Here is a 56,526-nt window from a genome sequence, read left to right as displayed (position 1 = left end):
GCAGTCCGCCCGGAGCCATCCCGCCCGGGGCCATCGCACCCTGCGGCATCCCGCCCTGCGGCATCGCCCCCTGAGGCGGCACACCGCCCTGCTGCCCGCCGCCCTGCTGCCCGCCGCCCTGTCGGCCGCCGTTCGGCATCCCGCCCTGGCGGCCCTGCCCATCCTGGACCGTCTCACCGAACCTGCCCGTGCCACCCGGTCCACCGGGACCGCCCGTCATCCCGCCGGGGCCGCCCCGGCCGCCCGCCACCGCCGGTCCGGCGGTCACGATCGAGCCGGTGTGCGCGGTGCTCACGGTGGTCAGGCAGTACGCGAACGGCCCGGCCAGCGCCGCCGCCACGCCCAGCGCCGCCGTGGCCTGCAGCGCCCGGCGCCCGGCCTGCGCGGCGAACGGCAGCGCGGCCGCGGCGAGCAGCCCGCCCACCAGGACCGCCCAGCGCAGCCACGGCAGGTAGCCGGTGGCGCGGCCGAGCAGCACGAACGACCAGACCGCCGTCAGCGCGAGCGTGCCGGACAGGGTGATCGCGGCGGCCTTGCCGCCCCGCTCCTCCCACAGCACGGCGGCGCCCATGCCAATCAGTGCCGCCACGAACGGCGCCAGCGCCACGGTGTAGTACTCGTGGAAGATGCCCTGCATGTAGCTGAACACGACCGCGGTGATCAACATCGAGCCGCCCCAGGCCAGGAACGCCGCCCGGGCCATGCCCTCCAGGGAGTCGGTGGCCCGGCGGGCACGCCAGGTGACCACCAGACCGGCCACCAGCAGGATCAGGGCCGCCGCTAGCAGCCAGGCGATCTGCCCGCCGATGTTGCCCGCGAAGAGCCGGTCGATGCCGGTCTCGCCCCAGCCTCCGCCGCCACCGACGCCGCCCCGGCCGCCGCCGACGCTGCCGGTCTCGTTGCCGTTGATCCGGCCGAGGCCGTTGTAGCCGAGGGTCAGCTCCAGGAAGGAGTTGTTCTGCGACCCGCCGATGTACGGGCGGGAGGCGGCCGGCCACAGTTCGACGACGGCGACCCACCAGCCGCCGGCCACCACCATCGCGAGCCCCGCCAGCAGCAATTGGCCGAGCCGCTTGCGCAGCCGGGTGGGCGCGCAGACGGCGTACAGGAGGGCCAGCGGCGGCAGGATGACGAAGGCCTGCAGGGTCTTGGTGAGGAAGGCGAAGCCGACCGCCACCCCGGCCCAGACCAGCCACTGGGTGCGGGCCCCGTCGAGGGCGCGCAGCACGCAGTACACGGTGACGGTCAGCAGCAGGGTCAGCAGCGCGTCGGGGTTGTTGAAGCGGAACATCAACGCGGCGACGGGCGTCAGTGCGAAGGCGGCGCCGCTCAGCAGCCCGGCCCCGGGACCGAACTGGCGGCGCACGGCGGCGTACAGCACACCGGTGGTCGCGACGCCCATCAGGGCCTGCGGTACGAGGATCTGCCAGGAGCCGAGCCCGAAGAGCCGGACGGACAGCATCATCGGCCACAGGGCCGCCGGGGGCTTGTCGACGGTGATGGAATTGCCGGCGTCGGAGGAGCCGAAGAAGAAGGCCTTCCAACTCTCGCTGCCCGCCTGCACGGCGGCGGAGTAGAAGGAGTTGGCGTAGCCGGAGGAGCCGAGGTCCCACAGGAGCAGGACGGCAGTGGCGATCAGCAGTCCGGCGAGGGAGGGGAGTTCCCAGCGGGGGCGGTCGACCGCCGCGCGGCGGCCGGTACCGGCGCGGGCCTCGGGGACCGGGAAGAGCGAGGGTGCTGCCGTGGTCATCGGATGTCGTCCTTCACGGGAGTGTCGCGCCGCTCGGGGAAGACCCAGGCGCGGAAGAGCAGGAAGCGCAGCACAGTGGCGGCGAGGTTGGCGGTGATCAACACCGCCAGTTCGGTGCTGTGCGCGGGATCGGCGGTGGCCGCCCCGAGCGCGGCGAGGGAGCCGCTGGTGAGGGCCAGCCCGATGCCGAACACCACGAGGCCCTGGGCCTGATGGCGCACGGCCCGGTCCCGGCCGCGCACCCCGAAGGTGAGCCGGCGGTTGGCGGCGGTGTTGGCGAGCGCGGAGAGCAGCAGTGCGGCACCGTTGGCGAACTGCGGGCCGGTCCCGGCGCGGAAGGCGGAGTACAGGAGCAGGTAGAGCACGGTGGACAGCGCTCCGACGGCGCAGAAGCCGAGCAGCTGGCGGGCGAGTCCGCCCTCCACTCCGGGCAGTGCGGCGCGGTCGCGCGGATCGTCGCCGAAGGGGCGGGCGAGCCGGTCCAGGGGGAGCGCGCCGAGCGCCAGGGCCCGGCCCACGCGCCAAACGCCCTTGAGGTCCTCGGTGGCGGTCCGGACGATGTGGACGGTGGAGTCGGGGTCGTCGACCCAGTCCACCGGCACCTCGTGGATCCGCAGCCCGGCCCGTTCGGCGAGTACGAGCAGTTCGGTGTCGAAGAACCAGCCCGTGTCCTCCACCAGCGGCAGCAGCCGCTCGGCGACTTCGCGCCGGATCGCCTTGAATCCGCACTGCGCGTCGCTGAACCGGGCGGCGAGGGAGGACCTCAGGAGGAGGTTGTAGGCGCGCGAGATGAGCTCCCGCTTCGCGCCCCGCACCACCCGCGAGGACCGGGCCAGGCGGGTGCCGATGGCGAGGTCGGAGTGGCCGGAGATCAGCGGTGCGACCAGCGGCAGCAGGGCGTTGAGGTCGGTGGAGAGGTCCACGTCCATGTAGGCGAGGACGGGGGCGTCGGAACCGGACCACACCTGGCGCAGGGCCCTGCCCCGGCCCTTCTCCTCCAGGCGTGTGCTGCGTACACCGTCCAGTGCTGCGGCGAGCCCACGCGCGACCTCAGGGGTGCGGTCGGTGCTCGCGTTGTCGGCGACCGTGATCCGGAAGGGATAGGGAAAGGTCCGGCTGAGGTGCTCGTGCAGCCTGCGGACGCACGGGCCGAGGTCCTTCTCCTCGTTGAAGACGGGGATCACCACGTCGAGGACGGGCTCGCCGGGCACGGGCGCGAGGGGCGCCCGTGCCGGGAGGGCTCCGGGAGAGGTGTCGGTTCGCATGTTCCGACATTCGCCGGGCGCCCTGTCACCGCTGTGTGCTGAGCCTGTGCCCTGCCTGTGAGTCCGTAGGCGCGCCGAACGCCTCCGCCCCTGCGTGCGGCAGCAGGACCTCGAAGCAGGTCCGTCCGGGCTCGCTCCGTACGCCGACCCGCCCACCGTGCGCCGTGACCACGGCCTGGACGATGGCGAGCCCGAGGCCGGTGGAGCCCGCCGCGCGGGAGCGGGAGGCGTCACCGCGGGCGAAGCGCTCGAAGACGTGGGGGAGCAGGTCGGGCGTGATTCCGGGCCCGTCGTCCTCGACCCGCAGCCGGACGGCGGATGTTTCACGTGAAACATGCGCGGTGACGGTGGTCCCCGGTGGGGTGTGGGTACGGGCATTGGCGAGCAGGTTCACCAGGACCTGCTGCATCCGTGCCGGGTCGGCCCGGATCGGTGCCGGCTCGTCGGGCAGGTTCAGGCGCCAGTGGTGTTCGGGGCCCGCGGCCCGGGCGTCGCTGACGGCGTCGATCACGAGCGGGGCCAGGTCGGTGTCGGAGTCGCCGGTGGACAGCGGGCGGCCGGCGTCGAGCCGGGCCAGCAGCAGCAGGTCTTCGACCAGGCCGGTCATCCGGGTGGCCTCGGACTCGATCCGACCCAGCGCGTGCCGGGTGTCGGGGCCGGGTTCCTCCCGTCCCCGTCGGGTCAGTTCGGCGTAGCCGCGGATGGAGGCCAGCGGGGTGCGCAGCTCATGGCTGGCGTCGGCGACGAACTGCCGGACCCGCATCTCGCTCTCCTGGCGGGCGGTGAGGGCGGAGGAGACATGGCCCAACATCCTGTTGAGGGCCGCGCCGACTTGGCCCACTTCGGTACGGGGATCGGCCTCGGTGTCCGGTACCCGCTCGTGGAGTGCGGGCTCGCCCTTGTGCAGGGGCAGTTCTGAGACCCGGGTGGCGGTGGCGGCCACCCGACGCAGCGGGCGCAGGGCGACCCCGACCAGTGCCTGACCGGCGAGGGAGGCCGCGATCAGCCCGGCGAGCGTGACGCAGAGCTCCACGCCGATCAGGGTGCGCACGGTGGAGTCGACGTCGCTCAGCGGGAAGCCGAGGGCGAGGCTCCCGTCGTGGGAGGTCAGTACCCGGTAGCTGCCGAGCCCCGGGAGCTCTGCCTCCACCGGCCCGGGCGTACCCTGCGCGGATTTCCGCGCGGCCTGGGCGAGGGCCTTGCCCTGGTCCTCGGTCAGCGCCGGAGGCGGGTCTGCCGACCATCCGTCGACGCGGGCGTTGCGGGCGGTCCCGAGGACGGTCCCGGCGGGATCCAGGCGGATCCCGGCGGCGTCCAGCGGGCTACCGGGAGCCACGACGAAGCCGGCGCTGTTCTCCCGGACCGGCTTCCCGCCGGGAGCCCGGACGGCCATCCTCACGGAGGTCTCCAGCTGCCCGTCGAGCTCGGTGACCAGGTACGAGCGCAGGGCGAACGTGGTGACGGTCCCGATGGCCGCACCCACCACGGCGATCAGTGCCACCGCGGAGACGACGAGCCGGGTGCGCAGCGACCAGGGCCGGCGGCCACGTGGTCGCCAGTCCCTGCGGAATGCCACTACTCGCCCGGCTTGATCAGGTATCCGGCGCCACGGCGCGTGTGGATCATCCTGGGCAGACCGGGGCCGCTCTCGAGCTTCCTGCGCAGGTAGGAGATGTAGAGCTCGACCACATTGGCCTGGCCGCCGAAGTCGTAGGACCACACCCGGTCCAGGATCTGCGCCTTGCTCAGCACGCGCCGGGGGTTGCGCATGAGGTAGCGCAGCAGCTCGAACTCGGTGGCGGTCAGGTGGATCTCCTGGCCGCCCCGCACCACCTCGTGGCTGTCCTCGTCCAGCCGCAGGTCGCCGACGGCCAGCACCGAACCGCCGCGCGCGGCCTGCGCAGCGCCGGAGCGCCGGACCAGGCCGCGCAGCCGGGCCACGACCTCCTCCAGGCTGAAGGGCTTGGTGACGTAGTCGTCGCCGCCCGCCGTGAGGCCCGCGATCCGGTCCTCCAACGAGTCCTTGGCGGTCAGGAACAGCACGGGAACCTGGGGGATCTCCCGGCGCAGGCGCCCGAGGACGGCCAGGCCGTCCATGTCGGGAAGCATGACGTCGAGGAGGACCACGTCGGGCCGGAACTCCCGCGCCGCCCGCACCGCGCCCGCACCGTCGCCGGCGGTGCGGACCTCGCAGCCCTCGTAGCGCAGGGCCATGGACAGCAGCTCGGAGAGCGAGGCCTCGTCGTCGACGACGAGTACCCGGCAGGGGCCGCCGTCGGGCCGCACCAGGGCCGTCGGGTGGTTGGTGGACGTGGACGCATGGGAGGTGGTCGTCGCAGTCATACCGAACACGCTGTCCCGTGCCTCTGAGAGCGTTCTTGCGCCAATCTGTGAATTTCCTGAGAAAGGGAATCCGCGAGGAGGGACAGGACGCCGGTGCCGCGGCCGGGACGGGGCCGTGGCGGAACGGGGCCGGGGCGTCAGCCGTCGAGGCGGAACAGCCGGGCGCCGTTGTCGTGGCAGACCGCCCGCAACCAGTCGTCGCCGAGGCCGAGCCGTTCGAGCGCGGCGAGCTGGTGCTCGTAGGGGTAGGGGATGTTCGGGAAGTCGGTGCCGAGGAGGATCCGGTCGCCGAGGTCCACGAGACGTCCGAGGTCCCCGGGCGGGAAACCGTACATCTGCTCGGAGAAGTCGGTGAAGGCCATGGTGGTGTCCAGGCGCACCTCGGCGTACCGGTCGGCGAGGTCGAGGAAATCGGTGTACTCGGGCATGCCCATGTGGGCGATGACCAGTGGCAACCGCGGGTGACGGGCCAACAGCCGGGCGATCGGCTCCGGTCCGGTGTGCTTGCCCGGGACGGGGCCCGACGCGCAGTGGATCACGATCGGGAGGCCGGCCTCGGCCAGTAGCCCCCAGACGGGGTCGAGCCGGTCGTCGTTCGGGTCGTAGCCGCCGACCTGGAGGTGCGACTTGAAGATCCGGGCTCCGGACTCGACGGCCTGGCGGACGTACCCGCTCACGCCCTCCTCCGGGAAGAAGGTCGCGGTCTGTAGGCAGTCGGGGGTGCGGGCGGCGAAATCGGCGGACCAGGCGTTGAGCCAGGCAGCCATCGCCGGTTTGTGCGGGTAGAGCATGGCGGTGAAGGCCCGGACCCCGAACTCCCGCAGGAGCGCGACGCGCTGCTCCTCCTCGTGCCGGTAGGTGATGGGCCACTCGACGCCGGTCAGCGGGCCGACCGCGTCGAAGTAGTCCCACACCTTGTCCAGGACCCGCTCGGGCATGAAGTGCGTGTGGACGTCGACCAGTCCGGGCAGCCCGAGCCGCTCGCGGAAGGCGCGGACCGCCTCAGCCGTTGCGGACAAAGCCGTGGCTCCGCTCGACGGTCGCGACGTGCAGGGTGTGGCTCTCGTACCAGTCGGAGCGGCCCTGCTTCATGGCCGCCTGGTGCTCCAGGTCCTCGCGCCACGCGGTGAGGGACGCGTGGTCGCGGAAGTAGGCCACGGTGATGCCGAGGCCTCCGGGGGTACGCGCGGACTCGTAGCCGAGGTATCCCGGGTTCGTCCCGACGATCTCCTTCATCCGCGCGAGGGTCTCGGGGTAACCACTGTCGTCGTCGGTGCGGGTGTTGCTGAAAACGGCCATGACGTAAGGCGGTTCGAAGGCCGGTACCGGCTGAATGCTCATGTCGAACACCCTCTGCGGGGCGCCCCCGGCATGTCCACCGGAATCGGCCCCGGAAGGCCAAAGGGATCCAAGTTTTGACCATGGCCGCCACGATCCGAGCCGTGCTCCGCCCCCTGCTCCGCCCCCTGTTCCGCTCACTGTTCCGCGTTCCGCGCCTCGGTCCAGCGGTGTCAGAACAGCCCGCCCTGCTCGGCGGGAGCCGCGGAGGCGGACGGGATCGGCGCCGTCGGTACCGAGGTCACGGCTTCGCCCCCCGGAGCGGTGAGCTCCCAGCCCGCCAACAGCCTTGTGTCCACCACGAGTCCGTCCGCGAGGTGCAGATCGGGACCGGCCGCGCCCGCCAGCCGGCCCACGACGGACCCGCCGGGCACCATCTCGGTGAGCACCCGCGCCGGCCCGGGCAGGCCCGGCAGGACGTCCAGCCCGAACGCCCGGGCGTGGTCGGCCACTTCGCACTCCACCCGCTCCAGCGACTCCGGCCACCCGGGCAGCGCCGCCGCCCGTGCGTGCAGTTCGGCGACCTCCCGGGCCCGTTCGGGCGCGGCCGGCAAGTGGGTACGTACGCCGCGCTTACGGGCGTACGCGATCCGGTCGGGCACCCCGAGCGCCGCCCGCAGCAGCTCCTCGGTGCGCCGGGTGGCCATCAGTGGACCGCGCCCGAGCCAAGCCCAGGCCACCGCCCCCTGCTCCAGCAGCCGGGCCGAGCCGCGCTCCTCGGCGGTGATCCCGACCTTGACCATGCCGGGACCGAACCAGGCCAGGTAGACCCGGTAGGTACGCGGATCGGCGGCGTTGGTGTCGGCCGCCACGGAGAACGACCGGTCGAGGCGGGCGCACTCGGGGCACTGCGCGTTCCCGGCACGGCCCGGCACCGTGTCAGCGGTGGGACAGGGCGTCCGTTTCCCGGCCCGCCGCACGCCGAGGCAGTGCCGCTCCCCGCGTGCCACGAAGGCGATCCGCTGCCCGTACGCGAGCTCGCTCACCCGCTCGCCGCGCCCCTCCCCGTACCACCCGATGGCGGGGTGGCCGTCCTTCCACCGGATCCCGGTGCACCACCAGGTCACAGCGGGAGGGGCCGCTCGAAGAAGGTGTCCAGGACGACGGTGGCGTGCGTACCGCTGACCCCGTCGATGGCGTAGAGGCGGCGCAGCACGTCCTGCAGTTGTTCGGTCGAGGCCGTGCGCACCTTGACCAGCAAGGACGCACTGCCCGCGATGATGTGCGCCTCCTGGATCTCGGGGATCGCTGCGAAGTCGGCGCCGGACTCGCCCATCCAGGCATTGGAGTCGACCATCACGTAGGCCAGGACTCCGCTGCCGACGGCCGCCGGGTCGACGTCGACGGTGGTCCGCCGGATCACCCCGCGTTCGCGCAGTTTCCGTACCCGCTCGTGGGTGGCCCCCGCCGAGAGCCCGACGGCCGTGCCGAGAGCGGCGTACGACTGGCCGGCGTCCTGCTGCAGCCGCAGGACGAGCGCACGGTCGATGTCGTCCACGCAATCTTCCTCTCATGGGCCTGTCGACCCTTGCGAAGACGGTACCTGATCCTGCAATCTCACCTCCAGACCGAACAGCATTCGGCGTGACTCTTTCAGGGGGAATCGTGTCTGCCATAGCCGACCTGGCCTTGTACGAGATTCTGGACGAGCGCTTCCGGACCGGCCGCTGCGCCAACGGCGACGCCCGGCTGGATCGGCTCTACGACGACTGCCGCTGGGCGGAGGGCCCGCTCTACCTGCCCGCCTGGCGACAACTGGTGTGGAGCGACATCCCCAACGACCGGATGCTGCGCTGGGACGAGGCGACCGGCGCGGTCTCCGTCTTCCGCTCCCCGGCCGGCCACTCCAACGGCAACACCCTGGACCGCGAAGGCCGCCTGATCACCTGTGAACAAGGCAACCGGCGCGTCACCCGCACCGAACCCGACGGCAGCCTGACCGTGATCGCCGACCGCATCGACGGCAAGCGGCTCAACAGCCCGAACGACGCGGTCGTCCGCTCGGACGGCTCCCTCTGGTTCTCCGACCCGGACTTCGGCATCACCAGCGACTACGAGGGCCACCGCGCACCCAGCGAGATCGGCGCCTGCAACCTCTACCGGGCCGACCCCTCGACCGGAGAGGTCCGAACCGTCGCCGACGGCTTCCTCGGCCCCAACGGCCTGGTCTTCTCCCCCGACGAGAGCGAGCTGTACGCCGCGGACAGCCGGGCCGGCCACATCCGCGCCTTCAAGGTCGCCGACGACGGCACCGTCACCGACGACCGCGTCTTTGCCGCATGCCCCGGGGTCGACAACATCCGCTTCGATGACGAGGGGCGACTGTGGGCCGCCGCCATGGAGAACGGCGTCCAGTGCTACGCCGCGGACGGCACCCTGATCGGCCGCCTCCGCGTCCCCGAACCGGTCTCGAACATCGCCTTCGGCGGCCCCAAGAACAACCGCCTCTTCATCACCGCCACCACCTCCCTCTACTCACTGGTGATGTCGGTGACGGGCCTGCCCCGGGTCCTCTGACGGCCGAACCGCCTACCGGGCGACGAACTGGGTCAGGATCGCCTGCACCTCGTAGATGTCGACGCCCTTGGTGAAGGTCTTCTCGATCGGCGTCGAGCTGCCGGATATCCAAATCTTGAGCTCGGCGTCGAGATCGAAGTGCCCGGCGGTCTCGACGGAGAAGTGCGTGATACTCCGGTAGGGGACGGAGTGGTACTCCACCTTCTTCCCCGTGAGCCCCTGCTTGTCGACGAGCACCAGCCGCCGGTCGGTGAACAGGATCGTGTCCCGGATCAGCAGGTACGCGGCGTGGACCTGCTCCCCCTGCCCCAGCAGCCGCGCGTAGTCCCGCTGCGCCGACACCGGGTCGACGGTGTGCGCGTTCCCGAACAGTCCCATGAGTGCCCCCGTTTTCCAGCTCCGGATTTCCGGCTTCGAACGATCTTCACAAACCGTACCGAGCCAGACCCCTCGTCCACGTCCCCCGCCAGAGCCATCCCACCCCTGACATCTTCCGGGGGACCCCGTCCCCATCAAGGAGGAGACGGCGGGCCGTCAGGACATACGAAAGAGGCCCCCAGGATTTCTCCTGGGGGCCTCTTTCTTGCTGTGCACTCGGCAGGATTCGAACCTGCAACCTTCTGATCCGTAGTCAGATGCTCTATCCGTTAAGCTACGAGTGCTTGGGCTTCCCGGGGTTTTTCGCCCCGTTGGCCTTGCGAGAACAACAATACATGGACCTCGCCGGGACGCGAAATCCATTACCCAAACCGCTGCTGACCTGCGAAAACGAGCCGGATGGAGATCATCCGGATGGGTTCGCACAGAGGGTGGAGCGGAGCGGATCGTCCCGGAACGCATCGAAGCCCCGGTCCGTCAGGACCGGGGCTTCGATGAGGTGCGGAGGCGGAGGGATTTGAACCCTCGATGGGCGGTAAGACCCAAACCGCATTAGCAGTGCGGCGCCATAGACCGGACTAGGCGACGCCTCCAGCACACCCCCGCGTACGAGGGTGCGTGCAGATGATGACACAGGCGCAGGGCCCCTCACCAATCCGCTCCCACGGTACAAGGCAGGACGGCCGGAGGGCAAAGCCTTAATGCGGCCGCGGCACGCAACGTCAGCGCGCCCGCGTCGTTGGGCAGGCGTACGACGTGTACGGACGACCTGGAGTGCCCCATGCTGCGTCTCGCCGCCTTCGCCGTCACCTCCGCCCTGGCCGCCACGGTGGCCGGTCCGCTGCCCCCGCTCCCACTGGGCCGGCTGCTGGCGACCCCCGACCGCCTCACCATCGCCATGGCCGACACCGGAAACCACCGGCTGGACCGGGAGTACCTGCTCGAATGCGACCCCGTCGGCGGCGACCACCCGGAAGCGGAAGGGGCCTGCGCCCGGCTGGACGAGTTCGCCCGCGAGGGGAAGGACCCCTTTGCCCCCGTCTCCAAGCGGCAGATCTGCAGCATGCAGCACGGGGGTCCGGCCACCGCCCGGATCACCGGAACGTGGAACGGCTACAAAGTGGACGCCACGTTCCGGCGGACCAACGGATGCGAAATCCGACGCTGGGACGAGTTGGAACCTCTGCTTCCGAGTGGGCGTTCCTGACCTGGGAGGATGCGCAAGATGGGCGGTATCCACCACACATCGGCCACCCCATCGCGGGCCTGTGGCCTTAGACTCCTCCCGTGACTTGCCGGTAGTTGTTGGTCAGGGAGGAAGCTCGTCGTGAGCAGCAGGCCATCCCGAGGCGCTGCTCGCCTCGCAGCAATACTCGATGCCCTTCCGGACGCGCTGTTGCTCGTCAACGCCAACGGCACGGTCGTCAACGCCAATTCGATCGCGCTCGAGATCATGGAGAGCCCCGGCACCGGGCTCGTCGGCCGGGGCGTGCTCGACCTCCTGCCCGAGTTCGACTCCAAGCTGATCCCCGGCTCCATGCGCCGGCCCGGCGAGGACGACGGCGGCCGCACGAAACCCAAGCGGATGATCGCGCGCCGTACCGACGGCTCCGAGTTCCCCGTCGAGCTCACCAGCGCCCATCTCGACGGACGCGACGCCTACCGCGAACCGCAACCCTCCTACACGGGTGACGAGCTGCTGATGCTCGTGGTCCGTGACCTCTCGCAGACCGTGGACACCGAGGCCGAGCTGGCCCGGTCGCAGCGGCAGACCGAGATGATCCTGCGCGCCGCCGCCGAAGGTGTCGTGGGCACCGACACCGACGGACGGGTGGTGCTGGTCAACCCGGCCGCCGCCCAGATCCTCGGCTACCGCGCCACCGACCTCGGCAACCGCGAACTGCACGGCCTCATCCAGCACTCCCGCGCCGACGGCTCACCCTTCCCCTTCGAGGAGTCCCCGCTCGCCGACACCCTGCGCAGCGGGCGCAAGCACCGCGTCCGCGGGCAGGTGCTGTGGAACAAGGCCGGACAGCCGGTCTCCGTCGACCTGACCACCTCGCCCGTACGGGACGGGGAACAGCTCGTCGGCGCCGTCATGACCTTCACCGACCGGCGGCCCTACGACGCCCTCGCCGCGCGGCACGCGCAGCTGATGGCCGTCCTCGGCGAGTCCCTGCGGGGACCGCTGGACGAGTTGCGCGGTGAGCTGGCGACGCTGGCCGCCGACGACGCCGGACAGCTGTGGCCCGAGGCCAACCAGCTGCTGCACCACCTGGCCGCCGGGTACTCACGGATGACCACGCTGGTGGACAACGTCCTCGGCTACCAGCGCCTGGACACCGGCCGGGACCGGCTCACGAAGAAGAAGGTCCTGATCAACACCGTCGTCACGGCGGGCGTCGACGGGGCCGTCGAGCTGATCGGTCCGGGCCGCGCGCAGTTCGCCGTCCACGCGCCGACCATCGAGGCCGAGGTGGACGCGGACCGGATCTCGACCGCACTCGCCCACCTGGTCGCGGACGTGGCCGGGGTGGACGCGACCGGCAAGACCCGTCAGGGCAGCGGCTACAGCGACTCGACGATCGTGGTGGCCGCCGCGCAGCGCGGCGACGTCGTACGGATCGAGGTGCGCGGGCCGTACGAGGGCGGGAGCCCGGTCCACGAGCCGATCGTGCGGGGGATCGTGGCCGCGCACGGCGGCGTGCTGCAGACGGTGGAGGTTCCGGGCGCGCCCGGCGGGGCGTACGTGCTGGAGCTCCCGCTCGGCTCGGGTGCCGGGACCGTGGTCCTGCCGGAGCCGGCGGAGGAGCCCCCGGCCGGTCCGGCCACGGACGGCGCGGGGACGGCCGGGGGCGCGGCTCCCGGCAAGGTCTCCGGCGGCCGGCGCGGCCGGCGCGGGGTGGACGCCTTCCTGGACGACGAGAACACCGGCCCCGAGCCGGCTCGGGCCGCTCAGGCCGCTCAGGCCGCTCAGGGCGGCGCGCTGGCGCTGCCTTCCGGGCGGCGCCGCGCGGGCGAGGCCGGCGACGCTCCCGAGACGGGCCCCGAACTCGCGCAGTCCCCGGTGAACCCGGCGGGACTCGGCACCGGACGCAGGCGCGGCCGGGCCGGTGACGGCAGCGATGAGGCCGAAGGCACCGGCGGGCACGACGGCCCCGGGCGGCCCGTGCCCCCGCAGGGCACCGCCATGCCCGCGCTCCCGCCCGTCCCCGCGGTGCCCCCGGTTCCGGTGACCGAGCATCCCGCCGGGCGGCGCCGGGCACTGGGCCCGGCCGGTCCGGCGCAGCCCGGCGGCCCCGTCCCCGCGACCGGGCTCGGGCCGGCGCCCGCTCCCGCTCCCGTTCCCGTTCCGGCGCGGCCCATCGCCCCCGAGGGCGGCTTCGCGTTGCCCGCCGGCCCGACACCGGCTCCCGCCGCTGCCGCTGCCGACGCCGACGCCCCGGGCGGGCGGCGCGGTCGCCGGGTGCTGGGCGCCCCGGGCGCCGAGCCCGAGGCCGCCACCGCCGCTACCCCTGCCGCCGCCGCTGCCGCCGCGCAGCCCGACGAGTCCGCCGAGAACCCGACCGGCCGGCGCCGCGCGCTGGCCGGCGCCCCGGCGTGGCCCGTTCCGGCGGCCCGTACCGCTCCCGAGGACGACGAGGCCTCCGGCCAGGTCGCGCTCCCCGGTGCGCGTCGGCCGCAGGACACCCCGGCGGAGGGCCAGGCCGCGCAGCCGATCAGCGTGCGCGCCCTCGGCACCCTCGGCCAGGGCATTTCCGTCGACCCGGGCGGCTCCGGCCCGGCCTCCGGTTCCGGTGCGGCTTCCGGTTCCGGCCGCCGTCGCCGGCTCGCCGAGCCCGCCCCGCAGGGCCGTGCCTTCGCGATAGGGGCGCCCGAGGCCGGCGCCGACGAGGGCCCCGAGCCGCTGGACGGCCCGGGAGGCGCCGTCGAGGTCGTCAACCGGCCCGCGCCGCGTCCCGTGGACGACGAGCTGCCGCCGGAGCCCCTGGACAACCCGCGCCGGCTCCTGGTGTGGCCCGCGCCCGACGTGCAGACGCAGCAGGCGCTGAGCGACCGCGGCTACCGGCCGGTGATCGTGCACTCCCGCGAGGAGGTGGACGCGCAGATCGCCGCGTTCCCCGCCGCGCTGTTCGTCGACCCGCTGACCGGGCCGATCACCCGGACGGCCCTACAGTCCCTGCGCCAGGCCGCGGTGGCCGCGGAGGTCCCCGTACTGGTCACGGCCGGGCTGGGGCATGCCACGCGCGAGGCGGCGTACGGCGCCGACCCCGCCGTGCTGCTGAAGGCACTGGCGCCGCGCGACAGCGAACAGCACCCCTCCCGGGTGCTGCTGATCGAGGAGCACGACGAGATCGCGACCGCGCTGACCGCCGCCCTGGAACGGCGCGGCATGCAGGTCGCACGGGCGGGTGCCGACACCGACGCCGTGGAACTGGCCACGCGGATGCGACCCAACCTGGTGGTCATGGACCTGATGCAGGTGCGCCGTCGGCGGGCCGGGATCGTGGACTGGCTGCGCGCCAACGGGCAGCTGAACCGCACCCCTCTGGTCGTCTACACCGCGACCGGCATCGACCCGGCCGAACTGCCGCGGCTCGCCTCCGGCGAGAGCGTCCTCTTCCTCGCGGAACGGTCCACCACGGCGGACGTCCAGGGCCGCATCGTGGACCTCCTGGCCAAGATCGGCACCAACTAGTAATCCTGGGCCGATGGCCATCACCAACACGAGCGAGCACACCGTCCCCGCCGACAACGGGGAGGTGAATCTGCTCATCGCACGGCAGGTGGAGCCCGGCCACGAGGAGACCTTCGAGGCCTGGGCCCACGGCATCCTGGAGACGGCCGCGGGCTTCCCGGACCACCTCGGGTACGGGCTCTTCCGGCCGGCGGCGGAGGGCGGGCCGTGGTTCCTGGTCCACCGCTTCCGCAATCAGGCCGCGTTCCAGCGCTGGCAGGACTCCCCGGAGCGGGCGCAGTGGTTCGCCAACTGCCTCGGCCACCACCACACGGAGATAGCCCGCCGGGAACTTCACGGCATGGAGACCTGGTTCGCCAAGCCGGGTACGACCCGGCCCGCGCCGCCGCGGTGGAAGATGGCGATCAGCTCGGGGCTGGCCATCTTCCCGATCTCGCTGATCGGCAACGCGGTGCTCGGGCCGTACCTGGTGGATCTGCACTTCGTGCTGCGGACGGCCGCCTTCGCCGTCGTGTTCAGCACCCTGATGACCTACCTGGCCATGCCCGCAGTCAGCAGGCTGCTGCGGCCATGGCTCACCCGGGGTTAGGCGCCCGCGGTCGTCAGTCGAGCTTGGTGACGTCCAGCGCGCCGTCCGCGTACTGCTTGCGGATCACCTTCTTGTCGAACTTGCCGACGCTGGTCTTCGGCACCGCCTCGATGAACGTCCAGCGCTCCGGCAGCTGCCATTTGGCGATGGTCTGGGAGAGGAACTCGCGCAGACCCGTGTAGTTCACGCTCGCGCCCTCCTTGAGGACGACCGTGGCCAGCGGGCGCTCTCCCCACTTCTCGTCGGGGACGGCGACGACGGCGGCCTCGGCGACCTCGGGGTGCGCCATCAGCGCGTTCTCCAGGTCCACGCTGGAGATCCACTCGCCGCCGGACTTGATGACGTCCTTGGCGCGGTCGGTGAGGGTGAGGAAGCCGTCGGCGCTGATCACACCGACGTCGCCGGTCTTGAGCCAACCGTCGGCGCTGAACTTGTCCTCGGGCCGGAAGGATTCGCCGGACGCGCCGCCGTAGTAGGAGCTCGCGATCCAGTTGCCGCGCACCTCCAGCTCGCCCGCCGACTCGCCGTCCCAGGGCAGGAGGTCACCGGCGGGGCCGATCAGGCGGGCCTCGACGCCCGCCGGGAAGCGACCCTGGGTGATCCGGTAGGGCCACTCCTCCTCGGCGCTCAGGCCGGCCGGCGGGTGCGCCATCGTGCCCAGCGGCGAGGTCTCGGTCATGCCCCAGGCGTGGCAGACGCGGACGCCGAGCTTGTCGTACGCCTCCATCAGGGCGGGCGGACAGGCCGAGCCGCCGATGGTGACCTGCTTCATCGAGGTCAGGTCGCGCGGGTTGGCCGTGACCTCGGCCAGCAGTCCCTGCCAGATGGTGGGGACGGCCGCGGCGTGCGTGGGCTTCTCCCGCTCGATCATCTCGGCGAGCGGGGCGGGCTGCAGGAAGCGGTCCGGCATCAGCATGTTGATACCGGTCATGAAGGTGGCGTGCGGCAGTCCCCAGGCGTTCACGTGAAACTGCGGGACCACGACGAGCGTGGTGTCCCGGTCCGTCAGGCCCATCGACTCGGCCATGTTGACCTGCATGGAGTGCAGGTAGACCGAACGGTGTGAGAAGACGACGCCCTTGGGCTCCCCGGTGGTGCCGGAGGTGTAGCACATCGCGGCGGCCTGGCGCTCGTCCAGCTCGGGCCAGTCGAAGCTGTCGGAGGCGCCTTCGAGGAGCTCCTCGTACTCGTGCACCCGCACGTTCAGGCCTTCGAGCGCGGAGCGGTCGCCGATGCCACTGACCACCACGTGCTCGATGGTCGGCAGGTGCGGCAGCAGTGGCGCGAGCAGGGGCAGCAGCGTGCCGTTGACCAGGACCACCCGGTCGGCGGCGTGGTTGACGATGAAGACCAGCTGCTCAGGGGGGAGCCGCAGATTGAGGGTGTGCAGGATCGCGCCCATGGAGGGGATCGCGAAGTACGCCTCGACGTGCTCGGCGTTGTTCCACATGAGGGTGGCGACCCGCTCGTCCTGCTGCACTCCGAGCTCGTCGCGCAGGGCGCCGGCGAGACGGGTGGCGCGGTTGCCGATCTCGGCGAAGCTGCGGCGCTGCGGCTCAGCCTCCCCGGTCCAGGTCGTGACCTGGGACTTCCCGTGGATCGTCATCCCGTGTCGGAGTATGCGGGTGACGAGGAGCGGTACGTCCTGCATGGTGCTGAGCAAAGCGTCCTCCCGGTGAGCGCTGCGGCGCTGCGGCGGCTACGGATGCTGCCGATTCTGCGCACGTACCGCTCGGTCTGTCACTACCCGGGGGTAGAAACCAGGGCGTGTTTCACGTGAAACATCCCCGGACGTCCTCACGTTTCACGTGAAACACCATCCGTCACCGGACCGGCATGAGCTCCGGGTCCTCGCGGAGCTTGCCCAGCGCGCGGGAGACCGCGCTCTTGACCGTGCCGACCGACACCCCGAGCAGCTCCGCCGTCTGCACCTCGCTCAGGTCCTCGTAGTACCGCAGGACGACCATGGCCCGCTGTCGGTCGGGCAGCCGGGTCACCGCACGCCACATCGCATCGCGCAGCGCCTGCGCCTCGGCGGGGTCGCCGGCCGAGACCGCCTCGGGCTCCGGGAGCTCGTCGCATGCGAACTCGTCGACCCTGCGCTTGCGCCATTGGGAGGTACGGGTGTTGACGAGGGTCCGACGGACGTAGCCGTCCAGGGCGCGGTGGTCCTCGATCCGGTCCCAGGCCACGTACGTCTTCGCGAGGGCGGTCTGGAGCAGGTCCTCCGCATCGCACGGGTTGGCTGTGAGGGAGCGCGCGGTGCGCATCAGGACCGTGCCGCGGGTCCGGACGTACGCCGAGAACGACGGGTACGGCGTCGGGTTCGAGGCGAGTGTGCACACAGGCGTGGTCATGTCTCCACGCTAGGAGCGCCCGTCCGCCGTGGGATCGGCCGCAGGTGCCGATGGTGGATCCACCTCAGGTTGTAGGAACAGGGCCGCCCCCACCCCCTGAAGGTGGAGGGGGCGGGGGCCACGGGGCCCGGATCTCAGCCGTCGGCGCCGAGGATCAGACCGGAGGTCGGGACCCCGGTACCGGCCGTGACGAGAGCGTGCGCCGCCCGCGCGACCTGGTTGACGGAGGTGCCGCGCAGCTGGCGAACGGCCTCGGCGATGCCGTTCATCCCGTGTAGGTACGCCTCTCCGAGCTGGCCGCCGTGGGTGTTGAGCGGCAGCGCGTCCGCGGCCACGAAATCCGCGGCCTCGCCCGGCGCGCAGAATCCGAACTCCTCCAGCTGCATCAGCACGAAGGGGGTGAAGTGGTCGTAGAGGATGCCGACGTCGATGTCCGAGGGCCGCAGCCCACTGGTCCGCCACAGCTGGCGGGCGACCACGTCCATCTCCGGCAGCCCGGTGAGGTCGTCACGGTAGAAGGAGGTCATGCCCTCCTGGCGGCGCCCCGCGCCCTGCGCGGCCGCGGTGATCACGGCGGGCGCGTGTCTCAGGTCCCGGGCGCGCTCGGTTGTGGTGACGACGACGGCCTGGCCGCCGTCCGTCTCCTGGCAGCAGTCCAGCAGCCGCAGCGGCTCCACGATCCAGCGCGAGGCGGCGTGATCGGCGAGGGTGATGGGCTTGCCGTAGAAGTAGGCGGCGGGGTTGTTCGCGGCGTGCCGGCGGTCGGTGACCGCGACGTGCCCGAATGCCTCGGGGGTGAGGTTGTAGGTGTGCAAGTAGCGCTGGGCGGTCATGGCCACCCAGGAGGCGGGGGTCAGCAGCCCCCAGGGCAGCGACCAGCCGAGCGCCGCCCCCTCCGCCGAGGGCTCCCGCTGCTGGACCCCGGAGCCGAAGCGGCGCCCGGAGCGCTCGTTGAAGGCGCGGTAGCAGACGACGACCTCCGCGACCCCGCTGGCGACGGCGAGGGCGGCCTGCTGGACGGTGGCGCAGGCCGCGCCGCCGCCGTAGTGGATGCGGGAGAAGAAGGACAGGTCCCCGATGCCCCCCGCCTGGGCGACGGTGATCTCGGGGCTGGTGTCCATGGTGAAGGTGACCATGCCGTCGACATCGGCGGGGGTGAGCCCGGCGTCGTCGAGGGCGGCGTGCACCGCCTCGACCGCGAGCTTGAGCTCGCTGCGGCCAGAGTCCTTGGAGAACTCGGTCGCTCCGATGCCGACGATGGCGGCGCGGCCGCCGAGCTCGTCGCGGGTGCGGACGCTCATGCCGGCACCTCCGCGGTGACCGTTCCCGTGACGTGGTGCCCGAGACCGTTGGCCCCGACCACGCGGATCTCGATGGTGGTCCCGGACGCGGCGGTGACGGTGCCGGTGAGGGTCATCGTGTCGCCCGGGTAGTTGGGGGCGCCCAGGCGGATGGCCACCTTGCGCAGGACGGCGCGCGGCCCGAGGTGGTCGGTGATGTAGCGGCCGACCAGGCCGTTCGTGGTCAGGATGTTCATGAAGATGTCCGGGGAACCCTTCTCCTGCGCGAGCGCCGCGTCGTGGTGCACGTCCTGGTAGTCGCGGGAGGCGATCGCGCCCGCGACGATCAGCGTGCGGGTGACCGGGATCTCCAGTGGCGGCAGCGTGTCGCCGACGTTCATGCCTGCTCCCCCTCGGCTATCGAAGCTCCGAGCTCGGCCAGCAGCTCGCTGCCGCAGCCCAGGTAGGCGTCCAGTTGGCGTCCCCACAGGAAGTGGCGGTGGACGGGGTGGTCGAGGTCGGCGCCCATGCCGCCGTGCAGGTGCTGGCCCGCGTGCACGACCCGCTTGCCCGCCTCCGATGCCCACCAGGCGGCCGTCAGCGCGTGCTCGTGTGCCGGAAGACCCTGGTCGATGCGCCAGGCCGCCTCGTACGTGGTGACCCGGATCGCCTCGGTGTCCATGTACGCGTCGGCCGCGCGCAGCATGACGCCCTGGTTGGTGGAGAGCGGCCTGCCGAACTGCTCCCGGGTGGAGGTGTATTCCACCGCGCGGGCGAGAGAGCCCGCGCAGACGCCCGCCTGGAGCCCGGCGAAGGCGGTGCGGGCGGCGTCGAGCGTGGCCTCGTACGCGCCGTCCGAACCGAGGCGCTCTCCCTCGGCCGCGGTCAGCACCAGCCGGCCCGCCGACCACGGGGCGGTGGTCTCCACCGGAAAAGTCCGCACACCGGGCGCGTCGGTCCGTACGAGCCACAGCGCCCGGTCCGTGTCCGGGACCAGTACGTGCGTGGCGTCGCGCAGCCACGGCACGGCGGGGGCGGTGCCGGTGAGCCGGCCGCCCTCGGCGGTGATCCGGCCGCGCGCCGGGAACGCGCCTGTGGCCACCGCCTCGCCCGTACTGAGGACGGGCAGCAGGCGGGCGCGCTGCTCGGGGCTGCCGTGCGCGACCACGGGAAGGATCCCGTAGGCGCAGGTGGCGGCGTACGGGACCTGCGCGGTGGTGCGGCCCTGTTCCTCCAGCAGCAGGACCAGCCCGAGCAGGCCGACCTCCTCGACCGCAGCGATCAATCCGGCCGCGGTGAGGGCTTTCCACAGCTCGGCGTCGCTGCCGGTGCCGGCTTCGGCGAGGCGCTCGTGGGTGGCGAGATCGGAGAGGATCCGGGCGGCGAGACCGACCGCGGCGGCCTGCTCCTCGGTGGGGTGGAAGTCCATCAGCCCTCGCTCCCACGGAAGACGGGGAGTTCGAGGCCGGCGTCGACGCGCAGGAACTCCAGCTGGACGGGGAGGCCGATGCGCACCTTGTCGTAGGGCACGCCGGTGATGTTGCTGATCATCCGGACTCCTTCGGCGAGCTCGACGAGTGCGACCGCGTAGGGCGGGTCGAAGGCCGGGAAGGGCGGGTGGTGCATGACCACGTAGCTGAACACCGTGCCGGCGCCGGAGGCCTCGACCGTGTCCCAGGCGGGGCTCGCGCAGGCGTTGCAGCCGGGGAGCCACGGGAAGCGGAGGGTGGTGCAGGAAGTACAGCGCTGGATCAGCAGCTTGTGGTCGCGCACCCCGTCCCAGAACCCCTGGTTGTCGCGGTTGACCACCGGGCGGGGGCGCTGCGACGAGGGCCGCTGTGCCGGGGGCCGCTTCACCGGCCTGCCAGTGGGCGCGTACTTGAGGATGCGGAAGCGGTGGGTGCCGGCGAGCGCCCCGTCCGCCTGGACGTCCATGCGGGTGGTCACGAAGTGGCCGGTGCCCAGCTTGGTCGTCTTGCGGGGCGACACGGTCTCGATGACGGCGTCGAAGGTGATCGCGGCGCCGGGGCGCAGGGGACGGTGGTACTCCTGCTCGCAGTCGGTGGCGACCACGGAGGTGAAGCCGGCGCCGTCGAGGAGCGCGAGGAGCTCGTCGTAGGCGGAGGAGCGGTCCGCGTGGCCGGAGAGGCCGCCCATGGTCCAGGCCTGGAGCATGGTGGGCGGCGCGATGGCGTCCGGGCCCGTGTAGGCGGGGTTGGCATCGCCCATCGCCTCGCACCAGTGGCGGATCATCGGCTCGTTGACCGCGTCCTTGCCCCGGGCCGCGGCGGCGGCCGGCTGCCCCTCGAAGGCCGCCAACAGCGTGTGGAACCGGGCTGCCTCCTCGGCCTCGGGCCCAGTTTCGGTTGCTGCCGCTGCCGCGCCCCCGGCCGTCTCCACGTCGTTCACGCCCGCGTCCGCCGTCATCGCTTCCTCCCCTTCATGCCGAGCCGCATCATGGCGACGATCTCCCGCTGGACCTCGCTGACCCCGCCGCCGAACGTGTTGATCTGGGCGGCCCGGTTCATCCGTTCGAGCTCGCCGCCCGCGAACGCCGCGGGCCCGCGGATCAGGCCCTCCTCACCCACCACCTCCTGGCACATCCGGTACACCTCGACGGTGGACTCGGTACCGAGGAACTTCACCCCGCTGGCGTCACCGGGGGCCAGCGCGCCGCTGCCCACGTCCTGGACGAGCCGCCAGTTGAGGAGGCGTACGGCGGCCAGGCGTGCGTGCGCCTCGGCGAGCCGGGACCGCACCCAGGGGAGGTCGGCGGGGCGGTCGCCGGTGACCGGGTCAGGGGTGCGGGCGTGGTCGAGCGCGTGCGCGTAGAAGTCCTCGGCCTGCATGCCGATGGCGGCGAGGGCGACGCGCTCGTGGTTGAGCTGGTTGGTGATCAGACCCCAGCCGCCGTTCTCGGGACCGACGAGATGGCCGGCGGGCACGCGGACGCGGTCGTAGTACGTGGCCGTGGTGGTGAGCCCGCCGACGGTGTCGATCGGGGTCCAGGAGAAGCCGGGGGCATCGGTGGGCACCAGGATGATCGAGATGCCCTTGTGCTTGGGAGCCTCGGGGTCCGTGCGGCAGGCGAGCCAGATCCAGTCCGCGTTCTGGGCGTTGGAGGTGAAGACCTTCTGCCCGTCGATCAACCAGTCGGCGCCGTCTCGGACGGCGCGCGTGCGCAGGGCGGCGAGGTCGGTGCCGGCCTCGGGTTCGGAGTATCCGATGGCGAAGACGATGTCGCCCGCCAGGATCCGAGGGAGGAAGTAGTCCTTCTGCTCCTCGGTCCCGTACTTCATCAGGGTCGGGCCGACGGTGTTGAGGGTGACCATGGAGACGGGGGCACCGGCCCGGTAGGCCTCGTCGAAGAAGACGAACTGCTCGTCAGCGCCCCGTCCCCCGCCGCCGTACTCGACGGGCCAGCCGAGACCGAGGAGCCCATCGGCGCCTATGCGGCGCAGGAGTTCGCGCTGGCGGGCCGGATCGTCGGGGAGGCCGTCCGGCATCAGGTCCTTGAAGTACGCGTGCAGTTCGGCGCGGAGCCGCAACTGGCCTTCGGTCGGGGCGAGGTGCACGGCGCTGGCCTCCCGGCATCACATCATCGAGGGAACCTGACTGTCCGTCAGATTCACCCGCGATGTCAAGGTCGGGGGACATGCGCGAGGGCGCCCGCGCTACCGGACCCCAGCCGGTCCGGTCGCACGGGCGCCCTCAAGAATCGGAGCGGCTCAGGCCGCGGCTACCACCAGGGGACGAAGTTGACCGCGACGGTCGTGGTGGACTGGTCGATCGCGGTGAGGGCCGAGCCGTTCACCTGGGCGTTGTTGCTCTGGTTGGATGCGCCGGAACCGGTGGCGACCTGCTGCGACGTGGACGAGTTGCCGTTGTTGTCCCCGCCCACACCGCTGCCGATGATCTCGGCCACGCTCGCATTCGATCCGTCGTTCGCGAAGGCGCCGTTGTCGGCCGACGCCACCCCGCCGAAGAGGGCGACGGCGAGGGGGAGCGCGGCGACGGCGGAGATGACGCGGGCGGTACGGATGCTTGCCATGTCTTTATCCTCCAGAAAACCGAAGTGGGACTTGCTCCAAGGCAGTTGGCCGGCCGCCTCGGTCGTTCGTTCCGTGTGGTGACGACGTCGCGTGACCAGAGTTGCCCACCGAATCCCCGGCGAACCACCCCGGAGTCTCCGATTCCCCCGCAAGCATGACCAACATCGGATAAACCTCATTCACGCCCCCGAAGCCCCAGGTCAGCGCCCTGGAACCAGCTGGATCCCACGCCACACAAGGGAGGAAGCGTTCCGCCAGATCACCATGACCCGGACATGCCGAAAAGGGCCGCGCCGTCCGGGAACCCCACCGTCTCCCGGGCCTGCGGCCCTGCAATGCCAAGCTTCACGCCCCCTGTGCGCCCCGGCGCAAGCCGGGGTGATCCTTCCGTGCCCAGCCCTCGGGGCACCCACGTAGCGCGATCCACGGTCACGACCGACCGGGCTCCAGCGCCTGTTACCGGGCCTGCTGCTGCTCTTTTCCTGCTGTCCTCTTGCTGTCCTCTTGCTGTCCTCTTGCTGTCCTCTTGCTGTCCTCTTGCTGGTCCTCGTGCTGGTCCTCTTGCTGCTGCTTTCGCAGCTGCTCTCACTGCTGCTCTTACTGCTGCTCGTCCTTGCTCCTGCCCGGCGGCGGCGCGTACGCCTGCGAGCCGGACCCTGCGATCGCCCTGCGCTCTCGTGAACTGCGTGTACAGGGCTTCGGAACTACGGAACTACGGAACTACGAGGCTCACGGGCTACGCGGCGAGCGCGAGGGCGTTCCGGGCTGCACCGGCAGCCGCGGGTCCTGCGGATTCGGCGGTGGGCGCCTCGACGGCGGCGGCAGGGACCGCGGCGTGTCCTGCGTGGTGTGCTGCGGCGGGCGCTGCGGCCGGGATCAGCGTCCTGGAGACCGTCCCGTCACCGGCACCCATGGCCGCGGCGGTGGTGGAGCGTCGTACGGAAGGGGTCTTGCCGTGTGCCTCGGCGTGGATCCGCTGCTTGATGGTCGGCGGCAGCGAACCTCCCCGCATCATCGCCCGCCAGGTCCGCCTGGCCGCGACGGCCGGCCGGCGCACGGCGGTGGTCGCGGTGTCCGCAGCGGCGGGGGCCGGGGCGGAGGCGGTGGCCGGAGCGGGCTTCCCCGTGATGCCGAAGCCGGAGAGGATGGCCACCAGAGCGGCGAGGACGGCGGTCCAGATCGACGTGAGGATGCTGCGGTCAGTCATGACGAGGTGCCTCGATTCACGATGTTCGGACGGGCGGATCTGAATACATTCGTCATGATGTGGCCGCAACCGCACCGGCCCCACGCCCCGCGCCGATCTTCCGACAAACACCACTCGGACGGCCCAAGGACGTGGCTCCGACCCCGCGGCGAACTCCCAGGAATCACCGGACAACCTGCCTCCGAACCGGCCCTGACCTGTATGTTCGCTTCAGCACGCCGCCGACCGACCGGCAAGCCGGGAATACCCCGGCCCGCCTTGCCCCGGTGGATCGCGTGCCGGAGGCCTGACCACGGAAGCGGGCCCGGGTCGGCGACGCGGGCCCGCTTCAGGTAGGGGGAGGAAGGCGGGGCGTCAGAAGATCCGCAGCCCGATCCGGCCGAGCATGGTGCCGGCGTGCGTGCCGTAGACGGCCAGCACCACGATGCCGGCAAGGAGCACAGCGCCCGATCACGGCACGACGGACGAGGCGGGCGTTCATGAGAACTGCCTTTCTTTCACGGGTACGGGGTGTGTGGCGTCGCCGACGGCCAGGACCACGTCGCAGCGGTCACGGACCGCGTCGTCGTGGGTGGCGATGACGACGGCGCAGCCCTCCTCGGCCGAGGTGCCCTCGACCGCCTGCCCCTGCGTCCGGTCGCGATCGCACTGACGTGACACGTATCAGTGCCGACGGATACGGGTCGGAAAACTCGTCGCACGCCCTATCGCGACGGAGAACAATGCCGGGCATGGGGACAGACATACACGGGTTCATCGAGTGCCGCTGGGATCGCTGGCTGGACGAAGACGACCGCAGCTGGCACGGGGCGATCGACCTCGATCACCTCTACGACGGTCGCTCCTACGTCGCTTTCGGGTCCCTGTTCGGCGTGCGCGACACCACGTCCTTCCGACCGCTCGCCGATGGCCGCGGCCTACCCGCTGACGTGTCGCCGGAGGCCCTCGCCGGCTTCGAGTCCTGGAGTCCGGACTCGACCGGTGCGTCCTGGATCACCTGGGCGGAGCTGGCGGCCACGGACTGGGACGAGGCCGCCAACGAGGTGGACGAATGCGTCCATGAGTACCGTCTCGGTCCGGACGGGGCCTGGGTGCTGCACGGCCGGAACACCAGCCTCGACCGCTTTGCCGAGCTCGCCGACGTCGCCGACCCCCACGCCCTCTACCGCGCGGGCCGCACCTACCCCGAGGGCACCGAGTGGCCCGACGGCGATCGCCTCTTCCGCATCGGACGCCTCCGACGGAAGCACGCCGTGCCCGACGACGACTGGGGTGCCATGTGGTCGGTCATGAGGACCCTCGCGAGCCTGCACGGCGATGAGGGCGTCCGCCTCGTCGTCTGGTTCGAGGGCTGACTCCGCCCGGCGGTGCGCACGTGACAAAGCGTGGCAGGGCCCGCGTGCAGAAGGGGTGCCACCGGATCGGTGGCACCCCTTCTGAGTTGGGCCTCGGCCCGCTTGGCGGTGGGTGTGGGATTTGAACCCACGGTGACTCGCGCCACGACGGTTTTCAAGACCGTTCCCTTAGGCCGCTCGGGCAACCCACCTGGCCGGTACAGAGTACCGGCCAGGTGGGGGTGGCGGGAGCGGCTCAGGGGGTCAGGACGCCTGCGCCTTGTCGTAGGCCGCCTTCGCCTCGTTGCCGAAGTACGGGCCGTACATCCGGTTCGGGAGGAAGGTGTAACCGAAGCTGTTCACCGAGACCTGGGTGCCCAGGCCCGTGGCCTCGTTGAAGTCCTGGAACCAGGGGCCGCCGCTGGAGCCGCCGGTCATGTTGCAGCCCAGGCCGTGGTCCTTGGTCAGCAGGAAGTCCTTGCCGCTGTTGCCGCTGCAGTAGACCAGTTTGGTGCCGTCGTACGGGGCCGCCGCGGGGAAGCCGAAGGCGTACATCTTCTTGTTGTAGCCGCCGTTGAAGGCGATGCCCTGTGCTCCGACGGCCTGGCTGAGGGTCTGCCCGTTGAGCGGGGCGACGACGGCGAGGCCGACGTCCATGTTCATGTCCTCGCTCGCGGCCCACTGGTCGGTGGCGAAGGTCTTGGTGGCCGACCACTGGCCGTAGGGGGCCGAGCCGTTGTTGTAGGCGGGGACGAAGACCCAGTTCGTGTGCCAGGCCCCTTGGTACTTCACGCAGTGACCGGCCGTGATGACCGTGCTGCCGTTGGCGCTGGTGACCGAGTCGCCGGAGCAGGATGCGGTCCGGCCGCCCATCGTGAAGAAGACGCGCCCCGAGGTCTTCACCACGGCGCCGCCGCCCGTCCACGCGCCGCCCGCCTGCGGGAACGCCGTGGGGGACGCCGCCGCCGTCGGGGCGATGGTTGTGGGGGTCGCCGACGTGGCGACCGGGGTGCGGGCCGCGCCGGGGACCGCCGTCACGTCGAGCGGGGTGGCGCCGCGCATCCGCTCGGCGGTCCAGAAGCCGTGGGTGTGCTGTTGCCGGAAGGACGCGGCGGCATCCGCGGCGATCGAGGGGCCGGCCGCCGTCAGGGCGCCCGCGACCAGGGCGCCGGCCGCGAGCAGGACGGACAAGGCCGTGCGATGACGATTCACGCATGACTCCTTCTGCCGTGCCCGGGCCGGGTGGCGAAGCCGGGCAGGGTGGGGGTGAAGAGCGGTCGGTGCGGATCGGCTGTGCGCGGTTCGCGGTGCGTCGTGCGTCGTGCGTCGTGCGGATTACCGGGCAGGGTGGCACGGGTGCGTCGCAATGTCAGCGGGCAGTCGGAACGTTCGGTCGGTTCCGGCCAGGAAATGGCCAACTCCCGGCCGGTACACCGCCGTACGGCGCCCCCAGGCTGCATACGGCGGCATACGGCGTCACACGGCGTCACACGGTGAGCATCACGCCCGCGTACGAAACCCCCGCCACGACCACCCACGCCCCGAGCCCCAGTACCGCGGCCCGCCCGCCCGTCCGGGCCAGCGTCGGCAGGTGCACCGCGCTCCCCAGGCCGAACAGGGCCGCCGCCAGCAAGGCCTCCTGGGCGGTGTGCGCCCACTCCAGCGCTACGTCGGGCAGTACCCCAGTGGCGCGCAGCGCGGCCGCGGCCAGGAACCCGAGAACGAACAGCGGCACCGGCGCCGGCCTGCGGCCCGAGGCGGTACGCACCCCGCGGCGCCGGGCCCGTACCGAGAAGGCCACGGCCGCCACCAGCGGGGCGAGCAGCGCCACGCGCATGAGTTTGACCAGTACCGCCTCGCCCAGGGCGGCGGGGCCCGCGGTCTGCGCGGTGGCCACGACCTGGCCGACGTCGTGGACCCCGGCGCCGACCCACCGTCCGAAGGCGGGGTCGGAAAGCCCCAACGGCCCCTGGAGGAACGGGAGTATCCCTATGGCGAGCGTCCCGCAGAGGGTGACCAGTGCCACGGAGGCGGCCACGTCCTCCTCGTCGCTGCCGGACACCTCGCTCACCGCGCCGATCGCCGAGGCACCGCAGATCGAGTACCCGGTGGCGATCAACAGTGGCTGATCGCCCGGGAGCCCCAGCCGGCGCCCCAGCCAGAGGGTGCCGAGGAAGGTGGCCGCGACCACGCCGACCACCATGGCCACGGTGGCCCAGCCCAGCCGGAGCACCTGGTCCAGCCCCAGGCCGAGGCCCAGCAGGACGATGCCCATCCGCATGAGCCGACGGCCGGCCAGGGAGAGTCCCGGGCGCGCGGCCGCGCGTACGAACGTCCGTAGGCCCGGCAGGTGCGCCACCGCGATGCCCAGCACTACGGATGCGGTCAGCATCGGCACGGCGGGCACGATGCGGTGGACGCACCAGGCCGTCAGCGCGCCGCCCGCAGCCATCACCAACCCGGGCCACGGAGTGGGTGTTTCACGTGAAACATCCCGGGCCGTGCTCTGCGGGCGGTGGAGGAGGGCCATCAGTCGACGGGGAGCGTGTAGACGCGGCGGATGCTGGTGCCCAGCCGGGAGACGTCGGCGCCGTACACGTGCACCGATATCGCCTTGGTCGTACATGAGTTGCGCACCTTGTGGATGTCTCCGGGCGGGGCGAACCCACAGACGTCGCCCTGGGCGTTGACCACGTCCTCGGTGGCCACGAGCCGGGCAGGACCGGCACCCGGCGCGAGCCGGAAACGGCGTTCGCTCTCCTCACCCTGGTGCACCCCGGCCACGCACCAGGACACGTGGTCGTGGATGCAGGTCTCCTGCCCGGGCAGCCACACCAGGGCCACTACGGAGAAGCTGCCGTCGGCCTCGGCGTGCAGGATGTGCTGCCGGTACCGCTCCGGGTCACCTTCCCGCTGCGCCGGGGTCAGCAGGTCGGGCGCGCCCAGGTGCGGGGCGAGCCTTTCGCCCACCAGGTACGCGGTGAGGTCGGGATCCAGCCCCCGCTCCACGACGGTACGGATCTCACTGACGAGGGCGGCCATCCTCGTGGTGGTGCGGGCCGGCGTGCTGGTGGTCATATCGACAGCGTGCTGCCGGCTTTCCATCACGTCCAACGACAGTTATGACCTGAAATCCCAAGCACAGCTTATGGGTTGATCAGCAGCCGACCCGGTTCGCCGCCACCTGTTTCAGCGCGTTGAGCACCACGGCCGTCGCCGGGATCCGCAGGTGGTCGCGGTAGACGTACGCGGCGATGTGCCGACGCGCAGCCGGCTGCAGGGCCCGGCCGCAGACCCGGCTCAGTGAGAGGGAGGGCAGCACCAGCGCGGGCATCATCGCCACGCCCAGCCCCTGCGCGACCAGGCTCTGTACGACCAGGTTGTCGTCGGTGGCGAAACGGATGTCGGGCACGAAGCCCAGCTCCGCGCACTCGTGCAGCAGGTTCGCCCGGCAGCGCAGACAGCCCGCGATCCACCGTTCCTCGGCCAGGTCGGCCAGGTGCACGGCGCGGCGGCGGGCCAGCGGATGCCCCATCGGGAGCAGTACCGTCAGCTGGTCCTCCAGCAGCCTGACCTCGGCGACCTCCTGCGGGATCTCTTCGTGCAGGCCGGGATAGGTGAAGGCCAGGGTGATGTCGCACTCCCCGCGCTCCAGTCGGCGCAGCGACTCGGGGGGCTCACCTTCCAGCAGTTCCACCTGTATGCCCGGATGGTCCTTGGCCAAGCCGCTCAGGGCCTCGGGGACGAGGGTGATATTGGCGCTGGGGAAGCCGCACAGCCTGACCCGGCCGGTGCGCAGCCGGGCGTACGCCCTGAGCTGGGCCTCGGCGGCAGAGAGGTTCCCGAGGATGGTCTCGGCGTGCCGGGACAGGGATTCCCCGGCCTCGGTGAGCTGCATCTTGCGGCCCACGCGGGTGAACAGCGGGGTGCCGACGGCACGTTCGAGCGCCTTCATCTGCTGGGTGATGGCGGGCTGGGTGTACCCGAGCACGCGGGCGGCGGCCGAGTACGACCCGGAGGCGACCACGGCATGAAAGGTCCGTATGTGCCGAGAATCGAACACCAATGAAGCATAAGCGGACGTTGGAGGGGCCGTAGACGGAATCCCGCCTACGGCCCCTCCTCATCGGTCCGCCGCCGCGACCGGTGGTGCTCGGGTGCTGCTACTTGTCGCCGACCCGCGAGCCGAGCGTGATGTCGACCGTGGTCGGCTTGCCGCCGCGGAGGTAGGTCAGCTTCACGGTGTCGCCGGGCTTGTACGTCCAGATCATGCTGATCAGGGTCGGGCCGCTGTCGACCGGCTTGCCACCGAACTCGGTGATGACGTCGCCGGGCTTGAGGCCCGCCTTGCCGGCCGGGCCGTTCGGGTCGACCAGTTCGTTGGCGGCCGCGCCCTGCTCGGAGATCTTGGCGCCCTCGGACTTGGCTTGGAGGTCGACCGAGACCGAGATCACCGGGTAGACCGGCTTGCCCGTCTTGATCAGCGATTCGGCGACGTTCTTCGCCTGGTTGATCGGGATGGCGAAGCCGAGGCCGATCGAACCGGCCTGGCCGCCGCCGAAGCCGCCGTTGCCCGCGGACTGGATCGCGGAGTTGATGCCGATGACCGCGCCGCGCCCGTCGAGCAGCGGACCGCCCGAGTTGCCCGGGTTGATCGAGGCGTCCGTCTGGAGGGCGCTCATGTACGAGTTCTTGCTGCCGCTGCCGTCTCCGGAGGCGACCGGGCGGTTCTTGGCGCTGACGATGCCGGTGGTGACCGTGTTCGACAGGCCGAAGGGGGCGCCGATCGCGATGGTCGCGTCGCCGACCGCGACCTTGTCGGAGTCGCCGAGGGGCAGCGGCTTGAGGCCGGCCGGCGGGGTCTTCAGCTTGAGGACGGCGACGTCGTAACCCTGGGCACGGCCCACGACCTCGGCGTCGTACCGCTTGCCGTCGGAGAACGTCGCGGAGAGCTTGCCGCCGTTGGCGGCCGAGGCCACGACGTGGTTGTTGGTGAGGATGTGGCCCTGCTGGTCGTAGACGAACCCGGTGCCGGTGCCGCCTTCGCCGTCGCCGGCCGAGGCCTCGATGGTGACCACGCTGGGCAGGGCACCCGCGGCCAGGCCGGCGATGGAGCCGGCTTCGCGCTTGATGTCCTTGGGGGTGTTCGCAGCGCTGATCGTGGTGGAGCCGGTGCCGTTGTTGCTGCGCTCGGCGGCCCAGTAACCGACGCCGCCGCCGATGCCGCCCGCGAGGAGGGCCGCCACGAGCACGGCCGCGACCAGGCCGCCCCTGCCCTTCGGCTTGGGCGCGGGGGCGCCGTCGGCGGTCAGGGGAACACCCCAGGCGCCTCCGCCGTGGCCGCTGCCCACTCCGTACGCCGGCACCGTGGGCGGCGGGGGCGGCCAGCCCTCGGCTCCGTGCGCGGCCGGGGCGGGAGCCTGACCGTAGGCCGGGGGCGCCTGTGCGGGAGCCTGGCCGTAAACCGGGGGCGCCTGTGCGGGCGGAATCTGCTGGGTGGGCTCGGTGCCGGGCGCCGGGGTCGGCGGAATCTGCTGGGTCACCGGCTCGCCGGCGGCGGGCGCGGGGGCCGCATCCTGCGTCTCGGAGGCCGGAGCAGGGGGTACGGACGGGGCCGCGGGGGGTGTCGGGGCCGCGGTGCCCTCGTTCTCGGTGCTCACAGCGCTCTCTCCTCGTCACACACGGCTTCGGAAAATTCTCTGGCGATATCGGTCCGACTGAACGTTCGACGTGCCGCACAAGTTCCTGGGCAAAGCCTTTCCCATGACCCGTCAGAGCACTGTAAGCCGGACCTGTGCATCTCTCCCCATTCTTTATATCCGACATTTCGGATGCATTCTTGGGGCCGACCCCGACGCCCGGGCGCCTCTCGGTGGCACCATGACCCGGTGACCCACGCAATGCCGCGCACCATCCAGGTCGTCGCCCACCGCGGCGCCTCGGAGGATGCCCCCGAGCACACCCTGGCCGCCTACCGCAAGGCCATCGAGGACGGCGCCGACGGCCTCGAATGCGATGTCCGACTGACCGCGGACGGCCATCTGGTCCTGGTCCACGACCGCCGGGTGAACCGCACCTCGAACGGCCGCGGTGCCGTCTCCGCCCTGGAGCTGGCCGATCTCGCCGCCCTCGACTTCGGCTCCTGGAAGGACCGCGAGGAGTCCCCCGACTGGGACGCGGACCCCGAGCGCACCTCCGTCCTCACCCTGGAGCGCCTGCTGGAGCTGGTCTCCGACGCCGGACGGCCGGTACAGCTCGCGATCGAGACGAAGCATCCGACCCGCTGGGCCGGACAGGTGGAGGAGCGCCTCCTCGTCCTCCTCAAGCGCTTCGGCCTGGACGCCCCGCCCGCCGAGGGTCCGCACCCCGTGCGGGTCATGAGCTTCTCCGCGCGCTCCCTGCACCGGATCCGGGCGGCCGCGCCGACGATCCCGACCGTGTACCTGATGCAGTTCATCTCGCCCCGGATGCGGGACGGGCGACTGCCGGCCGGCGTGACGATCGCCGGTCCCGGGATGCGGATCGTGCGCAATCACCCCGGCTTCATCCACAAGCTCCAGGGCGCGGGCCACTCCGTGCACGTATGGACAGTGAACGAACCCGAAGACGTTCAGCTCTGCGCTGATCTAGGCGTGGAAGCAATCATCACGAACAGACCACGCCAAGTTCTGTCCCAACTCGGGCGCTGAAGTCCCCTTTTGCACACCCGCCACTCCCAACTCGCCCGTTACAGGGTGTGCTCCGGCGCATCCGCTCCGCATTCGGTCGACATGAATGCGTCAGAGGGTCCCGCTTCGGGCTCCTTCGACGGTTTCCGGTCCAGGCCATTGGGGCATCCAGACCATGCGTGGGGCTAAGGAGGTTCCGGGGGTGGCGTTGGTGGTGGCACAAGAAGTGCCCACGTCGTCGTGCATGGACGTACGCCATGGTCCTGCGGGCGTGGGCAAGGCGAGACACCGGATGCGCGAGCAACTGCGTATCAGCGGGGTGTCCGAATCGGTCGTGGACGATGCCGTACTGATCCTTTCCGAACTGCTCAGCAATGCCTGTCGACACGGCAGGCCGCTCAGCTCTCGGGAAGTCGGGGACGGGGAGATACGCGCTGCATGGCGCGTGGACAGAGCGGGACGACTGACGGTCGAGGTCACGGACGGAGGCGGGCCCACCCGCCCGGTTCCTGCCACGCCCTCGGTCACCGCACGGGGCGGCCGGGGACTGAACATCATCAGCGCCTTGGCCCAGGACTGGGGTGTCCGGGACGGAGCGGCGGGTGAGGTCACCGTGTGGGTGATCGTTGCCTGTGGGCCCCGGCACGAGGATTTCGCTACGCGCGTTGCGCCGCCGGCGATCGACTTCAGTACGGCGTTCGACGACCTCGATCCCTGAACCCGGGATCCCCGACCGCACGACGGACACGCCAGCACGACCGACACGACCGACACGAGAGCAAGGCAGCACGACAGCAGCACAGCAGTACCGGTCATCCGCACGGGCGGCCGTCCGGGAGCGCACGCCGACCGTGCTCCCGGCCGCACCCCACCGGTTCCGGCGGTACGAACGGCTAGGCTCGCGCCCAGACACGACGCCGTACCGCCGCAACCGGGAGACACGCACGATGGCCAAGAAGCGCCCCGCAGCCAAGACTGCAAAGCCGCAGCTCAACAACGGTGAGATCCCCGTCGTGGGCGCCCGCGAGCCCTGTCCCTGCGGATCCGGCCGCCGCTACAAGGCCTGCCACGGCGCTGCCGCCGCGCACGCCGTCACCGAGCACGTGCGGCGCCCCTTCGAGGGACTGCCGGGTGAGTGCGACTGGGTCGCCCTGCGCGAACTGGTGCCCGCCGCCACCGTCCCGCTGTCCCTCAAGGGCGGTCTGCCCGAGGGCGTCCCCTCCGTCACGCTGGTGACCGTACTGCCCATGGCCTGGCCGGCGCTGCGCCGTGAGGACGGGTCCGTCCTCCTCGGCCTGCAGAACGACTCGTCCTCCGGAGACCTCGGCCGCGACATGGCCGACACCCTGGAGCGTGCCCTCGTAGCGGAGCCCGGTACGCCGGTTGCCGCCCGCCGGGTTCCCGCCGAGGGTCCCCGACTTCAGGATCTCCTGGACGCCGACGGCGGTTTCGAGCCGGTTGTTCACACCGGGTTCGAATTCTGGATTCCGGAATCCGAGAGCGCTCAGAACGCCTCCCCGGAGATCGCCGCCTCGCTGGAGCGCGCCAACGCGGCTGCCATTCCCACCGTCAAGCTGACCGGCGTGGACGCCGCCTACTGGTGCGAGACGCCGGACAAGAACCACCTGCGCTGGGTCATGCCGCACCCCGAGGAGAAGCTGCTCGACGCCCTCGCGCGGCTGCACGCGGCCGGCACGTCCTCGCTCGGCGAGGGCACGAAGCTCGTCGGCTCCTTCCGCGCCCACGGCCTGATGGTTCCCGTCTGGGACCTGCCCACCGGGGTCACGGCCGAGGACGTCGAGAAGCCCGCGGCGGAGTTCGCGGAGCGGCTGGCCGGGGCTCTGGCCACGGACGCCCCGCTGACCACGGAGGAGCGCCGGGCGCGCGGCGGACTCACCAACCGCCAGGTGACGCTCAGCTGACCGAGCGCCCGCGTGGAGCCGGTGACCGGAGTCACAACTCCCGCTAATCGTCTGCAAATCGGTGTCTGAATATCGGAGATCGAATTTGCGAACAGGCGATCTCTTGTTACCGTTCTTGTAGCCCGGTCGCTGGTGCATCCCCCGTCGCCAGCGACCGGGCCCTTGATTTTCGGGGTGCGGTCAACCGTCACCCGGTGCCGGTGAGTTGCTCCCGGACCTCAAGAGCAGTTCCCCTTCATCATCCGGAACTGCAAACTCCGCTACGGCGGAGTAACTCGCCGGATCGCCCGCCGATGCCTCCTTCGGCGTCTCGCACAAGCCCGGTTCGTCGCCCGCACCCATCGCACACCGGATCTGGACTGTGCGCCCGGCCGGACCCATCACCGTCAGCACGGCATCCAGCGCGCGACCACTCGTGTTCCGGTAGTAACTCCGGCCCCATGTCTGGCCTTCGCCGATCAACACACAGGTTTGTGCCTCCACCCCGTGCGGCGAAGACAGTTCGGGTCCGCAGTGGGAATCCGTACGGGGCTGTTCGGCCGGGCCGGGCTGCTGCGGGCCGGCCGTCGGCGCCGAGCGCGCGGGAGACGTGCGGGAGGAGTCCGAAAGCCCGAGCGCCGAGAAGAGGCCGCCACCTTTTCCGTCCTCCTGACCGGCAAAATCCGGCTCGGCGATCGCCCCGGCGAGCGGGAGCGACAAGACGATCAACACACCGGCGCCGATACCGATCAGGCGGAGATTCATTCGCCGAAGATAGCGAGGAGGGAATGGGGCACGGAGATCCCCGCGCCCAATTCCCTTGGAAACTCGCCCCACCGACACTCGTACGAGTGATCCGCACAGGCCCGGCAGGTCAGTACGCGAGCCTGCTGCCGCCGCCTGGCGCACCGCTGCTGGCCTCGACCAGCGCGTCCACGACCGCCTCGATCTCGGGCAGCCAAAGGTTTCCCGCCCGCTCTTGCGCCTGCGTCAACTGCGCGTGCGCCCGCGCCGACCGTGCCCACGGCCGCTGCGCCGCCGCCTGCGCCCGCGGTTCCCGTTCCCAACGCACCTGGCCACCGCTGGACGCGGCGGACGGCGGCAGCAACAGGTAGCCCCCCTCACCGTGGAAGCGCAGGGATGAGGGCACGTGGTCCTTCGCGTACAGGAGTTCGCCGAGCCGCTCCAGCGAATACGGCGCCACCAGCAGTGCCCAGCGGGTGGGCGTGGCCACGACCGGACCGAGCCGCATGCCTTGCGCGTCCAGTCGTACGAGGGCGCGCGCGGCCGCACCGGCCGGCAGGCTCACCGCGCACGGGGCGGCCCCTCCGGTGGCCATCAGGATGGGGGCGGCGGGCCGGTTGGTCCACCACCAGGTCACCATCCGGGAGTCGGTGGTGGCGGCGAGCAGTCCGGGATCGAAGGGATGCGCGCCGGGGACGGCGCAGTCGGGGTCGGGGCAGGCGCATCGCTTGGCGTCCGTGCCGGACCGGCCGACGCCCGGCAGGACGGGCCATTGCCAGGTGGTGGCGCAGACGAGCGCCGCGTCGAGGAGAGCGGACGTGCTGCCGCTCCGGCCAGGGTCGGGGCGCAGGGATTGAAAGCGATCGCGGAGCCGCTGGAGACGCCTTCCGAGGATCTCGCGCATGTGCGCTCGTTCCTTTCCGTTGAACGCCGAGGGCCACATCACACCATGTAACCGGTGTCTCACCACACGTACAGGTTTCGCGTCACTGTCCGCCAGAAGCAGGTTCACACGGTTCGTGCAGTCTTCTTACAGGTCCATCAAACGTCCCGCGGGGGTGGAGCGCGACCCGCGCCGGCCACCGAGACCGGCGGCCGCCGCTAAGGACGACGGCCCGCGCCGGGTGGTTCCCGGAGACGCCAACTGGCCTCGTACATCACCGAGTACGTACCCGAGGCCCCTGCGGAGCCCGCTCAGTCGATCGCAAAAACCGACTGCTTCCCGCTTTTTCCGGCCAAGTTCTAGCCTTGGCTCGACGGTGAGTTGCCGTCTCACGGACACCAGGATTCCCACCTGGGCAATGCTGGACATGCATCCACGTGTGCGTGTAGATGTGGATTCCTTGATGGCGGCGCAGCACGATCTGGGGGTTTGCGATGCTATTTGGCGAATCGCACCAGGTGGAAAGGCGGACGCCATGAGCGCTCCGCATCTACCGAAAGTGGCTGGAATCGATCCAGCAGCAACCGCGTCGCCGGACACTGCGGCACCCGCGCCCGCCCGGACCACCCCCGCACCGGCCCCTGCGCCCGGCGGCCCGGGCAGTGTCATCCAAGACCGGCTGGCGGGCATGGTCTCGGACCTCACCACCCTGCACGAGCTCACCGAGCGCCTCGCCCGTGCCAGCGACCTCGACACCTCGCTGCGCGAATTCCTGCGCGCCGGAGCCGCGCTCGTCGGCGCCCGCCGCGGCCTGATCGTCCTGGAACCCTCCGACGGACTCGGCCCGACCAGCACGATCGGCCTCGGGCTCGGCCACGCGGAGCTCGGCCACATCGAGACCGTGCCGCGCAGCGCCACCTCCTACGGCCGGATCCTCGACGGTCTGCCGGACGCCCAGGGCGGCTCCGATTTCCTGCCCGAACCGGGCGCTCCCCCCGGATCCGGGGGTTTCGCCGCCCCCGTGGACCCCCGCCACCGCGAGGTCGCCGCCCGGCTCGGCTACGCCGCGAGCTACTCGCTCCCCCTCACCGCCGAAGCGACCGGCCGGCTCGGCGCGGCCGTCTGGCTCTACGACGAGCAGGCCGAGCCGAGCGAGCGGCAGCGCGACCTCGCCGGGCTGTACGTGCGGCACGCCGCCGAGCACCTGGCCCGGATGCTGGAGGTGGAGCGCTCCCGCTCGCACCTGGCCACCGTCTCCGAGGAGCTGCTGCCGAGCCGTCTCCCCCGGATCCCCGGGGTCCAGCTCGCGGCTCGCCACCACACGGGGCCGCTCGGCGGGGGCGACTGGTACGACGCCCTGCCGCTGCCCGAGGGCGCCCTCGGACTGGCCGTCGGCTCCGTCACCGGATCCGGGCCGAGCGCCGTCGCCGCGATGGGGCGGCTGCGCGCATCGCTGCGCGCCTACGCCGTCATGGAGGGCGAGGACCCCGTAGCGGTCCTGTCCGACCTGGAACTGCTGCTGCGCCTGACCGAGCCCGCCCGCGCCGCCACCGCACTCTTCGCCTACTGCGAACCCGCCGGGGGTCCGCAGTCCGACGGCCGGAGCAACAAGATCATCCTGGCCGGTGCCGGGCACACCCCGCCGCTCCTGATCGGCGAGCACCGCACCGAGTACGTGGAGACCTCGCTCTCCGCGCCCCTGGGCATGCTGTCCTGCTGGGAAGCGCCGAGCGTGGAGATCGAACCTGCACCCGGAGAAACGGTGCTTCTCTACACTGACGGGCTGCTGCACCACACCGGCGACCCGATGGACCGGGCGTACGCCCGGCTGCACGCCGCTGCTGCGGGGGTCCCCCGCAGCGTCCGCGAGGACCCGGCGGCCCTGTGCGAGCACATCCTGCGGACCGTGCTGCCCGGCGGGGAGCCGACCGATGCCCCCGAGGACATCGTGCTGCTTGCGGCCCGGTTCGAATGAGGCGCGGAGACCGTTCCGCATCGTGACGGATTCCACGATTCGGAACGGCTCTCTACGCACACGCATACGATGGATGCGGTCCACACCCAGGTCCGTACCGTCGTAGCTGAGGAGAAGACGTGGCTGACGAGCTCACCCCGGAGACCCCGGAAGAAGAGCAGCCCAAGAAGACGCACAAGCAGCGCAAGAACGGTCTGTACCCGGGCGTCAGCGACGAACTCGCCGAGAACATGCGCAGCGGCTGGGCCGACACCGAACTGCACGGGCTGGAGCCCATCGCCCAGGCCGCGCACACCCTCGCCCGCCGCGACGCGCTGTCCCGACGCTTCCCGGGCGAGCGCCTCGTCATCCCCGCGGGCCGCCTGAAGACCCGCTCGAACGACACCGAGTACCCCTTCCGGGCCTCGACCGAGTACGCGTACCTCACCGGCGACCAGACCGAGAACGGCGTCCTGGTCCTGGAGCCCACCGGGCCGACCGGTCACACCGCGACCGTCTACCTGCTGCCGCGCTCCGACCGGGAGAACGGCGAGTTCTGGCTGTCCGGCCAGGGCGAGCTGTGGGTCGGCCGCCGTCACTCCCTCGCCGAGGCTGAGCAGCTCCTGGGCATCCCCGCGAAGGACGTCCGCAAGCTCGCCGAGGCCCTCACCGAGGCCGAGGGCCCGGTTCGCGCCGTGCGCGGCCACGATGCGGTGATCGAGTCCGCCCTCACCGACAAGGTGACCAAGGAGCGCGACGAGGAGCTGCGCGTCTACCTCTCCGAGGCCCGCGCCGTGAAGGACGCCTTCGAGATCGGCGAGCTGCAGAAGGCCGTCGACTCCACCGTCCGCGGCTTCGAGGACGTCGTGAAGGTCCTGGACAAGGCCGAGGCCACCTCCGAGCGCTACATCGAGGGCACCTTCTTCCTGCGCGCCCGGGTCGAGGGCAACGACGTCGGCTACGGCTCCATCTGCGCCGCCGGCCCGCACGCCTGCACCCTGCACTGGGTCCGCAACGACGGCGACGTCCGCTCCGGTGACCTGCTGCTGCTCGACGCCGGTGTGGAGACCCACTCCCTCTACACCGCCGACGTCACGCGGACGCTGCCGATCAACGGCACGTACACCGACATCCAGCGCAAGATCTACGACGCGGTCTACGAGTCCCAGGAAGCCGGCATCGCCGCGGTGAAGCCGGGTGCGAAGTTCCGCGACTTCCACGACGCCTCCCAGCACGTGCTGGCCGAGAAGCTCGTCGAGTGGGGCCTGCTGGACGGCCCGGTCGAGCGCGTGCTGGAGCTGGGCCTGCAGCGCCGCTGGACCCTGCACGGCACCGGCCACATGCTCGGCATGGACGTCCACGACTGCGCCGCCGCGCGCACCGAGGCGTACGTCGAAGGAACGCTGGAGCCGGGCATGTGCCTGACCGTGGAGCCGGGTCTCTACTTCCAGGCCGACGACCTGACCGTGCCCGAGGAGTACCGCGGCATCGGCGTCCGGATCGAGGACGACATCCTCGTCACGGAGGACGGCAACCGGAACCTGTCCGCCGGGCTGCCCCGCGCCTCTTCCGAGGTCGAGGCCTGGATGGCGCGCCTGAAGGGCTGACGCCTGCGCGTTGCGCATCGGTGGGCGGGATTCCTTTGCGGGGTCCCGCCCACCGGCGTTCCCAGGACACCCGACCCATCGGGCTGACGGCGCCTACGACACCTTCAGCAGCGCGTCGTCGCGCCACTTCAGGATCTTGTCGAAACTCACCACCGCGCCACGGCCCGGCCGGTTGCGGAAGCGGACGTGATCGGCGAGTTCGGCGATCAAGTGCAGGCCCCGGCCGTGTTCGGCCAGGGAGGGTCTGCGGCGGGCCACCGTCGTGGGCGGGAACCCCGGCCCGGAATCGGTCACCTCGATGCGGCAGCAATCCCCGTCCAGATAGGCCGTGACGTGGTACGCCTCGGTATCGTCCGGGATTCCGCCGCCCCCGCCGTGCTCCACGGCGTTCGCACACGCCTCGCCCAGCGCCACCGAGAGATCGAAGGAGATGTCCGGGTCCACCCCCGCGGTCTCCATCGTCCCCAGCAGCAGTCGCCTGGCGAGCGGCACGCTCGCGGCTTCGCGCCTCAAGTGGAGAGACCACCAGATGCTCATACGGTTACCTATTGCCGCCCGCGAGGGGGCGTAAGCGCCCTGCGGCCGTCCGAGACCTCAATACGCCCGTTCGGCCGATGCGGCTCTCCCGAGGAGCGGTGTATGCGGCTGTCCGCAGGGGACCCGGACGGTCCTCGCACAGAGGACCCTTGTGGACCTTCCGGACCTGCCGTATGAAGCGCCTCAGCGCAGTGCGATGATGGCCCGACCATGTCTGACCCCCACGCGACGCACACCGGAGCCGGCCTCCGGCTGATCCGGGCCGCGGTGTTCACCGCGGTCTGTGTCGTGCTGTCCGCGACCGGGCACGCCCTGGCGTCCTGCGCCACCGTGCCCTGGTGGTCCCTCTGCCTCGGCTTCCTCGCCGTCTTCGCGGTCGCCGCCCCGCTCGCGGGCCGTCGGCGGTCGCTCCCCGGCATCGCCGCCGGGCTCGCCACCGGACAACTCGGCCTGCACGCGATGTTCGGCCTCGGCCAGCACAGCGCCGCGGCCGCGCAGGCACCGGCCGGCTCCGCCGACGCCTCGCTCGCCGAGCTCGCCGCGCGGCTGGTGTGCGGGGGCAACTCCGTACCGCTCAGCCCGGCCGACGCCCGACAGATCCTGGAGGCCGCGGGCCTGGACCCGGCCGCCCTGGCCGAGCAGGCGGCACAGGTCGCGCAGGCCGGGCAGGTCGTGGCGCAGGGGCACGGCGCGCACGCGCACGTGGCCCGGGCCGTCACCGCGGCGCCCGCGACAGGCCCGTTCAGCCCGGCCATGCTGGCCGGCCACCTGCTGGCGGCACTCGCCGCGGGCTGGCTGCTCGGCCGCGGTGACGCCGCGCTCTTCCGACTGGTCGAGCTGTCCCGTCGCTCCGCCGAAGCCGCCCCGATCCGTCCGCTGCGCGCCGCACTGGCCTTCGTACGCGCCCTCGGCGCCGGGCTCCCGGGCTCGGCCACCCGTACCCCGCAGGACCCGCGGACGGGGTCCGACCCCGCCCCCTGCACAGGGCGGGAAGCACTCCAGCACACGGTGATCCGGCGCGGCCCACCCGTGGCACTCGCCCTCGCAGCCTGACGCGGCACCCTCCTTCCCGGACACAGAGCGGGATACCGGTGCCGCGAACTCCGCGCGCGCCCGTGCGCGGATCCACTGCCACCACTGCTTCCGTGGAGTGTTCCTGCCATGAAGACCTCTCGCGTCTCCATCGCCGCCGCCATCGCCGCCGGTTCCGTTCTCGTCCTTTCCGGCCCTGCGTTCGCCCACGTCGGCGTGCAGCCCGTCGGCGAGGCCGCCAAGGGCGGCTACGCGACGCTCAACTTCAAGGTTCCCAACGAGCGGGACAACGCGTCGACCACCCAGCTGGAAGTCAACTTCCCGGTCGACCAGCCGCTCAGCTCCGTCATGCCGCAGGACGTTCCCGGTTGGACGGTGACGGTCGAGAAGAGCAAGCTCGACAAGCCGCTCACCGTGCACGGCAAGCAGATCAACGAGGCCGTGACCAAGGTGACCTGGTCCGGCGGCAAGATCGAGCCCGGGAAGTTCCAGCAGTTCCCGCTCTCCGTGGGCAAGCTGCCCGAGGGCGCCGACCAGATGGTCTTCAAGTCCATCCAGACGTACGACAACGGCGAGGTCGTCCGCTGGATCGAGGAAGCCAAGGAAGGCGCCGCGGAGCCGCAGAACCCCGCGCCCGTCCTGAAGCTGAGCGCCCCCAAGGGCGACGACCACCACGACGGCGGTGCGAAGGCCGACCAGCCGAAGAACGCCGACAAGGACGCCGAACACGGCCACGACGAGGCCGCCGCCGAACACGGCTCCGACACCACCGCGCGCGTCCTCGGCATCGCCGGCATCGTCGTCGGACTCGGCGGTGTCGCCTTCGGCATCACCTCGCGCCGCCGCTCCGCCTGACCCGGCGCGCCCATGGGCGCTGCCCTTCCGACACGTCCGTAGCATCCCCGATCCCAGGGACATTTCTTCATGCGCACCACACGTGTGACGGTCGCCGCGCTGCTCGCGGCGGCCGCACTCACCCTCACCGCCTGCGGCGGTGAGCCCGCCAAGCCTGGCGGAGTCACCCAGATCTCCGGCGGTCAGAGCAACGCCAAGGCCGCGACCCTCCTGGACCGCCCCTTCACCAAGCCGGAGCTCGTCCTCACGGACACCACCGGCAACCCGTGGAACCTGCGTGAGCAGACCAAGGGCAAGCCGACCCTCATCTACTTCGGCTACACCAACTGCCCCGACGTGTGCCCGCTGACGATGAGCAACATCGCCGTCGCCAAGAAGGCGCTCCCCAAGGCCGACCAGGACAACCTCCGGGTCGTCTTCGTCACCACCGACCCCGAGAGGGACACTCCCGAGTCCCTCAGCGCGTGGCTCAAGTCGCAGGACCCGTCCTTCATCGGACTCACCGGGAACTTCGCGACCATCCAGGCCGCCGCACGCACGCTCGGCATCGGCATCGACCCCGCCACGACGGGAGCCGACGGCAAGGTCGTCTCCATGCACGGCGCCCAGGTCATCGCGTTCTCGCCCAAGACCGACGAGGGCTACGTCCTCTACGGCGAGAGCACCACCGTGGACGACTACGCCAAGGACCTGCCGAAGCTCATCAAGGGGGAGAACCCGTGAACGCCCGCACCACCCGCACCCTCGCCGCCGCCCTCTCCCTGACGGCAGTGCTCGCCATATCCGGCTGCTCCGGGAAGGCCGAGCCGAAGATGACCGTGAGCGGCGCCTTCATGCCGCAACCCGTGAACGACAAGATGGCCGGCGGGTTCATGGTCATCAAGAACGGCTCCGAGACCGCCGACAAGCTCACCGGCGTCACCTCCTCGCTCTCCGACGATCTCCAGATCCACGAGACCAAGGACCAGAAGATGCAGCAGGTCCAGTCGATGGACGTGCCGGCGAACGGCGAGCTCCGGCTGGAGCGCGGCGGCAACCACATCATGTTCATGGGGCTCAAGAGCACTCCCAAGGTCGGCGAGAAGGTCACCGTCGAGCTCCGCTTCGAGAAGGCCGCTCCGGTCAAGGTCGAGCTGGACGTGAAGGACCGGACGTACAACCCTCAGGCTCCGACAGATACGTCCGGCAACGCCCACTGACGGACCGAGGAACTGACACGCCATGACGGCCACCGCCCCCGCTCCCTCCACGGCCCGCGCCACGGCATTCCTGCCACGGCTCGCGCTGGTCCTCGCAACCCTGCTGGCAGCCCTGTTCACCGCGGCCGCGCCGGCCACGGCGCACGCCGCCCTCACCGCGAGCGACCCCAAGGACGGGGCGGTGGTCGCCACGGCCCCCGCCCAGGTCACGCTCTCCTTCTCGGAGCAGGTCGCCATGGGCGACGACTCCATCCGCGTGCTCGACCCCCAGGGCAAACGCGTGGACACCGGTGAACTGCGCGACATGTGCAGCGGGAACACCATCCGCTACGGCACCGCACTGCACGCCGGACTACCGAACGGCACCTACACCGTCGCTTGGCAGGCCGTCTCGGCCGACAGCCATCCGATCTCCGGCGCCTTCACCTTCTCCATCGGCGCGCCCTCGGCCACCGATGTCACCCTGCCCACCGCCCGGGCGGGCGGCGGGCCCGTCGGCATCGCGTACGGGATCGCCCGCTACGCCGCCTACGCCGGGTTCACCGTCCTCGTGGGCGGCGCAGCCTTCATCCTGCTGTGCTGGCGCAGGGGCGCCGCCGAACGGCCGCTCCAGAAGCTCGTCGTGCGCGCCTGGGTCACCCTGACCGTCGCCACCCTCGCCATGCTGGTGCTGCGGACCCCGTACACGGGGTCCGGCAACTTCTCCGACGTGTTCGATCTCGACGGGCTCCGGGCCGTCCTACAGACCAAGACCGGGGCCTCGCTCGTCTCCAGGCTGCTCCTGCTGGGCGCGGCCGCCCTCTTCGTCGCGGTCCTCTTCGGCGTCTACGCGCGCCGCGTGGCGGGCCTCGGACCCGATGGGGCCGATGGACCCGATGGGGCCGATCGGGCCGAGCGCGCCGAGGGGGAGACCGACGGGTCCGATCAGGCCGACGGGCCCAACGGTTGCGATGAGGCCGGGAACCGGGACGACACCAGCGATCTCACCTTCGGACTGGCCATGGGCGGCGCCGTCGTGTCCGGCGGCATCGCCGCCACCTGGGCCCTCTCGGAGCACGCCTCCACCGGGATCCAGCCCGGTATCGCCATGCCCGCCGACATCCTGCACCTGATGGCCGTCGCCACGTGGCTCGGTGGTCTCGCCGCGCTGCTCGTCGCCCTCCGCAAGGTCCCCGGCATCGAGCGCGCAGCCGTCCGCCGCTTCTCCCGGGTCGCCTTCGTCAGTGTCCTGGTGCTCGCCGTCACCGGCGTCTACCAGTCCTGGCGCCAGCTCGGCAGCTGGTCCGCCCTCACCGGCACCGAATACGGGCAGCTGCTGCTCCTGAAGATCGGCCTGGGCGCCGTCCTCCTCGGCATCGCCTTCCTGTCCCGCACGTGGACCGCGCGGCTCGCCGATGCTCCCGCGGACGCCGCGACCGCCATCACCGCCGCCGCTGGGAACACCTCAAAGGATGTTTCACGTGAAACGGCCACCGGAGCCGTCTCGGAGGACACCGGTGTTTCACGTGAAACAGAGCCCGTTCCCGTACCCGCCGACCCGGAGCGTGCCGCCCAGCTCGCCCGGCAGCGTGCCGCACGCGAGAGCGCGCTGGAGAAGCGGGTGCGGGACGCCGACCCGGACCGCGCCGGCCTGCGCCGCTCGGTCCTCGCCGAGGCGGCCATCGCCGTGATCCTGCTCGCCGTCACCACCGTGCTCACCAGCACCGAGCCCGGGCGAACCGTGGAGCAGGAGACGGGCCGCGGATCCACCGCCACCGCCGTCCCCGACCGGGCCGTCAAGATCACCCTGCCCTTCGACACCGGCGGTCCGCACGGCAAGGGCTCCGTCCGGCTCGAACTCGACCCGGGACGGGTCGGGGCGAACACCCTGCACCTCTGGGCCGACTCCGCCGACGACTCCCCCTTCGACCTCCCCGAGATCAAGGTCGCCTTCACGCTTCCCGCCAAGGACATCGGCCCCCTGCCGCTCGTCCCCGAGCAGGCGTCCCCCGGGCACTGGACCGCCTCCGGTGTCCAGCTGCCGCTCGCCGGTGAATGGCGTATTGACGTGACCGTCCGTACCTCCGACATCGACCAGACCACCATCCAGAAGACCGTGAAGATCGGCTGACCAGCGTGACCGAGAGCAACCCCGACATCGAGATCTCCCGGCGCAGGCTGCTGGGTACCGTCGGCGCCGCAGGCGCCGTCGGGATCGCCCTCGGAGCCACAGGCGGCGCCCTGGCGCACTCCGCGCTGGACGGCTCCGGGAGCGGTTCCGCTTCCGGCTCGGCCGGCAGTCTGGCCTCCCTGGGCGCCACCCAGGTGGCCTTCCACGGCGACCACCAGGCCGGCATCACCACCCCGTTGCAGGCCAAGGGGCACCTCGTCGCCTTCGACCTCGCCGCCGGAGCGGGCCGTACGGAGGCTGCCGCGCTGCTGCGGCGCTGGTCCGACACCGCCCGCCGGCTGATGGCGGGCGAGCCGGCCTCGGCCTCCGACAGCGGGATCGCCCTGGACGCCGGTCCGTCCTCGCTCACCGTCACCTTCGGCTTCGGCCACTCCTTCTTCGAGCGCACCGGGCTCACCGCCCGCCGCCCCGCCGCTCTCGATCCGCTGCCGGACTTCTCCTCGGACCGGCTGGACGCCCAGCGCAGCAACGGTGACCTGTGGGTCCAGATCGGCGCCGATGACGGCCTCGTCGCCTTCCACGCCCTGCGGGCCCTGCAGAAGGACGCCGGGGAGGCCGCCCGCGTCCGCTGGCAGATGAACGGCTTCAACCGGTCTCCCGGCGCCACCGGCACCCCAATGACCGCCCGCAACCTGATGGGCCAGGTCGACGGCACCGGCAACCCGAAGCCCTCGGAGCCCGACTTCGACAAGCGGATCTTCGTTCCCGGCGCGGGCCCCGGCCCGGCCGAGCACGCCTGGATGGCCGGGGGCTCGTACGCCGTCGTCCGGCGCATCCGCATGCTCCTCGACGACTGGGACAAGCAGTCCCTCGCCCAGCAGGAGCAGGTCATCGGCCGCACGAAGGCCACCGGCGCCCCTCTGACGGGTGGCAGCGAGACCACCGAAATGGCGCTCGACAAGCTCGGTGCCGACGGGAAGCCCGTCATCCCGTCCAACGCCCACGCCCGTATCTCCGCCCCCGAGCAGAACGGCGGGGCCGCCATGCTCCGGCGGCCCTTCTCCTTCCATGACGGAATCGGCCCGGACGGCGCCCCCGACGCAGGGCTCCTCTTCGTCTGCTGGCAGGCCGATCCGCTGCGCGGATTCGTGCCCGTCCAGCGCAAGCTCGACCGCGGCGACGCGCTGTCGGCGTTCATCCGGCACGAGTCCAGCGGGCTGTACGCGGTTCCGCCCGGCCCGCGCAGCGGAGAGTACGTGGGGCAGCGGCTGCTCGAAGGATGAACACGGACCCGGCGGGCGGCACCCCGGCATTAGGCTGATCGCATGTCAGCCACCCGCTTCACGTATCTCGGTCCCGAGGGCACCTTCACCGAGGCCGCCCTGCGCACCCTGCCGGAAGCCGCGACCCGGGAACTCGTCCCGATGGTGTCGGTCCCGGCCGCCCTGGACGCCGTGCGCAACGGCGAGGCGGCCGCTGCCCTCGTCCCGATCGAGAACTCCGTGGAGGGCGGGGTGACCGCCACCCTCGACGAGCTGGCCTCGGGCGAACCGCTGATGATCTACCGCGAGGTGCTGCTCCCCATCACCTTCGCACTGCTCGTACGGCCCGGAACCGCCCTGTCGGACGTCAAGACCGTCACCGGGCACCCGGTCGCCCAGCCGCAGGTACGCAACTGGCTGCGGGCGAACCTGCCCGATGCGGTGTGGGAATCGGCCGCGTCGAACGCCGACGGCGCCCGCCTGGTCCAGGAGGGCCGCTTCGACGCCGCCTTCGCGGGCGAGTTCGCCGCCGCCACCTACGGGCTCGTCCCGCTGGTGACCGAGATCCACGATGCGGAGAACGCCGAGACCCGGTTCGTGCTGGTGGGTCGCCCTGCCCGGCCGGCCGCGCCGACCGGCGCGGACAAGACCTCCGTCGTGCTGTGGCTCGGCGACGACCACCCCGGTGCGCTGCTGGAGCTCCTCCAGGAGTTCGCGGTGCGGGGGGTGAACCTGATGCTGATCCAGTCCCGTCCGACCGGACAGGGCATCGGCAACTACTGTTTCGCCGTCGACGCCGAGGGCCACATCTCCGACCGGCGGGTCAGTGAGGCGCTCATGGGCCTCAAGCGGACCTGCCCCCAGGTCCGCTTCCTCGGGTCCTACCCGCGGGCCGGTGTCGCTCAGAGTGATGTCCGGGCTCCTCGGCCCGGGACCTCCGACGGTGACTTCACGGCAGCCTCCGACTGGCTGGGGCGTTGCCTCGACGGGCGGGCGTAGGACGTAGTCCACTGTCCACAGAGTTATCCACAGGCACAGAGGGGGACCTGGGGACAAGTCGACAGAACGGCACGACAAGGTCGACAAATCGCCCGGGAGGCTCAGGTTTCGCTCTGGGGAGCGGGAGGTGAACGATGTCACCCCCGCATCGCCGATCAACTCTTTGGGGCGAGTCATTCCCACCCGAATGAGTGTGTGAGGGTGGTTTGAACCCTGATTCGTCCTGACCATCCCTGGATCAGGAATGATCTATTCCTGTGTCCACAGAGGCGGCACACAGCCTGTGGATAAGATGCGGGCCGCGGCAATTCCTGTGGACAAGAAGCCCCTCCAGCCCTGTTCAAGGCCCACCCGACCGCCGGCATTCTGCCCCTTTTCAGGGAATGGGACCGCTTTTATTGACGCTCCGAGAAGGACCGCTTCCGGTCAGTCGTCAAGACTTATCCATTCGTTGCAATTGGGACATAGCGACACGCAGCGTGATATCGGTGTGATCCTTGGAAGCCCAGCCCGGTAGCCTGGAGGGGTGATTGACCTCCGGCTGCTCCGTGAAGACCCTGACCGTGTCCGCGCCTCGCAGCGCGCCCGTGGAGAGGACGTCGAACTCGTCGACGCGCTGCTCTCCGCCGACGAGCGCCGCAGGTCCTCCGGCATGCGCTTCGACGAACTGCGCAACGAGCAAAGGTCTCTCGGCAAGCTCATCCCCAAGGCCTCCCCCGAAGAGCGGGCCGAGCTGCTGAAGAAGGCCGAGCACCTCAAGCAGGACGTCAAGGCCGCCGAGGCCGAGCAGAACGAGGCCGACGAAGCCGCCAAGCAGCTTCTCCTCCAGCTCGGCAACATCGTCCACGAGGACGTCCCGGTCGGCGGCGAAGAGGACTTCACCGTCCTGGAGACGCACGGCACCATCCGAGACTTCGCCACCGAGGGCTTCGAGCCCAAGGACCACCTGGAGCTCGGCGAACTGCTGGGCGCCATCGACGTCGAGCGCGGTGCCAAGGTCTCCGGCTCGCGCTTCTACTACCTGACCGGTGTGGGCGCCCTGCTGGAGCTGGCGCTGGTCAATGCGGCCATCGCCCAGGCCACCGAGGCCGGCTTCATCCCGATGCTGACCCCGGCGCTGGTCCGCCCGCGCGCCATGGAGGGCACCGGCTTCCTCGGCCAGGCCGCCGAGAACGTGTACCACCTGGAGAAGGACGACTTCTACCTGGTCGGTACCTCCGAGGTCCCCCTCGCCGCGTACCACATGGACGAGATCATCGACGCCGAGAAGCTGCCGCTGCGGTACGCCGGCTTCTCCCCGTGCTTCCGCCGCGAGGCCGGTACGTACGGCAAGGACACCCGCGGCATCTTCCGCGTCCACCAGTTCGACAAGGTCGAGATGTTCTCGTACGTCGCGCCGGAGGACGCCGAGGCCGAGCACCAGCGGCTCCTGGAATGGGAGAAGCAGTGGCTGACCAGCCTGGAGCTGCCGTTCCAGGTGATCGACGTCGCCACCGGTGACCTGGGCTCCTCCGCCTCGCGCAAGTTCGACTGCGAGGCGTGGATCCCCACCCAGGGCAAGTACCGCGAGCTGACCTCCGCCTCGAACTGCGACAGCTTCCAGGCCCGCCGCCTGTCGATCCGCTACCGCGACGGCAAGAAGACGCAGCCGCTGTCGACGCTGAACGGCACGCTGTGCGCCGTACCGCGCACGATCGTCGCGATCCTCGAGAACCACCAGCAGGCCGATGGTTCGGTTCGGGTGCCCCAGGTGCTCCGTCCCTACCTCGGCGGCCGCGAGGTCCTGGAGCCGATCACCAAGTGAGCCCGGCCCCGTTCCCGTACAAGCTCGTCGCGACCGATCTCGACGGCACGCTGCTGCGTGGCGACGACACCGTCTCGGAACGCACCCGTGAAGCGCTCGTCGCGGCCACCGCGGCGGGCGCGGCACACATCATCGTCACCGGTCGCGCCGTGCCCTGGACCCGGCACGTACTGGACGATCTCGGCTACAAGGGGATCGCGGTCTGCGGGCAGGGCGCGCAGGTCTACGACGCGGGTGCGCACCGGCTGCTGACCTCGGTGACGCTGGACCGGCAGCTGGCCGGTCTGGCGCTGTCGAAGCTGGAGGCCGAGATCGGCCCGCTGGCCCTGGCGGCCAGCCGGGACGGGGTGGACGGCGAAGTCCTGTTCGGGCCCGGGTACCAGGTACAGGAAGGCCTCCCGGCCCTCTACCTGGAGGACGCCAAGGCGCTGTGGGCGGCTCCGCTGAACAAGCTCTACATCCAGCACCCGGAGCTGGACGACGACGCGCTCGTCAAGGTGGCCCGGGAGACCGGGGGCAGTCTGGTCGACATCGTCATGGCCGGGCCCGGCATCGTCGAGATCCTGCCGCTGGGTCTGACCAAGGCCACGGGTCTGTCGCTGGCCGCGCGCCGGCTGGGAGTGAAGGCGGCGGAGACGATCGCCTTTGGTGACATGCCCAACGACATCCCGATGTTCGGCTGGGCCGCACACGGGGTGGCGATGGCCAATGCCCACGCCGAGCTCAAGGCCGTGGCCGACGAGGTGACGACCTCCAACGAGGAGGACGGCATCGCGGTGGTGCTGGAGCGTCTGCTGGGCGCCGCGTAGCGCGCATGACGTAGGAGAGGTCCGGGACAGCCCGCGCCGCAAGGCGCGCTCGAAGTGGCTGCCCCGGACCTTTTGTTGCTCCCCGCACGACCCACTCTGCACCGGGCACAGGTCCCTTACCAGCGAATTTCCGTGCATCAGCCGTGCATGCGGCGGCGGCGCCAGTAGGCGACGGTGAGGATCCCCAGCAGCGGGCCCCAGAGCAACAGCGGTGCGTAGGACAGGTCGAAGATCCGCAGGGCGAGCCCGGTGGGCGCATCGGGATTCGCGGCGTTGGTTTCGCTCCAGGTCAAGGCACCCAGGACCGTGATGCCGGTGAGCGCGATCGCGCCCAGCGTCGCGGGAACGACCGCCACCAGGGGATGGATCGGGCGCCCGCCCAGCACGGGAATCCAGCCGGGCAGCTCCTCTCCCCAGCGCTGGACCATACCGAGGCTCAATAGGCCCAGGGTCTCCTGCAGGACGCAGACGAAGGCGAGGACCAGGGACGCGGTACCCAGGTAGTTCGAGTGGTGCAGGTCGCTGCCCGGGCCCCAGCCCATGGGAATGCCGACCGCGATCGCCAGCCGCCACAGGCAGCTGGGGAGCACGGTCAGCGAGGTGAGCCGGGCGAGCAGGCGAAGCCGTGGAGAGACTCCGGGCACGGTGTGCGGGGCACGAACCACGGTGTGGGAAGTCATCTGCCAAGTCCTTTTCAGGGGCTTCCGGTTGATGAATCAAGCCTGGCCGGACGAGGTCTTGGGAACCATCCGTCGATCAGCAGGCCGGTGGGTCCCGTGATGTCGTGCTGCTCTGCCGATCGGCAGATGGCCGGTCTCCGGGGTGCGCTCGTAGGGTCGGGTCATGACCGTCAACCTTCGTACCGCGTACGCCCCGTTACTGGCCCTTGCCGGCGGCGGCTGCGTCCTCGCGGTGTTCCTGGGGGCGCCCCCGACGTGGTTGCTGATCTGGGTGGGGCTGCTGCTGCCGCTGCTGGCCCTGGTGGCCCGCTGGTCCCCGGTGCGTTCGGGGACCGTCGCGGCCTCGCTGGGGGTGACGGCCGTCGCGGTGTGGCCAATACCGCTGATGTGGGGCACGTCGTCGTGGCTGGAGGCCTGCGGGGCTGCAGCGTTCTGGGCGGTGCCCGCGCTCGGGGCCCTGGCGGCCGGGGGATACCTGCGCCGTCAGGCGAGCCGGATGCGCCAGGCCGTCCGGGACGGGCGGCGTGACCAGCAACTGGAACTGGCCCGGGATCTGCACGACTTCGTGGCGCACGACGTGAGCGCCATCGTGGTGCAGGCCCAGGCGGCCAGGTTCGTGGCGGACAAGGACCCCGAGCAGGCGGTCCGCGCGTTGGAGCGGATCGAGGCGGCGGGGCTCGGCGCGCTCGCCTCGATGGACCGGACGGTGCACGCACTGCGGGAGGCGGCCGGTGCGCGGTCCGCCTCGGTCCCGGGGACCTCGGAACTTCCGGCGCTGGTGGGGCGGTTCGAAGGCGGGGTGCTGGAGGCCGACCCGGCGGCAGCCCGGGAGTTGTCGCGGGAAGCGGACACCACCGCCTACCGGGTGGCCGTGGAAGCCTTGACGAACGTACGCCGGCACGCGCCCGGGGCGGCGGTCGTACGGGTGCGCCTGCACCGGGCCGCGGAGGGGATCGAACTGAGCGTGGCCAACTCCGCGCCGGCCCGGGGCGCGGGCGGGCTGAGGGGACTGGGGCTGCGGCGACGGAGCGGAACCGGGCTGGCCGGTCTGCGCGGCAGGGTGGAGGCGGCGGGCGGGACGCTGCGGGCTGGCGCGAGCGCCGACGGCGGGTGGCGGGTTTGCGCCGTCTTCCCGGCGCAGGGACACGCCCTCGGGTGATCATGGCGGCGTGACCACACGCATCCTGATAGCCGACGACCAAGAAGACATCCGCAGCGGTTTCCGGCTGATCCTCGATTCACAGCCTGACATGACCGTGGTGGGGGAGGCCGCGGACGGGGAGAGCGCGGTGGCGCTGGCGAGGGAACTACGACCCGATGTGGTGCTGGCGGACATCCGGATGCCTCGGCTCGACGGGCTGGAGGTGACGCGGCTGCTGGCGCCGCAAACGCGGGTGGTCGTGGTGACCACCTTCGACCTGGACGAGTACGTGCACACCGCGCTGCGCAACGGCGCCTGCGGCTTTCTGCTGAAGCGGTCCGGTCCGGCGCTGCTGATCGAAGGGGTGCGGGCGGCGATGGCGGGGGACACGCTGATCAGTCCGCAGATCACGGTGCGGCTGCTGAGCCGGCTGACGCAGGAGGGTCCGGTCGCCCGGCCCGCGGCGCATCCGCTGACGGAACGGGAGCTGGACATCGTGCGCCTGGTGGCGCGGGGGCTCACCAACGCCGAGATCGGCGCGGAACTGTTCATCAGCGCGGGAACGGCAAAGACCCACATCGCGAACGTCCAGGCCAAGCTGGGGGCCCGCAACCGGGTGGGAATCGCTGCCTGGGCCTGGGAGCACGGCATCGCCAAAGCGGAGTCGGAGGCTGGGGCCGACTAGATCCTCGTCATGTTTCACGTGAAACAACGTTGCGGGTGAGCGGCCAGGCGAGCAGGCCGACGGAGAGCGCGATGGCGTGGCCGAGGTCCGTGAAGGTGCCACCGGTGACCAACGGCATCCCGAAGAATGTGACCGCTCCGGCCAGGTAAAGCCATCTCCAGGGGGCAGGGAGCCGGTAGGTGAGGACGCCGATGGAGGCCGCGAGCCCATAGCTGACGCCGATGTCGACGACGTGGGTCATGCTGTGCGGGGCCCGGTGGTCCTGGATGGCCGTCAGGAGGATCTTCTGGCTGACCAGAGTGGCGACGACGTGGGCGGTCGCGACGATCAGGAGCCAGCGCAGGGTGCCGAGCCAGCGTTCGACGGGGGCGTGGAACAGCTCGAAGAGCACGGCGTAGAGGGCGAGAGAGGCCGGGTTCGCGATCCAGAAGGCGCTGCTGACGAGTGCCCGGACCGGGTATTTGACGAGCTGGTGGATGTTGCTGCTGTTGCGGTGGAGGAGGACGCTGTCGACCTGGTCGGGGGCGATCGCGACGATGACGCTGGTGACGGCGATGATCAGCAGCCAGATGTGCGTTCCGGGCGAGGAGCGTATCCAGGACCGTAGCGGCCTGGACGGCTCCGGCTCGGTGTGCGCGACCATGCACCGATGATGCCGCGCGAACCTGTGCCCCGCCCGGCCGGTGGGCCGGGCGGGGCACAGGTTCGCATGCGCTGCGGCAGGACCTACTCCTCGCCCGCCAGGGTGAGGCGGCGGAGCTTCTGGCCCGCGTAGACGGTGGCGCCGACGGTGACCGCGCAGAGCAGGATCACGGCGGTGGGAAGGCCGACGGTGGCGTCGACGTACCCGTCCCCGGCGACCTTCTCGGCGACGGACAGGGCCCACTGCTGGACGCTGAGGGTCTTGGCTCCGGAGACCAGGCTGCCGAAGAGCGACTCCCAGATCAGGGCGTAGACCAGGCCGAAGACGACCGCGTGCCGGCTGACGGTACCGAGCAGCAGGAACAGCGCGCTGTAGGCGATCGAGGCCACGAGGGCGGCGATCGTGTAGGCGACGGCGATCTGCTGGCCGTTGCCGTTGAGGATGAATCCGGCGATCAGGGTGGGGATCGCGGAGAAGACCATCGTGACGGCGATCGCCACGATCAGCTTGGTCATGATGATCGTCGGACGCTTCACCGGCTTGGCGAGCAGGTAGACGATGGAGCCGTCGTCGATCTCGGGCCCGATGGCTCCCGTGCCTGCGATGACACCGATCAACGGAACCATGGTGGCGAGGGCGAAGCCCCCGAGGAGGTCGGCCGCGACCTTGTCGTCCACGCCGACGAAGGTACGGACGACGAGGGCGATGACGACCAGCAGGGCGGGCAGCGCGAAGAGGATCAGCGCGCGGCGCCGGCCGAGCAGGGCCCGGTAGGTGAGCCGGGCAACGGTGGGTTCGTACATGGGTGCCAGCTCCTTTCAGGCCGTGACGAGGTAGGAGAAGACCGACTCGAGGGACTCGTCGGAGGGCGAGACCGTCAGCAGCCGGATGCCGTGTTTCCGGGCCACGCGGGGCAGCAGCTCGGTGAAGCGGCCGAAGTCAACGGCCTGGATGCGCAGCGCGCCTTCCTTCAGGTCGACCTCGATGCCGGCGGTGGAGGGGTCGGCGATCAGGGCTGCGGCGAGCGCCCGGTCGTCGGAGGAACGGATGAGGTAGCGGTGCGGGCGGTCCGTCATCAGACGGCGGATCTTGCGGAAGTCGCCGGAAGCTGCGTGCCGACCGGCCACGACCACCTCGATGTGCGAGGCGAGCTGCTCGACCTCCTCCAGGATGTGGGAGGAGAACAGGACGGTGCGTCCTTCGTCGCCCATGCGCCGCAGCAGGTTCATGAGCTGCATGCGCTGCCGCGGGTCCATGCCGTTGAACGGCTCGTCGAGGAGGAGTACGGACGGCTCGTGGACGAGGGCCGAGGCCATCTTCACTCGCTGGCGCATGCCCTTGGAGTACGTGGAAATCTTGCGGTCCTGGGCGTACTCCATCTCGACGGTGGCGAGCGCCCGCTGGGCTGCCGCGTCGTCGAGGCCGTGGAGTTCGGCGTTGGCGACGACGAACTCCCGGCCGGTGAGGAAGTCGTACATGGCCTCGCGCTCGGGCACGACGCCGATCTGCTTGTAGACCTGCTCGTTCTGCCAGATCGGTGCGCCGTCGAGGGTGACGGTGCCCGTGGAGGGGGCGAGGAAGCCGCCCATCATGTTGATGAGGGTGGACTTTCCGGCGCCGTTGGGACCCAGCAGCCCGGTGACGCCGGGGCCGATGCTCATGGTCACGTCGTTGACGGCGACGACGTTCCCGAACCAGCGGGAGGTGTGGTCGATGTCGATGGTGGTCACAGCCCGGCCTTCCGGTAGCGGGCCATCAGGGCGGCGTAGGAGCCGACGATGAGGCCGAGGGCGACGAGCAGGTAGACGACGCCGACACCGGCCGAGGGGCCCTCGCCGCCGGGGAACTCGGAGGTCGCGCCCAGGAAGGCGGTCTGTACGCCGTCGATGAGGGTGATCGGGGAGAACAGGCCCATCCACTCGATGGCTCCGGTGTTCCCGGTGCTGGAGGCGATCCCCTGGACCGCGGTCACCGCGCCGAACGGGATCAGGAGCACCGCGATGATCGCGGCGACGCCGAACCCGCGGCGCGGGGTGAGAGCGGCCGTGACCAGGCCGAGGCCCGCGAAGAGCAGCGACAGCAGCAGAACCGACACGAGTCCCTGACCGAATCCCTTGGTCTGGTCGGCGAAGTCGAACTTCGCGAGGAGCGAGCCGATCCACATGATCAGCAGCGGGGTCGCGGTGAGGATGAACAGGGCCGAGGCCATGGCCGCGTACTTGGCCAGGACGTAGTCGACACGTTCGATGGGCCGCGAGAAGTAGAGCGGCACCGTCTTGAAGCGCAGGTCGCGCGAGACCGACTGCGGCGCTTGGGACGCGAGGAAGAGGCCGACGATCACCTGCGTGGTCAGGGCGTACGACGTGTACTCGAGCGGCAGTTCGGTGGAGTTGGGCATCGCGATGGCGACAGCAACGATGATCAGCGCGGGTACGCACATCACTGCGAAGAGGATCATCGGGAGGACCTTGGACTTGGCGGAGCGGCCGAGTCCGTAGGCGCCGCGCAGGGACTGCGAGAACAGCGACTTGCGGGCGTAGGCGCGGCCGAGCCGGGGTCCGTCATAGGACCGGTAGCCGATGTTGTGGATCTGGGTGGAGGTGTCAGGCGCCATCGGAACCGGCTCCCTTCTGCTGGACGGTGGGCGAGGGCTGCTCGTTGTCGCGGAAGACCTCCGCGATGTGGTGACGGCGCTGCTCCATGCGGACCAGGCCGATGCCCAGGTCGGCGACGGTGTCGCGGACGGTGTCGTACGTCTGCTCGCCGGTGGCCTCGACGAGGAGGATGTGGCCGGCTCCGGGCAGGCCCTGTTCCTCTCCGACGTGCAGGGTGACACCGGCTTCGGTGAGCGCCTTGCGCAGGGCGGCAGAGCCGTCCGGGTGGGCGTCGGAGTCGGTGACCTCGACCGCGAGGGTCGTGGTGATCTGGGTGAAGTCGCTGGTGGAGCTGGAGCGCAGCAGCTTGCCGCCGTCGACGACGACCACGTGGTCGCAGGTCCGCTCCAGCTCGCCGAGGAGGTGGGAGGTGACCAGGACGGAGATGCCGAAGTCGGTGTAGATCCGGCGGATCAGGCCGAGCATCTCGTCGCGGCCGACCGGGTCCAGGCCGTTGGTCGGCTCGTCGAGGAGGACCAGCTGGGGGTCGTGGACGAGGGCCTGGGCCAGCTTGACGCGCTGCTTCATGCCGGTGGAGTAGCCGCCGATGGGGCGGTATCGCTCCTCGTACAGCCCGACGTGGCGCAGGGTGTCGGCGGTGCGCTCGCGGGCCGCGGTCGGCGGTAGCCCGGACATGCGCGCCATGTGGACGACGAACTCGGTGGCCGAGACGTCGGGTGGCAGGCAGTCGTGCTCGGGCATGTAGCCGACGCGTTCACGGATGGCGCTGCCATGCGTGTGGACGTCGAGGCCGAGCACGGCGGCGCTGCCCTCGGTGGCGGGGGACAGTCCCAGCAAGATTTTGATCAGCGTGGACTTGCCGGCTCCATTGGCACCAACGAGGCCGGTCACACCAGGCCCGATGTCCAGGGAGAGCCGGTCGAGGGCGGTCACTCGGGGGTACCGCTTGCTCAGGCTTTCGGTCGCAATGACAGTCACGGGTTCGACGTTAGTGGCGCAGCTCGAGTGAAACGTCAGACCTGGAGCTGGATCCCGTCTCAGCCTTCAGGCGTACATGCCCCCACGGGAGGCTGATGTGGACCCGACAACTTTGTCCACAGGTCCGTGCACGACCCTTGACGTGATCTCCGGTCATTGTCACATTCATCAGTGTCAACTTACGGGCGCGTACGGCTACACGGATGGACGGGCTGACATGGCTGGGGACACCAAGCAACGCACCGCGCGACTCTCCGGACGACGCTCCGCCGACCTGAGCGGCTTCAGAGAGGTGCAGCGCCTCTCGTACG

At 71.0% G+C, this 56,526-nt stretch carries 54 protein-coding genes, 3 tRNA genes and 1 pseudogene (2 of these 58 cut by a window edge); 22 read left to right on the top strand and 36 right to left on the bottom strand.

The genetic code is table 11. The annotated features are described in order from the left end of the window. The 8 genes from OG594_RS02480 to OG594_RS02445 all read right to left on the bottom strand — a co-directional run. On the bottom strand, positions 1 to 1,750 hold the 5' portion of the coding sequence (locus tag OG594_RS02480; RefSeq protein WP_266594850.1) for a glycosyltransferase family 39 protein. The gene continues 488 nt to the left of window position 1, outside the view; 1,750 of the gene's 2,238 nt are visible here — the first part of the coding sequence; its start codon is at positions 1,748 to 1,750; its stop codon lies off the left edge, out of view. Then, entirely contained in the window at positions 1,747 to 3,015 is a 1,269-nt protein-coding gene (locus OG594_RS02475) for a bifunctional glycosyltransferase family 2/GtrA family protein (protein ID WP_266594849.1), read from the bottom strand. Before OG594_RS02475 ends, OG594_RS02480 begins: the two co-directional genes overlap by 4 nt. A 25-nt stretch (positions 3,016 to 3,040) precedes the next feature. Next, positions 3,041 to 4,591: a cell wall metabolism sensor histidine kinase WalK gene (locus tag OG594_RS02470; RefSeq protein WP_266594848.1), complete on the bottom strand. Its 1,551-nt coding sequence runs from the start codon at positions 4,589 to 4,591 to the stop codon at positions 3,041 to 3,043. Further along, positions 4,591 to 5,358, bottom strand: a complete 768-nt coding sequence (locus tag OG594_RS02465) for a response regulator transcription factor (protein WP_323185157.1) — start codon at positions 5,356 to 5,358, stop codon at positions 4,591 to 4,593. Before OG594_RS02465 ends, OG594_RS02470 begins: the two co-directional genes overlap by 1 nt. A gap of 137 nt (positions 5,359 to 5,495) precedes the next feature. Next, complete coding sequence (locus tag OG594_RS02460; RefSeq protein ID WP_266594847.1) at positions 5,496 to 6,377, bottom strand: amidohydrolase family protein; 882 nt, start codon at positions 6,375 to 6,377, stop codon at positions 5,496 to 5,498. Beyond that, on the bottom strand, positions 6,361 to 6,699 hold the full coding sequence (locus OG594_RS02455; RefSeq protein WP_266594846.1) for an antibiotic biosynthesis monooxygenase: 339 nt from the start codon (positions 6,697 to 6,699) through the stop codon (positions 6,361 to 6,363). The genes OG594_RS02460 and OG594_RS02455 overlap by 17 nt, the downstream gene beginning before the upstream one ends. A gap of 170 nt (positions 6,700 to 6,869) precedes the next feature. After that, positions 6,870 to 7,763, bottom strand: a complete 894-nt coding sequence (locus OG594_RS02450) for a DUF2797 domain-containing protein (RefSeq protein WP_266594845.1) — start codon at positions 7,761 to 7,763, stop codon at positions 6,870 to 6,872. Continuing rightward, on the bottom strand, positions 7,760 to 8,194 hold the full coding sequence (locus tag OG594_RS02445) for an Lrp/AsnC family transcriptional regulator (RefSeq protein WP_266594844.1): 435 nt from the start codon (positions 8,192 to 8,194) through the stop codon (positions 7,760 to 7,762). The genes OG594_RS02450 and OG594_RS02445 overlap by 4 nt, the downstream gene beginning before the upstream one ends. A 107-nt stretch (positions 8,195 to 8,301) precedes the next feature. Here OG594_RS02445 and OG594_RS02440 point away from each other — a divergent pair, with 107 nt between their 5' ends. Beyond that, a complete protein-coding gene (locus tag OG594_RS02440) occupies positions 8,302 to 9,213 on the top strand; it encodes an SMP-30/gluconolactonase/LRE family protein (RefSeq protein WP_266594843.1) in 912 nt (303 codons plus the stop codon). Positions 9,214 to 9,225: 12 nt separating this feature from the next. On the opposite strand, the gene OG594_RS02435 is transcribed toward OG594_RS02440, so the two are convergent. The 3 genes from OG594_RS02435 to OG594_RS02425 all read right to left on the bottom strand — a co-directional run bounded on the left by OG594_RS02435 (position 9,226) and on the right by OG594_RS02425 (position 10,184). Beyond that, the gene (locus tag OG594_RS02435) at positions 9,226 to 9,591 is read right to left on the bottom strand and encodes a PH domain-containing protein (protein ID WP_030762749.1); all 366 of its coding nucleotides are present in this window, start codon (positions 9,589 to 9,591) and stop codon (positions 9,226 to 9,228) included. A 211-nt stretch (positions 9,592 to 9,802) separates the two neighbouring features. Beyond that, positions 9,803 to 9,875: transfer RNA gene (locus OG594_RS02430), tRNA-Arg, on the bottom strand. A gap of 218 nt (positions 9,876 to 10,093) precedes the next feature. Then, positions 10,094 to 10,184: transfer RNA gene (locus OG594_RS02425), tRNA-Ser, on the bottom strand. Positions 10,185 to 10,372: 188 nt separating this feature from the next. Here OG594_RS02425 and OG594_RS02420 point away from each other — a divergent pair. The 3 genes from OG594_RS02420 (at position 10,373) to OG594_RS02410 (ending at position 14,879) form a co-directional block, all read left to right on the top strand. Further along, on the top strand, positions 10,373 to 10,798 hold the full coding sequence (locus OG594_RS02420; protein WP_266594842.1) for an SSI family serine proteinase inhibitor: 426 nt from the start codon (positions 10,373 to 10,375) through the stop codon (positions 10,796 to 10,798). A 120-nt stretch (positions 10,799 to 10,918) separates the two neighbouring features. Then, complete coding sequence (locus OG594_RS02415) at positions 10,919 to 14,290, top strand: PAS domain-containing protein (RefSeq protein ID WP_266594841.1); 3,372 nt, start codon at positions 10,919 to 10,921, stop codon at positions 14,288 to 14,290. 13 nt (positions 14,291 to 14,303) lie between these two features. Then, a complete protein-coding gene (locus OG594_RS02410) occupies positions 14,304 to 14,879 on the top strand; it encodes an antibiotic biosynthesis monooxygenase (RefSeq protein WP_266594840.1) in 576 nt (191 codons plus the stop codon). A 13-nt stretch (positions 14,880 to 14,892) separates the two neighbouring features. Here OG594_RS02410 and OG594_RS02405 read toward each other — a convergent pair whose 3' ends face one another. From OG594_RS02405 to OG594_RS02360, 10 genes are all read right to left on the bottom strand, one after another. Then, positions 14,893 to 16,542: a long-chain fatty acid--CoA ligase gene (locus OG594_RS02405; protein ID WP_266594839.1), complete on the bottom strand. Its 1,650-nt coding sequence runs from the start codon at positions 16,540 to 16,542 to the stop codon at positions 14,893 to 14,895. A 160-nt stretch (positions 16,543 to 16,702) separates the two neighbouring features. Continuing rightward, positions 16,703 to 17,236 (bottom strand): SigE family RNA polymerase sigma factor, encoded by a 534-nt coding sequence (locus tag OG594_RS02400; RefSeq protein WP_266594838.1) that lies wholly within the window; start codon positions 17,234 to 17,236, stop codon positions 16,703 to 16,705. Positions 17,237 to 17,370: 134 nt separating this feature from the next. Continuing rightward, entirely contained in the window at positions 17,371 to 18,537 is a 1,167-nt protein-coding gene (locus OG594_RS02395; RefSeq protein WP_266594837.1) for a lipid-transfer protein, read from the bottom strand. Further along, positions 18,534 to 18,917: a MaoC family dehydratase gene (locus OG594_RS02390; RefSeq protein WP_266594836.1), complete on the bottom strand. Its 384-nt coding sequence runs from the start codon at positions 18,915 to 18,917 to the stop codon at positions 18,534 to 18,536. The genes OG594_RS02395 and OG594_RS02390 overlap by 4 nt, the downstream gene beginning before the upstream one ends. Further along, positions 18,914 to 19,945, bottom strand: a complete 1,032-nt coding sequence (locus OG594_RS02385) for an acyl-CoA dehydrogenase family protein (RefSeq protein ID WP_266594835.1) — start codon at positions 19,943 to 19,945, stop codon at positions 18,914 to 18,916. The genes OG594_RS02390 and OG594_RS02385 overlap by 4 nt, the downstream gene beginning before the upstream one ends. Continuing rightward, a complete protein-coding gene (locus OG594_RS02380) occupies positions 19,945 to 20,943 on the bottom strand; it encodes a bifunctional MaoC family dehydratase N-terminal/OB-fold nucleic acid binding domain-containing protein (protein WP_266594834.1) in 999 nt (332 codons plus the stop codon). Before OG594_RS02380 ends, OG594_RS02385 begins: the two co-directional genes overlap by 1 nt. After that, positions 20,940 to 22,091 (bottom strand): acyl-CoA dehydrogenase family protein, encoded by a 1,152-nt coding sequence (locus tag OG594_RS02375; RefSeq protein ID WP_266594833.1) that lies wholly within the window; start codon positions 22,089 to 22,091, stop codon positions 20,940 to 20,942. Before OG594_RS02375 ends, OG594_RS02380 begins: the two co-directional genes overlap by 4 nt. Positions 22,092 to 22,255: 164 nt before the next feature. Beyond that, a complete protein-coding gene (locus tag OG594_RS02370; protein WP_266594832.1) occupies positions 22,256 to 22,567 on the bottom strand; it encodes a hypothetical protein in 312 nt (103 codons plus the stop codon). Positions 22,568 to 23,304: 737 nt separating this feature from the next. Next, complete coding sequence (locus OG594_RS02365; RefSeq protein WP_266594831.1) at positions 23,305 to 23,775, bottom strand: DUF6344 domain-containing protein; 471 nt, start codon at positions 23,773 to 23,775, stop codon at positions 23,305 to 23,307. Between the two features lie 477 nt (positions 23,776 to 24,252). Continuing rightward, positions 24,253 to 24,435, bottom strand: coding sequence for a hypothetical protein (locus tag OG594_RS02360; RefSeq protein WP_266594830.1), 183 nt, complete (start codon positions 24,433 to 24,435; stop codon positions 24,253 to 24,255). A gap of 71 nt (positions 24,436 to 24,506) precedes the next feature. Between OG594_RS02360 and OG594_RS02355 the strand changes: the two genes are divergently transcribed. Beyond that, positions 24,507 to 25,130 carry a hypothetical protein gene (locus OG594_RS02355; protein WP_266594829.1) on the top strand — a complete coding sequence of 208 codons (624 nt, stop codon included), beginning with the start codon at positions 24,507 to 24,509 and terminating at the stop codon, positions 25,128 to 25,130. Between the two features lie 103 nt (positions 25,131 to 25,233). Here the strand turns inward: OG594_RS02355 and OG594_RS02350 are convergent. The 6 genes from OG594_RS02350 to OG594_RS02325 form a co-directional block, all read right to left on the bottom strand. Continuing rightward, a tRNA-Ser gene (locus OG594_RS02350) sits at positions 25,234 to 25,321 on the bottom strand. Between the two features lie 52 nt (positions 25,322 to 25,373). Then, a complete protein-coding gene (locus tag OG594_RS02345; RefSeq protein WP_266594828.1) occupies positions 25,374 to 26,321 on the bottom strand; it encodes a serine protease in 948 nt (315 codons plus the stop codon). Between the two features lie 274 nt (positions 26,322 to 26,595). Next, positions 26,596 to 27,639, bottom strand: a complete 1,044-nt coding sequence (locus tag OG594_RS02340; protein WP_266594827.1) for a YeiH family protein — start codon at positions 27,637 to 27,639, stop codon at positions 26,596 to 26,598. After that, positions 27,639 to 28,187: a cysteine dioxygenase family protein gene (locus tag OG594_RS02335; protein ID WP_266594826.1), complete on the bottom strand. Its 549-nt coding sequence runs from the start codon at positions 28,185 to 28,187 to the stop codon at positions 27,639 to 27,641. The genes OG594_RS02340 and OG594_RS02335 overlap by 1 nt, the downstream gene beginning before the upstream one ends. Before the next feature lie 79 nt (positions 28,188 to 28,266). Further along, positions 28,267 to 29,172 carry a LysR family transcriptional regulator gene (locus tag OG594_RS02330; protein WP_266594825.1) on the bottom strand — a complete coding sequence of 302 codons (906 nt, stop codon included), beginning with the start codon at positions 29,170 to 29,172 and terminating at the stop codon, positions 28,267 to 28,269. A gap of 100 nt (positions 29,173 to 29,272) precedes the next feature. Further along, on the bottom strand, positions 29,273 to 30,769 hold the full coding sequence (locus OG594_RS02325; protein WP_266594824.1) for a S1C family serine protease: 1,497 nt from the start codon (positions 30,767 to 30,769) through the stop codon (positions 29,273 to 29,275). 240 nt (positions 30,770 to 31,009) lie between these two features. Between OG594_RS02325 and OG594_RS02320 the strand changes: the two genes are divergently transcribed. From OG594_RS02320 to OG594_RS02310, 3 genes and pseudogenes are all read left to right on the top strand, one after another. Beyond that, positions 31,010 to 31,798: a glycerophosphodiester phosphodiesterase gene (locus OG594_RS02320; protein WP_266602534.1), complete on the top strand. Its 789-nt coding sequence runs from the start codon at positions 31,010 to 31,012 to the stop codon at positions 31,796 to 31,798. Between the two features lie 137 nt (positions 31,799 to 31,935). Beyond that, a pseudogene (locus OG594_RS02315) lies at positions 31,936 to 32,495 on the top strand (ATP-binding protein). Positions 32,496 to 32,724: 229 nt separating this feature from the next. Beyond that, positions 32,725 to 33,699 carry a DUF5926 family protein gene (locus OG594_RS02310; protein ID WP_266594823.1) on the top strand — a complete coding sequence of 325 codons (975 nt, stop codon included), beginning with the start codon at positions 32,725 to 32,727 and terminating at the stop codon, positions 33,697 to 33,699. A gap of 180 nt (positions 33,700 to 33,879) precedes the next feature. On the opposite strand, the gene OG594_RS02305 is transcribed toward OG594_RS02310, so the two are convergent. Further along, positions 33,880 to 34,443: a hypothetical protein gene (locus OG594_RS02305; RefSeq protein WP_266594822.1), complete on the bottom strand. Its 564-nt coding sequence runs from the start codon at positions 34,441 to 34,443 to the stop codon at positions 33,880 to 33,882. A gap of 109 nt (positions 34,444 to 34,552) precedes the next feature. Beyond that, complete coding sequence (locus OG594_RS02300) at positions 34,553 to 35,326, bottom strand: bifunctional DNA primase/polymerase (protein WP_266594821.1); 774 nt, start codon at positions 35,324 to 35,326, stop codon at positions 34,553 to 34,555. Positions 35,327 to 35,723: 397 nt separating this feature from the next. On the opposite strand from OG594_RS02300, the gene OG594_RS02295 reads away from it, so the two are divergent. Both OG594_RS02295 and OG594_RS02290 read left to right on the top strand, forming a co-directional pair. Beyond that, entirely contained in the window at positions 35,724 to 37,280 is a 1,557-nt protein-coding gene (locus tag OG594_RS02295) for a PP2C family protein-serine/threonine phosphatase (protein WP_266594820.1), read from the top strand. Between the two features lie 119 nt (positions 37,281 to 37,399). Continuing rightward, positions 37,400 to 38,866: an aminopeptidase P family protein gene (locus OG594_RS02290; RefSeq protein WP_266594819.1), complete on the top strand. Its 1,467-nt coding sequence runs from the start codon at positions 37,400 to 37,402 to the stop codon at positions 38,864 to 38,866. Between the two features lie 93 nt (positions 38,867 to 38,959). On the opposite strand, the gene OG594_RS02285 is transcribed toward OG594_RS02290, so the two are convergent. Further along, positions 38,960 to 39,403 (bottom strand): ATP-binding protein, encoded by a 444-nt coding sequence (locus tag OG594_RS02285; protein WP_266594818.1) that lies wholly within the window; start codon positions 39,401 to 39,403, stop codon positions 38,960 to 38,962. A gap of 210 nt (positions 39,404 to 39,613) precedes the next feature. Between OG594_RS02285 and OG594_RS02280 the strand changes: the two genes are divergently transcribed. The 9 genes from OG594_RS02280 (at position 39,614) to OG594_RS02240 (ending at position 49,473) form a co-directional block, all read left to right on the top strand. Continuing rightward, on the top strand, positions 39,614 to 40,456 hold the full coding sequence (locus OG594_RS02280) for a hypothetical protein (protein WP_266594817.1): 843 nt from the start codon (positions 39,614 to 39,616) through the stop codon (positions 40,454 to 40,456). A gap of 108 nt (positions 40,457 to 40,564) precedes the next feature. Further along, on the top strand, positions 40,565 to 41,290 hold the full coding sequence (locus OG594_RS02275; RefSeq protein WP_266594816.1) for a YcnI family protein: 726 nt from the start codon (positions 40,565 to 40,567) through the stop codon (positions 41,288 to 41,290). 69 nt (positions 41,291 to 41,359) lie between these two features. Then, complete coding sequence (locus tag OG594_RS02270; protein ID WP_266594815.1) at positions 41,360 to 42,013, top strand: SCO family protein; 654 nt, start codon at positions 41,360 to 41,362, stop codon at positions 42,011 to 42,013. Continuing rightward, entirely contained in the window at positions 42,010 to 42,489 is a 480-nt protein-coding gene (locus OG594_RS02265) for a copper chaperone PCu(A)C (protein WP_266594814.1), read from the top strand. The genes OG594_RS02270 and OG594_RS02265 overlap by 4 nt, the downstream gene beginning before the upstream one ends. Positions 42,490 to 42,511: 22 nt before the next feature. Then, positions 42,512 to 44,599 carry a copper resistance CopC/CopD family protein gene (locus OG594_RS02260; protein WP_266594813.1) on the top strand — a complete coding sequence of 696 codons (2,088 nt, stop codon included), beginning with the start codon at positions 42,512 to 42,514 and terminating at the stop codon, positions 44,597 to 44,599. A 5-nt stretch (positions 44,600 to 44,604) separates the two neighbouring features. Next, entirely contained in the window at positions 44,605 to 45,882 is a 1,278-nt protein-coding gene (gene efeB, locus OG594_RS02255; RefSeq protein WP_266594812.1) for an iron uptake transporter deferrochelatase/peroxidase subunit, read from the top strand. 42 nt (positions 45,883 to 45,924) lie between these two features. Further along, positions 45,925 to 46,860, top strand: a complete 936-nt coding sequence (gene pheA / locus OG594_RS02250) for a prephenate dehydratase (RefSeq protein WP_030713748.1) — start codon at positions 45,925 to 45,927, stop codon at positions 46,858 to 46,860. A gap of 526 nt (positions 46,861 to 47,386) precedes the next feature. Further along, on the top strand, positions 47,387 to 48,664 hold the full coding sequence (gene serS, locus OG594_RS02245; RefSeq protein WP_266594811.1) for a serine--tRNA ligase: 1,278 nt from the start codon (positions 47,387 to 47,389) through the stop codon (positions 48,662 to 48,664). Further along, on the top strand, positions 48,661 to 49,473 hold the full coding sequence (locus tag OG594_RS02240) for an HAD family hydrolase (RefSeq protein WP_266594810.1): 813 nt from the start codon (positions 48,661 to 48,663) through the stop codon (positions 49,471 to 49,473). The genes serS and OG594_RS02240 overlap by 4 nt, the downstream gene beginning before the upstream one ends. A 137-nt stretch (positions 49,474 to 49,610) precedes the next feature. On the opposite strand, the gene OG594_RS02235 is transcribed toward OG594_RS02240, so the two are convergent. Further along, positions 49,611 to 50,153, bottom strand: a complete 543-nt coding sequence (locus tag OG594_RS02235) for a hypothetical protein (RefSeq protein WP_266594809.1) — start codon at positions 50,151 to 50,153, stop codon at positions 49,611 to 49,613. Between the two features lie 163 nt (positions 50,154 to 50,316). Between OG594_RS02235 and OG594_RS02230 the strand changes: the two genes are divergently transcribed. Together OG594_RS02230 and OG594_RS02225 are read left to right on the top strand one after the other, a co-directional pair. Beyond that, positions 50,317 to 51,312 (top strand): sensor histidine kinase, encoded by a 996-nt coding sequence (locus OG594_RS02230; protein WP_266594808.1) that lies wholly within the window; start codon positions 50,317 to 50,319, stop codon positions 51,310 to 51,312. 10 nt (positions 51,313 to 51,322) lie between these two features. Continuing rightward, on the top strand, positions 51,323 to 51,979 hold the full coding sequence (locus tag OG594_RS02225) for a response regulator transcription factor (RefSeq protein ID WP_266594807.1): 657 nt from the start codon (positions 51,323 to 51,325) through the stop codon (positions 51,977 to 51,979). Between the two features lie 7 nt (positions 51,980 to 51,986). Here the strand turns inward: OG594_RS02225 and OG594_RS02220 are convergent, their stop codons facing one another. The 5 genes from OG594_RS02220 to OG594_RS02200 form a co-directional block, all read right to left on the bottom strand. Continuing rightward, positions 51,987 to 52,622, bottom strand: coding sequence for a rhomboid-like protein (locus tag OG594_RS02220; RefSeq protein WP_266594806.1), 636 nt, complete (start codon positions 52,620 to 52,622; stop codon positions 51,987 to 51,989). 83 nt (positions 52,623 to 52,705) lie between these two features. Continuing rightward, positions 52,706 to 53,425 (bottom strand): ABC transporter permease, encoded by a 720-nt coding sequence (locus OG594_RS02215; RefSeq protein WP_266594805.1) that lies wholly within the window; start codon positions 53,423 to 53,425, stop codon positions 52,706 to 52,708. 15 nt (positions 53,426 to 53,440) lie between these two features. After that, the gene (locus OG594_RS02210; RefSeq protein ID WP_266594804.1) at positions 53,441 to 54,352 is read right to left on the bottom strand and encodes an ABC transporter ATP-binding protein; all 912 of its coding nucleotides are present in this window, start codon (positions 54,350 to 54,352) and stop codon (positions 53,441 to 53,443) included. Continuing rightward, the gene (locus tag OG594_RS02205; RefSeq protein WP_266594803.1) at positions 54,349 to 55,236 is read right to left on the bottom strand and encodes an ABC transporter permease; all 888 of its coding nucleotides are present in this window, start codon (positions 55,234 to 55,236) and stop codon (positions 54,349 to 54,351) included. The genes OG594_RS02210 and OG594_RS02205 overlap by 4 nt, the downstream gene beginning before the upstream one ends. Beyond that, positions 55,226 to 56,215, bottom strand: a complete 990-nt coding sequence (locus tag OG594_RS02200; protein ID WP_266594802.1) for an ABC transporter ATP-binding protein — start codon at positions 56,213 to 56,215, stop codon at positions 55,226 to 55,228. Before OG594_RS02200 ends, OG594_RS02205 begins: the two co-directional genes overlap by 11 nt. 217 nt (positions 56,216 to 56,432) lie before the next feature. Here OG594_RS02200 and OG594_RS02195 point away from each other — a divergent pair, with 217 nt between their 5' ends. Further along, a protein-coding gene (locus OG594_RS02195) for a M24 family metallopeptidase (RefSeq protein WP_266594801.1) crosses the window boundary here: on the top strand, positions 56,433 to 56,526 show its 5' end (the start). Its footprint extends 776 nt past the window's final position; the window shows 94 of its 870 coding nt (coding positions 1-94); its start codon is at positions 56,433 to 56,435; its stop codon lies beyond the right edge, outside the window.

Source organism: Streptomyces sp. NBC_01214, assembly GCF_026340975.1.
Taxonomy (GTDB): domain Bacteria; phylum Actinomycetota; class Actinomycetes; order Streptomycetales; family Streptomycetaceae; genus Streptomyces.
Note: the sequence above shows the minus strand (reverse complement) of the source record. Positions and strands in the feature narration are given on the sequence as shown.

Bases quoted from the DNA above. Each gene is read 5' to 3' on its own strand.
- OG594_RS02475 (WP_266594849.1), bottom strand. From the start codon at position 3,015: ATGCGAACCGACACCTCTCCCGGAGCCCTCCCGGCACGGGCGCCCCTC.
- OG594_RS02465 (WP_323185157.1), bottom strand. From the start codon at position 5,358: ATGACTGCGACGACCACCTCCCATGCGTCCACGTCCACCAACCACCCG.
- OG594_RS02455 (WP_266594846.1), bottom strand. From the start codon at position 6,699: ATGAGCATTCAGCCGGTACCGGCCTTCGAACCGCCTTACGTCATGGCC.
- OG594_RS02435 (WP_030762749.1), bottom strand. From the start codon at position 9,591: ATGGGACTGTTCGGGAACGCGCACACCGTCGACCCGGTGTCGGCGCAG.
- OG594_RS02420 (WP_266594842.1), top strand. From the start codon at position 10,373: ATGCTGCGTCTCGCCGCCTTCGCCGTCACCTCCGCCCTGGCCGCCACG.
- OG594_RS02410 (WP_266594840.1), top strand. From the start codon at position 14,304: ATGGCCATCACCAACACGAGCGAGCACACCGTCCCCGCCGACAACGGG.
- OG594_RS02400 (WP_266594838.1), bottom strand. From the start codon at position 17,236: ATGACCACGCCTGTGTGCACACTCGCCTCGAACCCGACGCCGTACCCG.
- OG594_RS02395 (WP_266594837.1), bottom strand. From the start codon at position 18,537: ATGAGCGTCCGCACCCGCGACGAGCTCGGCGGCCGCGCCGCCATCGTC.
- OG594_RS02390 (WP_266594836.1), bottom strand. From the start codon at position 18,917: ATGAACGTCGGCGACACGCTGCCGCCACTGGAGATCCCGGTCACCCGC.
- OG594_RS02385 (WP_266594835.1), bottom strand. From the start codon at position 19,945: ATGGACTTCCACCCCACCGAGGAGCAGGCCGCCGCGGTCGGTCTCGCC.
- OG594_RS02380 (WP_266594834.1), bottom strand. From the start codon at position 20,943: ATGACGGCGGACGCGGGCGTGAACGACGTGGAGACGGCCGGGGGCGCG.
- OG594_RS02370 (WP_266594832.1), bottom strand. From the start codon at position 22,567: ATGGCAAGCATCCGTACCGCCCGCGTCATCTCCGCCGTCGCCGCGCTC.
- OG594_RS02365 (WP_266594831.1), bottom strand. From the start codon at position 23,775: ATGACTGACCGCAGCATCCTCACGTCGATCTGGACCGCCGTCCTCGCC.
- OG594_RS02355 (WP_266594829.1), top strand. From the start codon at position 24,507: ATGGGGACAGACATACACGGGTTCATCGAGTGCCGCTGGGATCGCTGG.
- OG594_RS02340 (WP_266594827.1), bottom strand. From the start codon at position 27,639: ATGGCCCTCCTCCACCGCCCGCAGAGCACGGCCCGGGATGTTTCACGT.
- OG594_RS02335 (WP_266594826.1), bottom strand. From the start codon at position 28,187: ATGACCACCAGCACGCCGGCCCGCACCACCACGAGGATGGCCGCCCTC.
- OG594_RS02320 (WP_266602534.1), top strand. From the start codon at position 31,010: ATGCCGCGCACCATCCAGGTCGTCGCCCACCGCGGCGCCTCGGAGGAT.
- OG594_RS02310 (WP_266594823.1), top strand. From the start codon at position 32,725: ATGGCCAAGAAGCGCCCCGCAGCCAAGACTGCAAAGCCGCAGCTCAAC.
- OG594_RS02305 (WP_266594822.1), bottom strand. From the start codon at position 34,443: ATGAATCTCCGCCTGATCGGTATCGGCGCCGGTGTGTTGATCGTCTTG.
- OG594_RS02300 (WP_266594821.1), bottom strand. From the start codon at position 35,326: ATGCGCGAGATCCTCGGAAGGCGTCTCCAGCGGCTCCGCGATCGCTTT.
- OG594_RS02295 (WP_266594820.1), top strand. From the start codon at position 35,724: ATGCTGGACATGCATCCACGTGTGCGTGTAGATGTGGATTCCTTGATG.
- OG594_RS02285 (WP_266594818.1), bottom strand. From the start codon at position 39,403: ATGAGCATCTGGTGGTCTCTCCACTTGAGGCGCGAAGCCGCGAGCGTG.
- OG594_RS02280 (WP_266594817.1), top strand. From the start codon at position 39,614: ATGTCTGACCCCCACGCGACGCACACCGGAGCCGGCCTCCGGCTGATC.
- OG594_RS02275 (WP_266594816.1), top strand. From the start codon at position 40,565: ATGAAGACCTCTCGCGTCTCCATCGCCGCCGCCATCGCCGCCGGTTCC.
- OG594_RS02270 (WP_266594815.1), top strand. From the start codon at position 41,360: ATGCGCACCACACGTGTGACGGTCGCCGCGCTGCTCGCGGCGGCCGCA.
- OG594_RS02260 (WP_266594813.1), top strand. From the start codon at position 42,512: ATGACGGCCACCGCCCCCGCTCCCTCCACGGCCCGCGCCACGGCATTC.
- pheA (WP_030713748.1), top strand. From the start codon at position 45,925: ATGTCAGCCACCCGCTTCACGTATCTCGGTCCCGAGGGCACCTTCACC.
- OG594_RS02235 (WP_266594809.1), bottom strand. From the start codon at position 50,153: ATGACTTCCCACACCGTGGTTCGTGCCCCGCACACCGTGCCCGGAGTC.
- OG594_RS02230 (WP_266594808.1), top strand. From the start codon at position 50,317: ATGACCGTCAACCTTCGTACCGCGTACGCCCCGTTACTGGCCCTTGCC.
- OG594_RS02220 (WP_266594806.1), bottom strand. From the start codon at position 52,622: ATGGTCGCGCACACCGAGCCGGAGCCGTCCAGGCCGCTACGGTCCTGG.
- OG594_RS02215 (WP_266594805.1), bottom strand. From the start codon at position 53,425: ATGTACGAACCCACCGTTGCCCGGCTCACCTACCGGGCCCTGCTCGGC.
- OG594_RS02205 (WP_266594803.1), bottom strand. From the start codon at position 55,236: ATGGCGCCTGACACCTCCACCCAGATCCACAACATCGGCTACCGGTCC.